Source organism: Streptomyces sp. NPDC018019 (assembly GCF_044327805.1).
GTDB lineage: Bacteria > Actinomycetota > Actinomycetes > Streptomycetales > Streptomycetaceae > Streptomyces.
Genome location: NZ_JBIRGD010000020.1, coordinates 113,805 through 171,475, shown reverse-complemented (window position 1 = coordinate 171,475; position 57,671 = coordinate 113,805). Strand labels below are relative to the sequence as shown.

At 73.5% G+C, this 57,671-nt stretch carries 42 protein-coding genes and 2 pseudogenes (2 of these 44 cut by a window edge); 21 read left to right on the top strand and 23 right to left on the bottom strand.

Going from position 1 to position 57,671, the window contains the following annotated elements; translation table 11 throughout:
• Positions 1-688, top strand: partial view of an amino acid adenylation domain-containing protein gene (locus tag ACH4FX_RS29445; protein ID WP_398483985.1) — the final stretch only. The gene continues 3,494 nt to the left of window position 1, outside the view; only the last 688 of its 4,182 coding nucleotides appear in the window; its start codon lies beyond the left edge, outside the window; the stop codon is at positions 686-688.
• Positions 689-814: 126 nt separating this feature from the next.
• Here ACH4FX_RS29445 and ACH4FX_RS29440 read toward each other — a convergent pair whose 3' ends face one another.
• On the bottom strand, positions 815-1,828 hold the full coding sequence (locus ACH4FX_RS29440; RefSeq protein WP_398483983.1) for a helix-turn-helix transcriptional regulator: 1,014 nt from the start codon (positions 1,826-1,828) through the stop codon (positions 815-817).
• Positions 1,829-1,934: 106 nt separating this feature from the next.
• Between ACH4FX_RS29440 and ACH4FX_RS29435 the strand changes: the two genes are divergently transcribed.
• Entirely contained in the window at positions 1,935-2,369 is a 435-nt protein-coding gene (locus ACH4FX_RS29435) for a DUF3224 domain-containing protein (protein WP_398483981.1), read from the top strand.
• Positions 2,370-2,416: 47 nt separating this feature from the next.
• Here the strand turns inward: ACH4FX_RS29435 and ACH4FX_RS29430 are convergent, their stop codons facing one another.
• Entirely contained in the window at positions 2,417-6,991 is a 4,575-nt protein-coding gene (locus ACH4FX_RS29430) for an HAD-IC family P-type ATPase (protein WP_398483980.1), read from the bottom strand.
• Between the two features lie 344 nt (positions 6,992-7,335).
• Here ACH4FX_RS29430 and ACH4FX_RS29425 point away from each other — a divergent pair, with 344 nt between their 5' ends.
• Positions 7,336-8,016 (top strand): formylglycine-generating enzyme family protein, encoded by a 681-nt coding sequence (locus ACH4FX_RS29425; RefSeq protein ID WP_398484010.1) that lies wholly within the window; start codon positions 7,336-7,338, stop codon positions 8,014-8,016.
• Between the two features lie 49 nt (positions 8,017-8,065).
• On the opposite strand, the gene ACH4FX_RS29420 is transcribed toward ACH4FX_RS29425, so the two are convergent.
• Entirely contained in the window at positions 8,066-9,238 is a 1,173-nt protein-coding gene (locus ACH4FX_RS29420) for an NYN domain-containing protein (protein WP_398483978.1), read from the bottom strand.
• A gap of 280 nt (positions 9,239-9,518) precedes the next feature.
• Here ACH4FX_RS29420 and ACH4FX_RS29415 point away from each other — a divergent pair, with 280 nt between their 5' ends.
• Entirely contained in the window at positions 9,519-10,133 is a 615-nt protein-coding gene (locus ACH4FX_RS29415) for a hypothetical protein (protein ID WP_398483976.1), read from the top strand.
• 187 nt (positions 10,134-10,320) lie between these two features.
• Here the strand turns inward: ACH4FX_RS29415 and ACH4FX_RS29410 are convergent, their stop codons facing one another.
• Positions 10,321-13,116 carry an AAA family ATPase gene (locus ACH4FX_RS29410; RefSeq protein ID WP_398483974.1) on the bottom strand — a complete coding sequence of 932 codons (2,796 nt, stop codon included), beginning with the start codon at positions 13,114-13,116 and terminating at the stop codon, positions 10,321-10,323.
• A gap of 181 nt (positions 13,117-13,297) precedes the next feature.
• On the opposite strand from ACH4FX_RS29410, the gene ACH4FX_RS29405 reads away from it, so the two are divergent.
• From ACH4FX_RS29405 to ACH4FX_RS29380, 6 genes are all read left to right on the top strand, one after another.
• A complete protein-coding gene (locus ACH4FX_RS29405; protein ID WP_398483972.1) occupies positions 13,298-14,212 on the top strand; it encodes an MBL fold metallo-hydrolase in 915 nt (304 codons plus the stop codon).
• Positions 14,213-14,233: 21 nt separating this feature from the next.
• A complete protein-coding gene (locus tag ACH4FX_RS29400; protein WP_398483971.1) occupies positions 14,234-15,721 on the top strand; it encodes a carboxylesterase/lipase family protein in 1,488 nt (495 codons plus the stop codon).
• A 137-nt stretch (positions 15,722-15,858) separates the two neighbouring features.
• The gene (locus ACH4FX_RS29395) at positions 15,859-19,509 is read left to right on the top strand and encodes a hypothetical protein (RefSeq protein ID WP_398483969.1); all 3,651 of its coding nucleotides are present in this window, start codon (positions 15,859-15,861) and stop codon (positions 19,507-19,509) included.
• A gap of 3 nt (positions 19,510-19,512) precedes the next feature.
• Positions 19,513-23,736, top strand: a complete 4,224-nt coding sequence (locus tag ACH4FX_RS29390; protein ID WP_398483967.1) for a hypothetical protein — start codon at positions 19,513-19,515, stop codon at positions 23,734-23,736.
• Positions 23,737-23,956: 220 nt separating this feature from the next.
• Positions 23,957-24,781: a SigB/SigF/SigG family RNA polymerase sigma factor gene (locus tag ACH4FX_RS29385; RefSeq protein ID WP_398483965.1), complete on the top strand. Its 825-nt coding sequence runs from the start codon at positions 23,957-23,959 to the stop codon at positions 24,779-24,781.
• A 112-nt stretch (positions 24,782-24,893) separates the two neighbouring features.
• A complete protein-coding gene (locus ACH4FX_RS29380; protein WP_398483963.1) occupies positions 24,894-26,999 on the top strand; it encodes an ArnT family glycosyltransferase in 2,106 nt (701 codons plus the stop codon).
• On the opposite strand, the gene ACH4FX_RS29375 is transcribed toward ACH4FX_RS29380, so the two are convergent.
• Both ACH4FX_RS29375 and ACH4FX_RS29370 read right to left on the bottom strand, forming a co-directional pair.
• Positions 26,975-27,235 (bottom strand): hypothetical protein, encoded by a 261-nt coding sequence (locus tag ACH4FX_RS29375; protein WP_398483961.1) that lies wholly within the window; start codon positions 27,233-27,235, stop codon positions 26,975-26,977. The genes ACH4FX_RS29380 and ACH4FX_RS29375 overlap by 25 nt on opposite strands.
• Before the next feature lie 186 nt (positions 27,236-27,421).
• Entirely contained in the window at positions 27,422-27,766 is a 345-nt protein-coding gene (locus ACH4FX_RS29370; RefSeq protein ID WP_398483960.1) for a trypco2 family protein, read from the bottom strand.
• Positions 27,767-27,827: 61 nt separating this feature from the next.
• On the opposite strand from ACH4FX_RS29370, the gene ACH4FX_RS29365 reads away from it, so the two are divergent.
• From ACH4FX_RS29365 to ACH4FX_RS29345, 5 genes are all read left to right on the top strand, one after another.
• Positions 27,828-31,727: a tetratricopeptide repeat protein gene (locus ACH4FX_RS29365; protein ID WP_398483958.1), complete on the top strand. Its 3,900-nt coding sequence runs from the start codon at positions 27,828-27,830 to the stop codon at positions 31,725-31,727.
• Positions 31,724-32,878, top strand: coding sequence for a hypothetical protein (locus ACH4FX_RS29360; RefSeq protein WP_398483956.1), 1,155 nt, complete (start codon positions 31,724-31,726; stop codon positions 32,876-32,878). Before ACH4FX_RS29365 ends, ACH4FX_RS29360 begins: the two co-directional genes overlap by 4 nt.
• Positions 32,875-34,152 carry an ABC transporter substrate-binding protein gene (locus ACH4FX_RS29355; protein ID WP_398483954.1) on the top strand — a complete coding sequence of 426 codons (1,278 nt, stop codon included), beginning with the start codon at positions 32,875-32,877 and terminating at the stop codon, positions 34,150-34,152. The genes ACH4FX_RS29360 and ACH4FX_RS29355 overlap by 4 nt, the downstream gene beginning before the upstream one ends.
• A gap of 308 nt (positions 34,153-34,460) precedes the next feature.
• Positions 34,461-35,087, top strand: a complete 627-nt coding sequence (locus tag ACH4FX_RS29350) for a ScbR family autoregulator-binding transcription factor (RefSeq protein ID WP_398483952.1) — start codon at positions 34,461-34,463, stop codon at positions 35,085-35,087.
• A 178-nt stretch (positions 35,088-35,265) separates the two neighbouring features.
• The gene (locus ACH4FX_RS29345) at positions 35,266-36,162 is read left to right on the top strand and encodes an NAD(P)H-binding protein (protein ID WP_398483950.1); all 897 of its coding nucleotides are present in this window, start codon (positions 35,266-35,268) and stop codon (positions 36,160-36,162) included.
• A 76-nt stretch (positions 36,163-36,238) separates the two neighbouring features.
• Here the strand turns inward: ACH4FX_RS29345 and ACH4FX_RS29340 are convergent, their stop codons facing one another.
• The 5 genes from ACH4FX_RS29340 to ACH4FX_RS29320 all read right to left on the bottom strand — a co-directional run bounded on the left by ACH4FX_RS29340 (position 36,239) and on the right by ACH4FX_RS29320 (position 41,038).
• On the bottom strand, positions 36,239-37,111 hold the full coding sequence (locus ACH4FX_RS29340; protein WP_398483948.1) for a carbohydrate ABC transporter permease: 873 nt from the start codon (positions 37,109-37,111) through the stop codon (positions 36,239-36,241).
• Positions 37,108-38,115, bottom strand: coding sequence for a carbohydrate ABC transporter permease (locus ACH4FX_RS29335; RefSeq protein WP_398483946.1), 1,008 nt, complete (start codon positions 38,113-38,115; stop codon positions 37,108-37,110). Before ACH4FX_RS29335 ends, ACH4FX_RS29340 begins: the two co-directional genes overlap by 4 nt.
• 63 nt (positions 38,116-38,178) lie before the next feature.
• Positions 38,179-39,498, bottom strand: coding sequence for an extracellular solute-binding protein (locus tag ACH4FX_RS29330; protein ID WP_398483944.1), 1,320 nt, complete (start codon positions 39,496-39,498; stop codon positions 38,179-38,181).
• Positions 39,495-40,520, bottom strand: a complete 1,026-nt coding sequence (locus tag ACH4FX_RS29325; protein ID WP_398483942.1) for a GNAT family N-acetyltransferase — start codon at positions 40,518-40,520, stop codon at positions 39,495-39,497. The genes ACH4FX_RS29330 and ACH4FX_RS29325 overlap by 4 nt, the downstream gene beginning before the upstream one ends.
• Positions 40,517-41,038: an SRPBCC domain-containing protein gene (locus ACH4FX_RS29320; RefSeq protein WP_398483940.1), complete on the bottom strand. Its 522-nt coding sequence runs from the start codon at positions 41,036-41,038 to the stop codon at positions 40,517-40,519. Before ACH4FX_RS29320 ends, ACH4FX_RS29325 begins: the two co-directional genes overlap by 4 nt.
• A 289-nt stretch (positions 41,039-41,327) precedes the next feature.
• On the opposite strand from ACH4FX_RS29320, the gene ACH4FX_RS29315 reads away from it, so the two are divergent.
• Together ACH4FX_RS29315 and ACH4FX_RS29310 are read left to right on the top strand one after the other, a co-directional pair.
• Positions 41,328-41,957: a DUF4158 domain-containing protein gene (locus tag ACH4FX_RS29315; RefSeq protein ID WP_398483938.1), complete on the top strand. Its 630-nt coding sequence runs from the start codon at positions 41,328-41,330 to the stop codon at positions 41,955-41,957.
• A gap of 156 nt (positions 41,958-42,113) precedes the next feature.
• Positions 42,114-42,710: pseudogene (locus ACH4FX_RS29310) on the top strand (Tn3 family transposase); the annotation flags it as partial.
• A 341-nt stretch (positions 42,711-43,051) separates the two neighbouring features.
• Here ACH4FX_RS29310 and ACH4FX_RS29305 read toward each other — a convergent pair.
• From ACH4FX_RS29305 to ACH4FX_RS29295, 3 genes and pseudogenes are all read right to left on the bottom strand, one after another.
• The gene (locus ACH4FX_RS29305; protein ID WP_398483937.1) at positions 43,052-43,798 is read right to left on the bottom strand and encodes an SDR family oxidoreductase; all 747 of its coding nucleotides are present in this window, start codon (positions 43,796-43,798) and stop codon (positions 43,052-43,054) included.
• Positions 43,799-43,867: 69 nt separating this feature from the next.
• Entirely contained in the window at positions 43,868-44,938 is a 1,071-nt protein-coding gene (locus ACH4FX_RS29300; protein WP_398483935.1) for an aldo/keto reductase, read from the bottom strand.
• Between the two features lie 69 nt (positions 44,939-45,007).
• Positions 45,008-45,808 (bottom strand): annotated as a pseudogene (locus ACH4FX_RS29295) (SDR family oxidoreductase).
• A 62-nt stretch (positions 45,809-45,870) separates the two neighbouring features.
• Between ACH4FX_RS29295 and ACH4FX_RS29290 the strand changes: the two are divergent.
• On the top strand, positions 45,871-46,434 hold the full coding sequence (locus tag ACH4FX_RS29290) for a TetR/AcrR family transcriptional regulator (protein ID WP_398483933.1): 564 nt from the start codon (positions 45,871-45,873) through the stop codon (positions 46,432-46,434).
• 524 nt (positions 46,435-46,958) lie between these two features.
• On the opposite strand, the gene ACH4FX_RS29285 is transcribed toward ACH4FX_RS29290, so the two are convergent.
• From ACH4FX_RS29285 to ACH4FX_RS29250, 8 genes are all read right to left on the bottom strand, one after another.
• Positions 46,959-47,951 carry a zinc-dependent alcohol dehydrogenase family protein gene (locus ACH4FX_RS29285; protein ID WP_398483931.1) on the bottom strand — a complete coding sequence of 331 codons (993 nt, stop codon included), beginning with the start codon at positions 47,949-47,951 and terminating at the stop codon, positions 46,959-46,961.
• The gene (locus ACH4FX_RS29280) at positions 47,948-48,814 is read right to left on the bottom strand and encodes a carbohydrate ABC transporter permease (protein WP_398483929.1); all 867 of its coding nucleotides are present in this window, start codon (positions 48,812-48,814) and stop codon (positions 47,948-47,950) included. The genes ACH4FX_RS29285 and ACH4FX_RS29280 overlap by 4 nt, the downstream gene beginning before the upstream one ends.
• Positions 48,811-49,809 carry a carbohydrate ABC transporter permease gene (locus tag ACH4FX_RS29275; protein ID WP_398483927.1) on the bottom strand — a complete coding sequence of 333 codons (999 nt, stop codon included), beginning with the start codon at positions 49,807-49,809 and terminating at the stop codon, positions 48,811-48,813. Before ACH4FX_RS29275 ends, ACH4FX_RS29280 begins: the two co-directional genes overlap by 4 nt.
• Positions 49,790-51,199, bottom strand: coding sequence for an ABC transporter substrate-binding protein (locus ACH4FX_RS29270; RefSeq protein ID WP_398483925.1), 1,410 nt, complete (start codon positions 51,197-51,199; stop codon positions 49,790-49,792). Before ACH4FX_RS29270 ends, ACH4FX_RS29275 begins: the two co-directional genes overlap by 20 nt.
• 163 nt (positions 51,200-51,362) lie before the next feature.
• Complete coding sequence (locus tag ACH4FX_RS29265; protein ID WP_398483923.1) at positions 51,363-52,124, bottom strand: DeoR/GlpR family DNA-binding transcription regulator; 762 nt, start codon at positions 52,122-52,124, stop codon at positions 51,363-51,365.
• Positions 52,125-52,393: 269 nt separating this feature from the next.
• Entirely contained in the window at positions 52,394-53,686 is a 1,293-nt protein-coding gene (locus tag ACH4FX_RS29260; RefSeq protein WP_398483922.1) for a helix-turn-helix domain-containing protein, read from the bottom strand.
• 112 nt (positions 53,687-53,798) lie between these two features.
• Positions 53,799-55,139 (bottom strand): erythromycin esterase family protein, encoded by a 1,341-nt coding sequence (locus ACH4FX_RS29255; RefSeq protein WP_398483920.1) that lies wholly within the window; start codon positions 55,137-55,139, stop codon positions 53,799-53,801.
• Positions 55,140-55,284: 145 nt separating this feature from the next.
• Entirely contained in the window at positions 55,285-56,079 is a 795-nt protein-coding gene (locus ACH4FX_RS29250; RefSeq protein WP_398483918.1) for an SDR family NAD(P)-dependent oxidoreductase, read from the bottom strand.
• Between the two features lie 216 nt (positions 56,080-56,295).
• Here ACH4FX_RS29250 and ACH4FX_RS29245 point away from each other — a divergent pair, with 216 nt between their 5' ends.
• Both ACH4FX_RS29245 and ACH4FX_RS29240 read left to right on the top strand, forming a co-directional pair.
• The gene (locus tag ACH4FX_RS29245; protein ID WP_398483916.1) at positions 56,296-56,523 is read left to right on the top strand and encodes a DUF5133 domain-containing protein; all 228 of its coding nucleotides are present in this window, start codon (positions 56,296-56,298) and stop codon (positions 56,521-56,523) included.
• A gap of 101 nt (positions 56,524-56,624) precedes the next feature.
• Positions 56,625-56,783: a hypothetical protein gene (locus ACH4FX_RS29240; protein WP_398483914.1), complete on the top strand. Its 159-nt coding sequence runs from the start codon at positions 56,625-56,627 to the stop codon at positions 56,781-56,783.
• 65 nt (positions 56,784-56,848) lie between these two features.
• On the opposite strand, the gene ACH4FX_RS29235 is transcribed toward ACH4FX_RS29240, so the two are convergent.
• Entirely contained in the window at positions 56,849-57,184 is a 336-nt protein-coding gene (locus ACH4FX_RS29235; RefSeq protein WP_398483912.1) for a hypothetical protein, read from the bottom strand.
• A gap of 261 nt (positions 57,185-57,445) precedes the next feature.
• Here ACH4FX_RS29235 and ACH4FX_RS29230 point away from each other — a divergent pair, with 261 nt between their 5' ends.
• Positions 57,446-57,671, top strand: the start of a protein-coding gene (locus ACH4FX_RS29230) for a sigma-54-dependent Fis family transcriptional regulator (RefSeq protein WP_398483910.1). It continues 1,676 nt past the right edge of the window; 226 of the gene's 1,902 nt are visible here — the first part of the coding sequence; its start codon is at positions 57,446-57,448; its stop codon lies off the right edge, out of view.

Below are 57,671 nucleotides of genomic sequence, written 5' to 3'. Positions count from 1 at the left end.
CGGTCTGGCGCAGCGGGCGGCGCTGCCCACCACGTTCGAGGAGATGGTCGCCGACTACGTCGGGCAGATCCGCGCCGTGCAGCCCGCCGGCCCGTACCACCTGCTCGGCTGGTCGCTCGGTGGCGCGCTCGCGCACGCCATCGCCGTGCGGCTCCAGGCCAGGGGAGAGCGGGTGGCGCTGCTGGCCATGCTCGACTCGCGCCCCATCGACCCGCACGGGGCGACGGGTTCCGCCGTGACGGAACACGACATCCTGGCGCTGCTCCTGGAGGCGGCGGGCCACGACCCGGACCGGTTCACGCGTCCGCTGACGGTCCCGGGCGTGGCGGCGGTGCTGCGGGGCGAGGGCGGCGGCGAGGTGCTCGACTCCTTGAAGGAACACCCGGCGCTCGGCGAGGACCGGCTCACCGCCGTCACCGAGGTGTTCACCAACTCGGTGAAGCTGCTGCCGACCTTCTCCGAGGGCATCTTCGACGGCGACCTGCTGTACTTCCACGCCACCGAGGGCAAGCCCGCCCACGCCCCGACCGCCGAGTCCTGGCGTCATCTGGTCACCGGCCACATCGAGAACCACGACATCGCCTGCACCCACCACGCCATGACCCAGGCAGGACCCCTGTCCCGGATCGGCCGCGAGGTGGCCGCGCATCTGGACACGGCGGTGGGGGCGGCGGGGCCGGGCCGGTGAGGTGATCCCGGGGCCGCCGTCCGGCATCAAGGAGGCCGCCGCTTGGATGCGGGACGTGCCCTTCCGCTCACCACGACGGCCCCGCGCGGCGCGCACTACGGCGCATGCCCGGAGGTGCCTCGGCCCTCAACCGGACGTGAGGGCACCCCGGGACGGCATCCCGTACCGTTCCGCCAGCTCCGCCGCCGTCCGGGCGACCGCCGCGCGGAGTTCCGGCGGGCCCAGGACCTCGGCCTCCGTGCCGAGCCGGAGGAGGTCGCCGACCGCTACGGCCGGGGACTCGACCGGAAGGTCCACGTGGACCCAGCCCTGGTCGTCCGGCGGACCGGCGGATTCCAGGGCCTGGGTGCCGGCGGTGCCGAACTGCATGGGCAGCAGGCGCTGGGCACGGGGAGAGACGCGCAGTCGGGCTGTTCCCTGGTGGAGCCTGGACTCCAGGCGGCGGGAGGATTCCGCCCAGCAGGCGGCCAGGTCGAAGCCGGCCGGCCGTTCGAAGGGCGTGCTCGTCAATTCGGCGGATATCAGGCGGGAGATGCGGTACGTGCGGGGGTGCGGTGTGCCGTCGTCCGTCCGGGTGGCGGGGGAGGCGACCACGTACCAGATGCCGCCCTTGAGGACGAGGCCGAGCGGGTGCAGCTCCCGGTGCACCGCGCCGGACCAGGCCCCGTAGTGGACGCGCAGCGTGCGCTGTTCCCACACGGCGCGGGCCACGGACGCCAGGTGGGGGACCGGGTCGGCGTTCCGGAACCAGGCGGGGGCGTCCAGGTGGAAGCGGTCCTGGAGACGGCGGGCCCGGTCCGCCAGGACGGGCGGGAGCGCGGCCTGGAGTTTGAGCTGGGCCGTCGCCAGGACCGCGCCCAGGCCCAGTTCGCGGGCGGCCCCCGGTACGCCCGCGAGGAACAGCGACTCCGCCTCGGCGTCGGACAGTCCGGTCAGCCGGGTGCGGTAGCCGTCCATGAGCGAGTAGCCGCCGTCCGGGCCGCGCTCGGAGCGGACCGGGACGCCCGCCGCGCCGAGCGCCTCGACGTCCCGGTAGACCGTGTGCGGGGACACCTCCAGTTCGGCGGCCAGTTCGGCGGCGGTCATCCGGCCGCGGTTCTGGAGCAGCAGGAGGAGGGAGAGCAGACGGTCGGCACGCATGCGGTCATTGTCGCGCCGTACCTGACAGGAGGTGTCAGGTACGGCGGTCAGACTCCTGATCGACAGCCGCGCGCACCACGCCGCGGCGCCGACCGGAAGGACCACCGTGTCTTCGCAGACCAGCGCCGCCCGCACACAGACCACCGGGCAGTTCACGTTCGCCGACTGGAACGAGCGGGTCCTCGGGGGCCGCCCGGACGGCACGTACCCGCGCCTCGCGCGCGCCGCCGTCACCAACGCCTTCTCCGGCGGCATCGAGGCAGCGGACACGACCTGCGAGTACACCATCGTCTACGTCACGGAGACGACCGGCACGTTCACCGGCATGGAACTGCTGGAGGGCGGCGTGGACGGACGGCGGGGCACGTTCGCCGTGGAGGAGCGCGGTCATTTCGACGACCGGGGAAGCGTGCACTGCACCTTCGAGGTCGTACCGGGCTCGGCCACCGGGGAGCTGGCCGGACTGCGCGGCACCGGCGCGTTCACGGCGGAGCAGGGCAAGCCGTCCGTCCCGTACACCTTCGACTACGACTTCGGCTGAGCCGCGGCGGTCGGCGCGGGCGGGCCCACGGTCCGTCCGCCCGCCGGTCAGTCCGCCGCCGTGCGCTCGTCCCCGCCCTCCGGCCGTGTGAGCAGCAGCCGCCGTACGAGAGGGGTGAGCGCCATGCCCAGGAGGGTGGCCGAGACGATGGCCCCCAGGGTGATGCCCCAGGCCATCGGCCCCATCGGGGTGCAGCCGAAGAAGCGGCTGACGCCCGGCGTCTGGATGACCGCCGCCAGCACCGCGGCCGACCCCAGGCCCGCGAGCAGCACCTTGCGGTCCGGGCCGCCGGTGATCACCGTCTGGGCGAGCTGGGTGCCGACCACCGCGGCCAGCGCGACGGTGCCCGCGCGGCGGCGCCGGCCGGTGAGCCGGGCCGCGCCCCAGGCCAGAGTCGCGCCGAGGGTCGTGGTGAAGCCGCGCAGCAGCAGTTCCCGGGTGAGCGCGGTGCCCAGGGAGCGGTCGGGGCCCTCCCGCAGCAGGCGTTCGCCGCCGTCGCCGGGCGGTTCGCGGACCGCGATGGCCAGCGCCGGTGCCAGGTCGGTGAGCAGGTTGACCAGCATGATCTGCCGGGCGGTCAGCGGGGCCCGGCCGGTGAGGCCGGCGGCGAGCACACTGAAGCCGATCTCGCCGAGGTTGCCGCCGATGAGGATGGCGAGCGCGGCGCGCACCGAGGTCCACATCGCGCGGCCCTCCATCAGCGCGGCGATGATCGTCTCCAGCCGGTCGTCGCTGACGACGAGGTCGGCGGCGGCGGTGGCCGCCGGGGTGCCCCGGCGGCCCAGTGCGATGCCGATGTCCGCGAGCCGGATGGCGGGTGCGTCGTTGGCGCCGTCGCCCGTCATCGCCACCACCCGGCCGATGCGCTGGTACGCCTGCACGATGCGGACCTTGTGGTGCGGGCTGCACCGGGCGATCACGTCGACCCGGGGCAGCAGCTCGCCCAGCGCGTCGTCGTCCAGCTCGTCCAGGTCAGCGGCGTTGCACACCCGTTGGGCGGCGCCCTGGTTGATGGTGGAGGCGATCGCGTCGGCGGTGGCCGGGTGGTCGCCGGTGAGCATGACGATCTGCACCCCGGCCTCGCGCAGTCGCTCGGCGGCGGGCGGCGCCCCGGCCCGTACCGGGTCGGACAGGGTGAGGAAGCCGAGCAGGACCAGCCCGTCCACGGCCTCCTCGGTGACCTGTTCGCCGGCTTCCAGCGGGCGTTCGGCCACCGCCAGGACCCGGCGGCCCGCGCCGGCCAGTTTCTCGGCGGTCGCGGTCAGGCGGGCCCGTTCCCCGGCGTCGAGCGAGCGGTCGGCCGCGTCGCCGGTACGGCGCCGGGCGCAGCGCTCCAGCACGTTCTCGGGGGCGCCCTTCACGCTGAGCAGCGCGCCGTGCGAGGACTGCCCGGAGGTGGCGTGGTAGGCGCGGGACGGTTCGAACGGCAGGTCGTCGGTACGGCGCCAGCCGGGGGCGCCGTCGGTCACGGTGACGTGCTGCCGGCGGGCCCCGGACGCCACGGCCCGGTCGGTCTGGTGCGCCAGCGGCTCGGCGGAATGTGTCGACGGGGTGGCGCGCAGGGCGGCGGCGAGCACTCTTTTGCGGGTGCCGTCCAACCGGCCCGCGGGCAGCGCCCGTTCGCCGTCGCTGACCTCCGCCAGCTCCAGCGTGCCTTCGGTGAGCGTGCCGGTCTTGTCGAAACACAGCACGTCGGCGCGGCCGAGCGCCTCGATCGTCCGGGGGTTGCGCACCAGCGCCCCGTGCTCGGCCAGGCGCCGGGCGGCGGCCAGTTGGGCCGCGCTGACCAGGAACGGCAGCCCCTCGGGGACCGAGGCGACCGCCAGGTTCACCGCCGAGGCCAGCGTGTGGTGCAGGCGCCGGCCGTGCAGCAGCCCGGCCCCGGCCACGGCGGCGGCCGAGCCGAGCGCGATCGGCAGGCTCGCCCTGGTCAGCGACGCCAGCCGCTTCTCCACGCCCGCCGTGGGCGCCGCCTGCCGGGCGGTGGCCAGGCTGCGCCCGACCTCGGTGGCCGCTCCGGTGGCGACGACCACGGCCGTGGCCCGGCCCGCGGCCACCGTCGTCCCCTCGTACAGCATCGAGCGCCGGTCCGCGAGCTGTGCCGCCACCACCGGTGCGGGGTCCTTGGCCACCGGCAGGGACTCGCCGGTCAGCGACGACTCGTCCACCTCCAGGCCCTCGGCGGCCAGCAGCCGGCAGTCGGCCGGCACCACGTCGTCGGTGCCCAGCAGGACGACGTCCCCGGGGACCAGCTCACCGGCGGCGACCTGCTGTTCGTCGCCGTCCCGCCGGACCCGGGCGGTGACCGCGGAGCGTTCGAACAGTTCGGCCAGCGCCCCTTCCGTCCGCACCCGCTGCACCCCGCCGACGAGAGCGGAGGTGCCGGTGATGGCGGCCACGAGCGCGGCGTCGGTGCGCGACCCGACGGCGGCGGACAGTGCCGCGCCCGCCGCGAGCACCGGGGTGAGCGGGTTGGCCAGCTCCTCGACGAACGCGGCACCCAGGCCGGTGCGCCGCGCGCCGCCGGTGCGCCGCGAGGGCGACGAACGGGCCGTGGCCTCGCGCGACGACAGCCCGTCCGGCGTCGCCGACAGGCGCTCCAGCACCCGGGGGACCGGCATCAGGTGCCACGGTGTGCTCTGGGCGGGCGGCGTCGGCGGGCGGGCCAGCAACTGCCGGGCCCGCCAGGCACCGAGGCAGAAGGCGGCGGACCCGGCGGTGTGCCCGGCCGCCGAGGCGCGCCGGGTGGCACGGTACGGACGGGCCTGTACGGCGGCGACGGCCCCCACTCCGCTGCCGCCCGCGGCCAGCATCGCGCTTTCCCGGTCCACCTGCGCCGCCACCGCCACCGCGTCCACGATCAGCCCGGCCGTACTCAGATCGCCGCCGACCAGGAGGTGCGCGCCCCAGGCGGGTGCCTTGCCCCTGCGGTGCACGCCGATGCCGCAGTCGGCGGCGCCCAGCGCCCGGCGGTTGCCCGAGACGAGCAGCACCACCGCGCCGTCGCCCTGGAGTTCCCGCACGGACGCCACCAGCCGCTTGCCGCCCGGCAGGACGGCGTCGGCGTATCCGCGGTCCGCGTCCGGCCGGTCGGTGGCCAGCACGATCCGCGCCCCGGCGCGGCGCGCGGCCGCCGCCACGGCCTGGGCGCCCGGCGCGGTCTGCGCCACCAGCCCGGCCACGGCGCGCAGTTGCCCGTTCTGCGCCAGGCCCAGCACGTGGTCGCAGCCCTTCCGGCGCAGCCGGCGCGCGGCGTCCTGGCTCGCGGTCTCCCGGTTCGCGGCGCCGTGGCCGCCGTCCGGCTGGTCGTCCGCCTGGCCGTCCGTTGCGCCGTCCGCCGCGCCGGGCAGGTCCGCCAGCGGGCCGAGAGCCCAGCCGTCCGCCGTCCGCCGGGTCTCCAACGGCTCGTCGGCGTCGAACAGTTCGAACAGGTGGGTGGTGGCCCCGTCCGGGGCCGCGTCCGTCAGCAGCTCCAGGTCGGCGAGGTCGTAGCGGTCGCCGCGCAGCGCCGTCTCGTCCAGCACCACGCAGTCCACCTGGCCGAGCCGGCGCAGCACACCCCGGTCCATGGCCACCGCGCCGCGCAGCGCCAGGAACCGGCCCAGGGTGGTGGCGAACCCTTCCCGTCCGGCCTCCGGCGCCTTCGGCATGCCCGCCAGCGCCACGGCCAGCCCGCGGCGCGGCCCGGCGAACGGCACCGCCGCCGCCCCGGCCGCGATCCCGGCGGCCAGCGACCGCTCGGTGTACCGGTCCAGTGAGTCCTTCGGTACCGGCACCGGCCGCTCGACGACGATCGGCTCGGCGGCGGCGTCCTGCGGACCGCGCACCAGCTGCGGTTCGGCGGCTTCCCAGGCGTCCTTGTACGCTCCGGCCTCCCGCCACTGGGCCACCCGCTGCACCACGTCCAGCATCAGCCCGCCGCCCCGGGAGGCCACGCCCTGCGCCAGCGCGTTGACCGCCGGCAACAGCGACTCGGCCCGCTCCGGACCGGCCAGGCTCCGCGTCGCCCACGCACGCAGCCGGGGGTGGTGCTCCAGCAGTCCCGTCAGCGAGCCCACCTCGGCGGGCAACGGGGCCCACGGGGCCAGGCGGGTCAGGGTGGCGATGCCCAGCCCCACCGCGTCGGCGGCCAGCGCCGTCATCGACTGGCGGGTGCGTGGCCCTTCACACGGGTGGTGCGGCTCCTGGCACCACTCACCGTGCTCCTCGCATTCCCCGTCCGTGTCGCCCGCCTCGGCCGCCGCCACCAGCGCGATCAGCTCGCGCTGCGGGGGCGCCTCCGGCCCCAGCGCGATCGCCACCCGCCCGGAGGGGCTGTTCACCCGCGCCCACTCCACGCCCGGCCGCTGCTCCAGGACCCGTTCCACCCGCCGTGCGACCCGCTCGCCGCCCGCCGTCTGCACCCCGTGCACCGCGATGTAGCAGCGCCCCGGCCGCGACCACACCGCCCGGCTCGGCACCCCCGCCATCTGCCAGGCCAGCTCCAGAGCCCCGCGGGCGCCCGCCCGTACGCCCCGCACCACCGGGCCGGGCAGCGGCAGCGACGGCTTCGGCACCCGCAGCCCCGGCACATGGGGCACCCGAAGGCCCGACAGACCGGGCACACCGGACAACAGTGACATCGGAGGCCCTCACCTCGAAGAAACTCCCCGGCGGACCGCGCCGGGGTACGGAATGGGTAACCCTCCGGCCGCCGGCCTACACCCGCCGAGCCGCGCTCCGCGGCCCTGCCGTACCCCATTCGGCCCATACGGCTCGGGTGCCGTGCGGAGCACCGGCGGAACGGCCCATGTCGCGCGCCGTCCGGCACGGCCGTCCGCGCCCGTGACATGACCGCACTGTGTCCGCGGATGACGTTTACATGACGGCTGTACGGCACGCCCCGTACGCCCCAAGGCCCTCGTCCGGGCAGGACCTTCCCGGCCGCCCCCGATCCGGTAGAACACCCCGTGTGACGACACTCGATATGCCCCCGCACCGGCCGGCGGCCGGGCCCCTGACCGCGATACCGGCGGGCCAGGTCGTCCTCCGGGACGAGGCCGCGAAGACGGAGCGGCGGGCCGAGGTCGCGGCCTTCCGGCTGGCGCCCTACCCGGTGACCCGCGAGCTGTACCGCAGTGTGCTCGGCGCGGCGCCCGCCGGGCCGGCGGGGCCGCGGACACCGGTGACCGACGTTTCCTGGCTGGACGCCGTACGGTTCTGCAACCTGCTCTCCCGTACGACGGGGCGGCAGCCCTGCTATGCGATGGGTACGGACCCCGACGCGCGGGACGTGGTGTGTGACTGGCGGGCCGACGGATACCGGCTCCCGACCGAGGCGGAGTGGGAGTACGCGTGCCGGGCCGGGACCTCCGGCGTCCGGTACGGGGAACTGGACGAGATCGCCTGGTACCGGGACAACGCCGGCGGCGAGGTGCATGACGTCGGGGCCAAGGCGCCCAACGCCTGGGGCCTGCACGACATGATCGGCAACGTGTGGGAGTGGTGCTGGGACGTCTACGACCCCCACGTCTACGGCCCGTACCGCACGTTCCGCGGCGGCGGCTGGCTGGACCTGCCCCGCGGCTGCCGTGCGGCGTGCCGCCGCAAGAGCCACCCGACGCTGCGCATCGACGACCTCGGATTCCGGCTGGCCCGGTCGGGCTGAGCCGCGCCTCTCGGGGCGCGCGCCCACGACCTCACCCGCACCCACGGCTTCAGCCCCGTCCACAGCGCCGGCACCGTCCCCGGCGGCGGAAGTGGTACGCGAGAGCCGCCGCCCCCAGGGCCACGCCCCACACGGTCCACAGCATCCCCGGGCCGTTCGTGCCCCACATGCCGGGGTCGAAGTTCCGGATGTTCATCAGCCCGCCCGGGACGAGCACCAGGGCCACGGTGACCGCGGGCACGAGCGCCGTCGCCGGCCGGACCGGCCGGCCCGCCTTCCACCACACCCAGCGCGGCCACACCTCGCCCCAGCGGCTGGTCAGACCGTGCGTGAGCAGTCCACCGAGGGCCGAGGCCGCAGCCAGTCCGAGCCCGATCTCCAGCATGCCCGGCGTGTTCCGCATGTCCGCCAGAAACGCGTCGGAGATGCCCAGGGGCCGGTCGAAGTACCAGGCGATCCGGGTCACGTCGTACGGCAGGGTCGAGACGACGGCCGCATACACCGCCCAGCGGCCCCACCGGCGCGCCGCTTCCGGAGTGGTCCACCGCGACGGGGTGTGCCGGCCGCGGCCGCAGCGCACGCACCTGCCTCCGGTGCGCCGCTGGTAGGCCAGCGTCGCGAGGGCCCACAACAGCCCGCCCAGGAACACGATGAGGAGATTGCCCCGGTGCCAGTACAGGACGTCCCCCACCCCGTCCTGCGGGCCCGGTATGCCGGTGAACGCGAACACCACCAGCAGCGGCGCGAAGACCAGCAGTCCGAGCGGCGAATAGTCGGGGATCAGCAGCGCCAGGGCGCCGGCCATGGCCCAGCCGAAGCCGAGCAGCCACCCGCGTGCCCGGCCCCGGATCCGGCCGCGGGCCATCAGCAGCCCGGCGACCGTACCGGCCGCGCCGACCGCGGCGATGGCGTACCCCACCACGTCCGCGCGGCTCGGTTCCAGCAGTGACGCCGAGGAGCGGTCGGCGATGGTGGCCGCGAACGGGTAACTCCCGCCGCCGAGCGCCCAGTAGAGCCCGGCGGCTCCGTACGCCAGGGACCACAGCGCAGCCAGCCGGCCGGCCCATGGGAACCACTGGGCCGGTCCGGTCCACTTCGCCCGACCCGGCCACCCGGCCCACCCGGGAGACCGCGGCCCCCGCCGTCCGCCACCGTGGTCCCGTCGGCGCGGACCGGCGCTCCCCTCCGCGTCCAGTGGTTCGGTGCTCGTCGGCACAGCCATGCTGATCCGTCCTCCCTCCCGCCCGGCAGCGGTGTCCGCCGGTGTCGCTCCAGCCTGCGGCCGGGCGGGTGGCTGGGAACATCTGCCGATCGGCGGAACGGGAGGCCGGGACCGGGGGCGCCTATGCCGTCCGGCAGAGGACGCTCCCCTTCCGCCGACACCGGCTTCCGGACCCCCTCGGTCCGCTTCCGGCGGCGAACCCTATGATCGGGCGTTCGGCGGGCAACCCCGCCGGCCGACGCTTGATGATCAACACCCAACGGGGAAACGGGGAAGAGCAGTGCAGCGCAACAAGTGGATACGTACGGCGGCGACGGTGGCCCTGGTGGCCGCGGCGGCAAGTGCCTGCGGGTCGTCACCGGACCCGCTGCTCACCAACGGCACGCCCGTGCCGAGCCCGACGGCACCGCCGTCCGGGACGGCCGCGCCACAGCACCCCGCGCCCGGCAAGAAGGCGCCGGTGCTGGACCAGATCAAGTACGACGTCGAAAGCCGGGTCCTGTCCATGGGCGGCGGGGTGCCGCAGCAGGTCACCAGCACCTGCGACACCGCCGAAGTCGGCGACAAGCCGCAGAAGTTCACGTGCACCGTCAAGTACCTGGGCATCGACGTGCCCTTCCGCGTCGAGACCAAGGGCGGCTTCATCCTGATGCAGTACACCGCCACCCCGACCCGGGGCGGTGTGGTCACCGACGAAGGCGTACGGGCCCGGGCGTGGAAGCAGTACGGGATCTACGGGGACAAGGCGGCCAAGTCGCTGCGCTGCGACAAGGTCCCCAAGGTGCGCCTGGTCCCGCTCGACAAGCCCACCGGATACCGGTGCTACGTGGGCGAGGGCGGCCTGAAGGGCGCCTACGACGTGGTCGTCACGGCCAACGGCATGCGGCTGACCTGACGGAGGCCGGTGCCCGGCGCCGGGCACCCCACCCCCGTGGGGGTGCCCGTCCGCCCGTCGTCCGCACGCGCGGTCATCCCCACTCCACCGCACCGGACATTGTTTGGCAGCCCGTTTTCGTGGGCGTAATCAATGGCGGGGAGAGGGCAGACGCGTACAGATCACCCATTTCGGGCCGCGGTGCCGCTCATTCCTGGTAACAGGCCGGGGCGGCGCTCGCCTCGATCAGGTCGCGCAGTTGGGAGCGGGCGGTGACGCCCAGCTTGGGGAAGCTGCGGTAGAGGTGTGAGCCGACCGTGCGCGGGGACAGGAAGAGCCGCTCGCCGATCTCACGGTTGCTCAGCCCGCGGGCGGCCAGCCTGATGATCTGCTGCTGTTGCGGGGAGAGCGCGGCGAGCGCGTCCGGAGCCGAGTCCATGACCTCGAGGCCGGCGGCGCGTGCTTCGGCCCGGGCGCGCTCGATCCACGGGCGGGCGCCCAGCCGCCGGAAGGTCTCCAGGGCTTCGGTGAGCGGACCGCGCGCCTCCGCGATACGGCGGCGGCGCCGCAGCCACTCGGCGAGGTCCAGCAGGGTCTGGGCGCGTTCGAACGGCCAGTGCTCCAGGACCGGGTCCGCCAGGGCCGCCCGGAAGTGCGGCTCGGCGGCGCCGGGGGCCGCCAGCAGGCCACGGGCCCGGCTCAGCACCGCACGCAGGCGGGGCGACGTACCGTCCGCCAGCGCACGGGCCGAACGTTCGACGATCGCGGTGGCTTCGGCACGTTGCCCGCTGCGCACAGCGGCGGCGGCCAGGTCCGCGAGCGCCGGGTAGGAGGCGTGGTAGTGCACGGGCGCGCCGTCCGCCGTGAAGACCATACGGAGGTGGGCGTACGCGCTCTCGTACGCGCCCTCGGCGGCCGACGCGGCACCGAGCGCACGGCGGGCGTAGACGGCGACCGAGCGGCTTTCCAGCGGATCGATCAGGGCGAGCGCGTCGGCGGCCCGTGCCCGGGCCGCCGGCACATCGCCCTCGAAGGCCAGTACGGTGGCGTCCACCGCGGCCGCACAGGCCACCGCGTGGTCGAGGCCGGCGGCCCGGCCGACCGCGGTGATGCGGGCACAGGATTCCCGCGCCTGCCCCCACCTCCCTCGTTCCACATAGGCCCAGGCGACCGCGCCGCCCAGTCCCTCCGGCAGCGGGCCGTGCAGTTCCCAGCGGCCGAACGCCTCGTCGAAGGCGCGCACGGCCCGCGGGGTTTCGTCCAGGAGCCACGCCATGATCCCGACGGTGATGAGCCGCTCCGGCCGGGTCTCCGCCTCGGCCTCCAGCCGCGGGAGCTGTGAGACGAGTTCGCGCCGGTCGTCGAAGGGGTCCGACACGGCCTGTACCCAGGTGCGCATGCTCGCGTGAGCGTCGTCCTCGGGAAGGCGCCGCAGGATCTCCTGGATGCGGTGCTGCTGGCCGTCCTCTCCGGAGTAGAAGCGGATCACGGCGGCACCGGCCAGCAGGTCCAGTGCGACGGCGGGCCGGGAGAGCGCCAACTGCTCGGCGGCGTGCGCCAGCCGGGCGAACACCACGGTGTGCCGTACGGTCAGCACCGCCAGCTTCGCGGCCTGTGCGGCGGCAGCGGTCAGCAGCGACGCGTCGTCGGTGCGCGTACGTACCGCGGCGGCCAGCTCCTCGACCCGGGCGAGGTCCCCGGTGAACACGGCTTGCCGGGCGGCCTCGACCAGCAGCCGGGCGCCGTCCTCACGCCCCGGCGCGAGTTCCGCGGCGCGCCGCAGGGCCTCGGCCGCCGCCGCGTGGCCGCCCCGCCGGCGGGCGCGGTCGGCGGTCCGCTCCAGCTCCGCCGACACGGCCGCATCCGGGCCCGGGCAGGCGGCGGCCAGGTGCCAGGCGCGGCGGTCCGGTGCGTCCCGCAGCATCCCGGCGAGCGCGCGGTGCGCCTCGCGCCGGGCGTCCGGGGGCGCGGCGTGGTACACGGCGGACCGGACCAGCGGGTGGCGGAACCGGACGTCCTGGCCGGTCCGCCGGACCAGCGCGGCCTGCTCGGCGGGCAGCCAGACCGCGTCCTCGGGGTGCGGCAGCCCGGACGGGACGACGGCCGCGGAGTCGGCGCTGTCCATGGCGGCCAGGAGGAGCAGGGCCCGCGCGGTGGAGGCGGGGAGGCCGTGCAGACGGGCGGCGAAGATCCGCTCCAGGCGGTCGGTGAGCGGGAGCGGACCAGCGAACGAGAGCCCCGCGGCCGGGGTGCGGGCGCCGGCCGCCCTCGCCAGTTCGGCCAGGGCCAGCGGGTTGCCGCCGGCCTGGGCGAGGATCTGCGTCCTGACGCGGCCGGTGGGGCCGGCCGGCTGGAGATCCAGCAGCCGGTGGGCCGCGGCGTCGTCGAGCGGCCCCAGGGTGAGAACCGGGACGTCCCGGCCGAACCCCGGGAGCTGACCGCCGTCGCGGGCCGTGATCAGCATCGTGACCGGTTCACCGGCCAGCCGTCTGGCGGCGAAGGACAGGGCGTCCAGAGAAGCACGGTCGCACCACTGGGCGTCGTCCAGCGCCACGAGCACGGGGCACCGGTCGCCCAGGGCGGACAGCAGGCTCAGGACGGCGACGCCGGTCAGCATCGGGTCGGGCGCGCCCGACTGGCGGGGCGTCACCGGTCCCGCGCCGAAGGCGTCCCGCAGCGCTGCGCGCTGCCTTTCCGGGAGCGCGTTCACCTCGGCCCGTACCGGCCGCAGCAGCTGATGCAGTGCGGAGAACGCCAGGCTTGACTCCGACTCGCTCCCCACGGCGCGCAAGACGCGCGTGCCACCGGCTTCGGCTCTGCGCACCGCGCGGTCCAGCAGCGCGCTTTTTCCCGTGCCCACATCACCGGCCAGCAGCAGAACCGGGTCGGCCGACGCCGTATCCACCGCATGGAAGAGACGCTCCAATTCCGCGTCCCGGCCCACGATGGGCTCTTCCGGATGTGGTCCCGGGCCCGCCCCGAGGTCGTCTGTGTGCCCGCCCACGGAGTCTCCAGGAATCGTGGCTCTTCTGCCGGAGCCGCCTTGCTGCTGCCCGCCCAGGCTACAAGCGGCCCGTTCCGGCGCCCGGTCCCCGTGTGCGCAGGTGCAGTCACCTGACGGATACCGCGCGTGCTGGGGCCGTTCGTACGGTTCGGGAAACACCTCCGAATTCCCAGGGACACTCATGGATCAGATAACGCTCGGCAATGTCACCATCACCCGGGTGTGGGAATATTTCGGCCCCGTCGACATGACACCTGCGACCTTTTTCCCGGAGAGCCCGAAGGACGTGTGGGACGACGGCGCTTCCTGGCTGGCCCCGCATTTCCTGAATTCCGCGACGGGGATCGTGCATTCGGCGATCCAGACCTGGCTGCTGCGCAGCGAGGGCCGGACCATTCTCGTCGACACCGGCGTGGGCAATCACAAGGAGCGCCCGTACTCGCCGGTGTGGAGCCACCTCGAAACGGATTTCCTGGCCCGGCTCGCCCGGGCCGGTGTCCGTCCCGAGGACGTGGACATCGTGATCAACACCCATCTGCACGTCGATCACGTCGGCTGGAACACCTATCTGGACGGGCGCAGCTGGGTTCCGGTCTTTCCCAACGCCACCTATCTGATGCCCAAGGACGACTTCGACTTCTGGAATCCGGAGAACGGCCACCGGCCGTTGCTCGGCCGGGGCAACCAGAATGTCTTCGAGGACAGCGTGGCCCCGGTGCACCGGGCCGGCCAGACGCTGCTGTGGGAGAACAGCCACCGGATCGACGCCTCCCTCCGCCTGGACGCGGCCCCCGGCCACACCCCCGGCTCCTCCGTCCTGACCCTCACCTCCGGGACGGACCGCGCGGTGTTCGTCGGCGACCTGCTGCACACCCCTGTGCAGATCCTCGAACCGGACGCCAACAGCTGCTTCTGCGAGGACCCCGCAGGCGCCCGTGCCACCCGCCGCAAGGTGCTGGGCTGGGCGGCCGACAACAACGCGCTCGTGATCCCCGCGCACCTGGGCGGTCACGGCGCGGTGGAAGTGACACGCGACGGAGAGAAGTTCGCCATCAAGGGCTGGGCGCCCTTCGCCCCGTACACCGAGCAGGGCTGAGACCCGCGGAGAGGCAGTACTGTGCACCACCACCTGGACCCCGTCGTGACCACCGCGCAAGGAGCCGTCCGCGGCCTGCGCCAGGACGGCACCGCTGTGTTCCTGAACATTCCCTACGCCGCCCCTCCCCGCGGCGCCGGCCGGTTCGCGCCGCCCCGGCCGCACGAGCCGTGGGACGGCGTACGGGACGCCACCGTGCCGGGACCCAGCGCGCCGCAGTCCGAGCGTCAACTCGGCAGCGTGGACATGTCCCCCTACTTCGGACCCGGCTGGAGCCGTGGCGAGGACTATCTCACCGTCAACGTCTGGACGCCCGCCACCGGCGGCGGCCGGCCCGTCATGGTGTTCGTCCACGGCGGCGCATTCGCCGCCGGATCGACGCGGTCCGCGCTGTACGACGGCTCCGCCTTCGCCCGCGACGGCGTCGTCCTCGTCACCCTGAACTACCGGCTCGGCATCGCCGGATTCCTCGACCTCCCCGGCGCGCCCGCCAACCGCGGCCTGCTCGACGTCGTCGCCGCCCTGCGCTGGGTGCGGGAGAACATCGCCGCCTTCGGCGGCGACCCGCACAGCGTCACCCTCTTCGGCCAGTCGGCCGGGGCGACCATCGTCGGCGGGGTCCTCGCCGCTCCTGAGGCCGCGGGTCTCTTCCGCCGGGCGATCGTCCAGAGCGGCAGCGGTCTGGGCGCGTTCACGGCCGAGCAGGCCGCCCGCGTCACCCGGGCCGCCGCCGCGGACCTGGGCGTCGAGCCGCACGCCGACGCCTTCGCCGGCCTCCCCGACGCCGACCTGGTCGCGACCGCCTCCCGGCTCGCGGGCATCGACCTGCGGACCGCGACGCACCGCGACCCACTGGTCGGCCTCAGCCCCTTCAGCCTCGTCCTCGACACCCAGCCCGCCGCATCGGTCGCCGCCGGGTCCGGCGCGGGCGTCGATCTGCTCGTCGGGACCAACGCCGAGGAAGGGAACCTCTACCTGGTCCCGGTGAACCAGTACGCCACCTCGACCGCCGGGGACGTCCACGACGCGGCGGCGCACTCCCACCCGGACCCCGCGCGGCTCGTCGCGGCCTACCGAACGGCACGCCCCGGGGCGTCCTTCGGCGAGCTGCGGTCCGCCATCCTGGGCGACGCGCTGTTCGGCGCGGGCAGCCGGGCCCTGGCCGACGCCCATGCCGCCCACCCCGGGTCCGGCACCTTCCGCTACGAATTCGCCTGGCGCTCCCACGCCCTCGACGGGGAGCTGGGCGCCGCCCACACGGTCGAGCTGCCCTTCGTCTTCGACCTCGCGCACCTGCCCCGACTGCGCGGGCACAACGCCCTGATCGGCCCCGACGAGCCGCCCGCGGACCTCGCGGCACGTACGCACGCGACCTGGGTCCGGTTCGCCAGGACCGGCGACCCCGGCTGGGATCCGTACGACAACGAGCGCCGGGCAACGATGCGCATCGACGCCGAGTGGGTCCGGATCGACGACCCCCGCAGCCAGGAGCGCCGGGTCTGGAGCTGAACGGAACGGCGTTCGAACACAAATCGGAGCGTTGGAATCCTCCGTACCGTCTGGTGCGGATGCGCTGTTGGAGATAGGTGGTAGGAGGTTGCGCGCCGGCCGGGAAGGCCCGGCCGGCGCGTGGGGGAGGGGGCGTCATGACTACTCCGGCGGCGTTGCGGTTGCTGCGCGGCACCGATCTCCTGGACCTGTCGTTCGGCTTCGCCGGGCTGAAGGTCGAGGAATCCGGCGGGAGCGGACGGCTGGTGCGCGCGGACCCGCAGGCGGACGCCTGGATCACCGTCACCTTCGGGCCGCAGCACACGGTGGAGCAGGCCTTCAGCGACGCGGTGCCGGGGGAGTCCCGCGAGCTTCCGGTGGGCTCCCTCATCAGCGGCCGGACCGTCCTCGTCTTCGAAGTGGGGCCGCGGGACTCGGTGCCCTTCTCCGAGGACGGCCTGCTCGACGCCATGCGGCGGCTCCCGCTGCGCGTCGTGGACGCCGCACGGGCGCCGGAGACACCCGCCGCGGCCCCGACGCGCGTGCCGTCGCTCGCGGCACCGGGCGCCGGCCAGGACGCCGCCGCCCGCGCCATGACCTCGGTGCGGCTGCTGCGTACGACGGCGGAACTCACCGCCCGCCACGGGCCGGAGACCGCGCTCGCCCTCCTGCGGGCCGCGGGCGTGCCCACCGGCGGTACGGAAACCGGGGCGCCGCTCGCCGCCGAAGCCGGCCCGCAGGACCCGCTCGCCGACCCCGCCCGCCCCCGTACCGGCATCGAACTGCCCTACCGGCTGTACCTGTCCCCGGCCCAGCAGGCGCGGTGGATCCACCGGGACCGGCTTCCGGAACCCGGATCCGGCACCCGCGTCGAACTCTGGCACACCCGGCTCGACGCCGGGACGGTCCGCGCGGTCTGGAACCGGGAACGCGGCGGCGACCCCGGCGCGCCGTACGCGTTCCGGCAGGCGCTGGAACCGGAGGACCGCCGGGACATCGTCGACCTCACCACCGGCGCCGGACTCCGCGCGCCCGACGGCACCCTGTACGTCCCGCAGCCCGTCGCGGTACGGCTGCTGATGCTCTCGGCGGCCGGCGGCTGGCTGGACGGCCTCGGCAGCTGGCCGCGGCGGCCCCGCGGCGTCTCGCTCTCCGAGTGGCGCCACCGCGCCTCGATGGGCCGCGACCAGTACGTCCGGGTGATGCGCGAAGGCTTCCTGTGCCCGTTCGGGCACAAGGCGGTGTACGTGCGCGTCACCGAGCGGAAGTTCGACGACCCCCGCGGCGCCTACCTCGTCCAGCGCGAATTCGTGGTGGTCCGGCAGCCGTTGAAGACGTACGACCCGAACACCCCGCTGCCCGCCGGGCCGGACCCCGCGAGCGACCTGGCCAACGTGCTGTTCCCCTTCAACAGCGTACGGCTGGACACCCAGCAGACACCGGACCTCGTCCCGCCCGCCGACCGGCGGAAGTTCTTCCCCGCCACGCCCGCCGAGCAGCCGTTCCACTTCAAGGTCACCGCGGTCGACCACGGCGGGAACACGGTGGAGTTCCGTACGCCGCTGCGGTTCCTCGACGAGACCCTGGCCACCGGCGACGGCCTCACCGAGGCCGTGGACGAGTACAACGCCCTGGACCGCCATCCGCCCGACCCGGCGGTCGCGGCCGGCGCCGTCGCGGTCGAGCACCCGCCCGAGGCCAGCGCCGACCTGCTCGGCCAGTCGGTGGCGCTCGCGCCCGTCCTCCGGCCCGACGACACCCGGCTCGACGTGGCCCGGATGGTGTGGGGCATGGCGGCGCCGCCCGCGCTCGCCGATCCGGCGCCGGCCGACCCCGCCGTCTCGAAGAACGCCCCGTTCCTGCCGCAGCTGCGCTGGGCGCAGGCCACCGTGCCCGCCGTCGGCCGGCTCAGCGGCGCGGACGCCACCGTGCCGGTCGGCTACGCGAAGCGGTACGCCCTGTCCGGCTTCGACACCGTCGGCGGCCCGGTCCGCAAGGCCAACGCGGGACAGGTCTTCCTCAGCCTGCTCACCCCCGCCGACCAGCCGCTGCGGATGGACTTCGGCGGGCAGCGCGACCGGTCCGGCGGCCTGACCGCGCCCAGCATGATCGTGTCCGGCCTGTCCCGCCTGACCGGGCCGGTCTCCGGTGTTCCGGTACCGGGCGGGCGGGACCCGCTCGCCCGGATCGCCGACGGCACCTTCAAGCCGGAGGAGTTCTTCCGCCCGCTGGACGTGCTCGACGAGATCGGCCCCAGTCTGCTGGGCGTGGTGCCGCTGGCCGAGGTGATCAAGGGCGTGGACGGGCTGGGCAAGGCCCTGAAGGTGCCCAACTTCTTCACCGAGACGGTCAGCGCGGTCACCGGTTTCCTCTCCGATCTCGGCCGCGCCCGGGGCCTGCTCACCCATGAACTCGACCGCTACCCGCCGGCCGCCCGCCAGGTCGCCGACACCGCGCAGAAGTTCGCCACCGTCGTCGCCGACTTCGTCGCCCAGGGGCTCGCCGGGCGCACCGGGCCGATCACGATGCGGCAGGTGGACGACGCCTTCAGCGCCTTCGCCACCGCGCTGGGGAACCTGGTCAACACCCTGCCCGCCGGTACGGACCCGGGCGTACGCACCCTGCTCACCCGCGTCCAGCAGCAGATCGCGACCTGGACCAGGGCCGCCGGGGAGGTCGTCGCGCTGCGCGACGCCGTACAGGCCGCCGCCAACGGCTTCAAGCTGCCCGAGACCGTCAACGCGCGCCTGGAGTGGAACCCGGACCTCCAGCCCGTCCTCCTGGACGGCTCGCCGGTCTTCCTCCCCGACGCCGACGGGCGGCTGTCCCTCGTCGTGGACCTGCGCGGCTCCCTGCGCCGGGACCTGAGCGTCGGCGCCGACATCAGCTGCAGCCTGGAGAACTTCTCCCTGATCCTCGTACCGAAGTTCAACGCGCTGCGGCTCCGCTTCCAACACGTCCGCTTCGTCGCACGGGCCGGACGCAAACCCGACATCGACGTCGTCCTCAAGAGCGTCGACTTCATCGGCCCGCTCTCCTTCGTCCAGACACTGCGCCGGCTCATCCCGGTGGACGGCTTCAGCGATCCGCCCGGCGTCCAGGTCACGCCCTCGGGCATCGTCGCCCGGTACGGGCTGCCGCTGCCGAACCTGGCCATCGGCGTGTTCAGCCTGGAGAACCTGCGCCTGGACGCCTATCTCGACCTGCCCTTCCTCGGCAGGTCACTGGAGATCGGCTTCGCCTTCTGCAGCCGGCAGGCCCCGTTCCGGCTCACCGTCTCGCTGCTCGGCGGCGGCGGGTTCTTCGGCATCGTGCTGACGCCCAAGCGGGTGGCCGTACTGGAAGCGGCCCTCGAATTCGGCGCGGCCGTCTCGCTCGACTTCGGGGTGGCCAGCGGCAGTCTGTCGGTCATGGCGGGCATCTACTTCCGCCTGGAACCGGCCACCGGTGAGTCCCGGCTGACCGGCTACTTCCGCGCCCGCGGCGAGGTCGACGTCCTCGGCATCGTCTCCGCCTCCATCGAGATCTACCTCGACCTCACCTTCGACACCGCGACCGGCACCGTCTACGGGCGCGCCAGGATCTCCGTCAGCGTGCACATCGGCTTCTGGTCGCAGTCGGTCACCATCGAGTGCGAGAAGCGCTTCGTGGGCTCCGGGCCCGCCCCCGCCCCGCTCGGCGCGGCGGCCGGGGAGCCGCCGCGGCCCCCCACCTTCGCCGAGATGATGGCGCCCTACACCGACCCGGTCACCGGGGCCCGGCGCGATCCCGTCACCGAGTACTGCACCGCCTTCGCGGAAGTGAGCTGAGCCATGCCCGAGACGATCCGCTGGACCGTACTGCCCGACGGCCCGGCCGCCGACGGCAAGCTCCGGCTGACGGTACTGGTCAGTCCCCGCCTCACCGGCGGCACCCGGCTGGACGCCTTCCGCGGCTTCCTGGACTGGCCGGGCACCCTGCGTACGTACGCGCCCGCGCTCCAGATCGAGTTCCTGGCGCCCGGCGCCACCGGACCCGGCGTCCTCGTCCCCACCACGGCCCGGACGGGGGGGTTCCCGCCGGCCGACAGCGTGCTGTGGGGCGAACTGTTCAAGGCCGATACGGTGGTCCGCGCGCCCGCCGGTGCCTTCGCCGCCGCTGAACTTCCGCCCCTCCTGCGCTCGTTCCCGGCCGGCGCGGTCCGCGACCAGGTCACGGCGCTGTACGAGGCAGCGGTGAGCGCGACGGCGGCGCGCCGGGTGGCGCCTCCGCCGGGCGGGGGCGAGGAGAACGGCGCGGCACCGACGGCCGCATATTCCTCGGGCCCGGCCGGCAGTTGGGACCACCCGCAGGGCAACGACCTCGACGGCGTACTGACCTCCGCCATCCGGACGTTCTCCGGCCAGGTCAGCGCCGGCTACCCACGCCTGGACCAGCTGCTCGCCCGGCCGGCCGGCGAACGGCCGCGAGCCACCGCGGACCCGAACCCGTACCGGCCCCGGCACATGGACCGCGCCGCGGACGCTTACGCACAGGACGGCGCGCTGCTCGGGCTCGCGGAGATGTACCGGTTCTACGACCGCGCGCCGCGCCCGGCGGCTTCCGGAGGCGATCCGGCCGCGGCCGCCGCCGAACCGCCGCCGGAGCGGCCGGACTTCGACTTCCACACCGCGTGCGCCCTGCTCGCCGACTACCCCGAACTCCTTCGCCGCTTCGGCCTGGCCCTGGACCTGCTCGTCACCCCGCCGGCCGGGCTCGCCGACCGGTGGCAGGCCCGCGTGACCTTCACCGCCGCCCAAGGCCACCTGAACGCCGACGAGACACTGCGTCCCTGGACGGCGCTGCGCCACGTCCCGGGCCGGCGCTTCGAGCCGTACGCCGCCGACGACGGCTTCCACGGCCACCGGATGCTCAAGCTGGGCGCCGACGACGTACACGTCACGGACCTGGACCTGGACGGCGCGGCGCTGAAGTTCGTCGAGTTCGCCCGCGTCCTCGACCAGTACCTCGGCGGCACGAACGAACCGGGCGCCGCCGTCGCCGCGGACCCCACCGCCCTGCCGGCCCTGCACGGCGCGGGCCTGACCGTCGTCCACGACGACCGCGACCGGGCCCTGGCCGACCAGATGGAGGCGGACGCCCGGCACACGGCCGGCGTCGGCCCCGACGGCAGACCGGCCGCCGCCGCGGTCCTGGACGCCGCCCACCTCGTACGCGGCCTGCGCGTCGACGTCGGCGCGGCGGACGAGCGGACCGGGCGCGTCACCGCCTGGTACCCGCTGTGCGCCCGCACGGGGGAGTACGCCATCAGGCGGCCCGGCGCCCCGGCCGTACCGGTCACCGCGGCCCCCGACGAAGGGCACGTCAAGGCGTCCGCCGTCACCCGGGACCGCACCACCGACCGGCAGCTCTACGTCCACCAGGCGCTCTTCGGCTGGCACGGCTGGAGCCTGGCCGCGCCACCGCCCGGCCGGACCCTGGGCGCCGACGACCGGCCGCAGGTGCCCGGCCCCGAGATCTCCGACCGCTTCCCGCTCGCCGCCGCGTTCCGGCCGGCCCCCGGCACCCTGCCCGCCCTGCGCTACGGCCGCACCTACCGGCTGCGCGCCCGGCTGGTCGATCTCGCCGGCAACAGCCTCGGCCCGGACGCCCCCGCCGTGGAGGGCACCGCCACCGAACCCGTCACCTACGCCCGCTGGGAACCCGTACCACCGCCCGTGATCGTGCCGAGCTGGCCGTTCCTGGAAGGCGAGTCGGAGCCGCACCTGGTCATCCGCAGCACCATCGACGACTCCGGACGGCCGCTGTCGCCCAGGGAATGGGCCGGCCTGCGCAACGGGGAGGTCCCCGACCACGAGAAGGTGTCGCCCGCCGACGGGCTCGACCGCCGCTACCGCGCCTACGACGAACGGCACCTGAGCCCGCCCAAGAGCTCGCTCCAGATGGCCGAGCAGCACGGCGTGTACGACGCGGTCTTCGGGCCCGGCAAACCGGAAGCGCTGCGCCGCCAGTACTTCGCCGCCGCGTCCCGCGAGGCGGGCAGCTACCTCGACACGGTGGTCAGCCTCCCGGAGGACCCGCGCGTCACCCGCGACCTCAAGGCCACCGGGGAGATCCACGTCGCCAAGCACAGCCCGCACGACACGTCCCCGCTGACCGAACTGCCCGTGGCACGCGGCAGCGGCCTGCACACCGGCGAGTACGTCGTCCACGACGCCCCGCAACTGCTGCTGCCGTACCTGCCCGACGTCCCCGCGCGCGGCATCGCCCTACGGGGACTGCCGGGTACGGGTACGGAACCCCACCGCACGTACGAATTCACCGGAACCTGGCCCCAGGCGCGGCCGTTGCGCCTGCGGATCGTGGAAGGGGACCGGCCGCCGGACCCGCCGACGGGCGGCGTCCTGACCGTGTACGTGCCGAAGGCGGAGGTCGTGACCGTCCGCATGAGCTGCCGGATCGCCGAGGAGGACCTGCGGCTGTTCCGCGTCTGGCAGCTGCTGACCGCCTCGCCCCTGTGGCACGACCCGGCGCGCCTGACCCCGGAGAAGCAGCGGGAACTGACGGTGGCCTCGGCCGCCGGCGAGAACTGGATGATCACGCCGTGGACGGAACTGACCCTCGTGCACGCCGTCGAGAAACCGCTGGCCCCGCCGTCCCTGGCGGACCTGCGGTTCAGCCGTGCGGCCGGGGAGACCTCCGCGCTCGTCGCCGGCACACTGTCGCTGCACGCCAGGAGCACCGGACGCGTCGACCTCGACGCGGCCTGGGAGGAGTGGCACGACGACGTCAAGGAACCCGCGCCACGGCGGGTGACCGGCCATGACCACGTCGGCGACCTCACCACCGGCCCCCGCCGGGACACCCTCGCCTTCAGCGGCGTACGGCACGAGTTCCGCGACACCCGGCACCGCAACGTCACCTACACGCCGACCGCGACCACCCGCTTCCGCGAGTACTTCCACCCGGCGATCACCGACCGGCCCGAGCTGATCACCAGCCGGGGGCCCGCCGCCCCGGGACCCACCGGACGGGGCTGGCCGGTCCCGGCCACCCGGCGCCCGGAACCGCCCGAGGTCAGCCATGTCGTCCCCACCGTCACCTGGGAACGCACGGTGGACACCGACGCGCACCGGGTCACGCGCACCCGCCGCACCGCGGGCATCCGGGTCTACCTCCGCCGCCCCTGGTTCACCTCCGGGGACGACGAACTCCTCGCCGTCGTCCTCGACCCGGGCAGCAGCCTCCCGGCCGAACTCGTCACCCGCTGCGGCATCGACCCCGTATGGGCGGACGACTCCGTCCTGCCGCGGCTGCGCACCGCCAACTTCCCGAACGCGGCCGGGGCCGTCACCGGCCGGCACCTGGCCGAGACCGTCGGCGGCGCGCCCGCGGCGGTCTCGCTGGTGACCTTCGCGCCCGACTACGACGCGCGGCTGGGCCTGTGGTCCTGCGACATCGACGTGGACCTCGGCGACCTCGCCGACAGCCCCGCCTACTTCCCCTGCCTGCGGCCGGCGTTCGTCCGCTACCAGCCGTACGCCGTCGAATCCTGCCACCTGTCGAAGGTGGTCACCGGGGAGTTCGTACAGCTGATGCCCGGCCGTACGGTCACCGCGGCGATGGCGGCGGACGGCCGGATCCGTATCGAGCTGAGCGGTCCGGCGGCGGCCAACGACGTCGGCGCGTTCGCCGGGCCGGGGCGCGAGGGCATGGCCGCCAGCCGCCGCGTCGTCGCCACCGTGCAGCAGCGGCACCGCTCGGCGGGCGACCTCGAATGGACGGCGACCGACGCCACGATCGAACTGGTCTGCACGCCCCGCGGCGCCGGCTTCGCCTGGACCGGCGACCTGACCCCGCCACCGGGCCGCTTCCCGTCCGCCACCCTCCACCGGCTCCTCGTCGAGGAGTCGGAAACCTATTTCACCGACCGGACGACGGCCACCGCCACCCTCACCGTGAACGGCACCACCCGCCCGGTGGCCCGGCGGCTCGTCCACGCGGACCACTTCGGGCTGACCACGACGGTCTTCGGGAAAGTCGTGCTGGAGGAATGAGCGCCCCGCCGGGCCGGCTGACCAGGGCGTTCGCCCGATGATGCAGGGCGGGTGGAAAAAATCGCACTGCCCGAGTGTGAGGCGCCGATGCCTGGACACAAGAGCGTCAGTGCTTCGGAACCGCAGGCACCCCGTAACGAGGGGCCAGTCTGCCGTCTTCCGGTGAGTGGCCACTCACGAGCCTGCGAACCGCCCAAACTGCGTCTAAGGAGAGCCGGCGATGGCCACCACCATGATCGCGCGCCACCACGGGCGCCGTGTCGAGGACCCCGACACCACCGAGGAGATGCGGCTGCTGGTCAGGCTGCCGGACGGGCCCAAGAAGGAGCGGCTGCGGCAGCGGGTGATCACCGCCTGGCTGCCGCTGGCGCACCGGCAGGCGGTCCGGCTGCGCGAGCGCGGGGAGCAGCTCGACGACCTCAAGCAGGTGGCCGCGCTCGGCCTGGTCAAGGCGGTGGACCGCTTCGACCCCGAGCGTGCCGACGCCTTCGAGCAGTTCGCGATACCCACCATCACGGGCGAGCTGAAGCGGCACTTCCGCGACCACACCTGGGACGTGCACGTGCCCCGGCGCACCCAGGAGCTGCGCAACAAGGTCCGCAAGGCCGTGCGCGAGCTGAGCACCACCCTGGACGGGCGGTCGCCGACCGTGGCGCAGATCGCCGGGCACGCCCGGCTGGCGGAGGACGACGTCGTGCTGGGGCTGGAGGCGCTGGAGACCTACCGGTCGCTGTCGCTGGACGTGGCCCTGGACCGCAGCGGCGACAACGAGGACTACACGCTCAAGGACACCCTCGGTTCGGCCGACGGCCGCTTCTCGCTGATAGAGGACCGCGAAGCGGTCAAGCCTGCCCTGGCACGGCTGCCCGAGCGCGAACGCCACATCCTGTACCTGCGGTTCTTCAAGGACATGACGCAGAGCGCCATCGCCGCCGAACTGAACCTGTCCCAGATGCACGTCTCGCGCCTGATCAGCCGGGCGCTGGCCCGCGTGCGGTCCGAGGTCACCCGGAAGACGGACGAGGAGCACCGGGCCGCCGCGTGACGGTGCCGCCGGTGAGCGGGGGCGGGATCGCGGCAGCCGATTTCGTGGAATAAACCGGTGGGCCCGGCCGTCCCGGCCGGCCCCGCCGCGATTCCGTCGCCCAGGAGCGCCCGTGCCAGTGTCCGCCTTCTCGGGTACCGCGTCGCTGCCGGGCGGACGGCCGCGCCGCCGCCGGGAGTTCTGGCGTTCGCCCGAGGACCAGCCCCGCTGGGCGCGGCCCGCGCTGCTCGGCATCGCCGCGCTGGCGGGCCTGCTGTACGCCTGGAACATCACCAGCAGCGGCCTGGCCCCCTACTACTCGGTTGCCGCCCGCAGCATGACCGAGAGCTGGAAAGCCTTCCTGTTCACGGCCTACGACCCCGCCGCCACCATCACCCTCGACAAGATCGGCGGCTTCCTCTGGCCCCAGGCCCTCTCCGCCCGCCTCTTCGGCTTCCACGCCTGGGCACTGACCCTGCCGCAGTGCATCGAAGGCGTCATCTCCGTCCTCGTCATGTACCGCGTCGTACGACGCTGGCAGGGCGCGGCGGCCGGGCTGCTGGCGGCCGGGCTGCTCACGCTCACGCCCGTGACCGCCTCCATGTTCGGTCACGCGATCCCGGACGCCGCCCTGTTCATGTGCCTGCTGCTGGCCGTCGACCGCTATCAGAAGGCAGTCGGCGGCGCCCGGCTGCGCTCCCTGGTATGGGCCGGTGTGTGGGTCGGGCTGGCCTTCCAGGCCAAGATGATGCAGGCCTGGCTGATCGTGCCCGCACTGGCCCTGGGGTACGGGGCCGCCGCACCGGCCAGGCTGCGCACGCGGGCCGGCCACCTGCTGGTCGCAGGGGCGGTCACGGGCGCGGTGTCCCTGTCCTGGGTGCTGATGATGACGTTGACGCCGGTGGATGTCCGCCCGTACGTGGACGGCTCGACGGACAACAGCGCGCTGTCGATGGTCTTCGGCTACAACGGCGTCGGCCGCCTCGGCTCCGGGGCCCGGGAGAGCGGCGCCAAGCTGCTCCTCCCCGGCCTCGCGGCGCAGTGCGGCTGGCTCTTCCCACTGGCGGTGTCCGGGCTCGCCTGCGGGGCGGTGCGGCGCGGCCGGCGCTTCCGCAGCGGTTACCTGATGTGGGCATGCTGGCTGCTCGTCACAGCGGCGGTGCTGAGCCTGACCGCGGTCCCGCACCGCGCGTACACGGCTGTCCTCGTGCCCGCCCTCGTGGCGCTGTCCGCGACGGGTGTCCTGACCCTGTGGCGCCTTTACCGGGCGGGCCGGGGGTGGTTCCGGTTCCTGCTGCCCGCCGCTGTCGGCTGCCAGGCGGCGTGGGCGGTGTACATCGCCCACGCGTACCGCGGTTTCGCGCCGTGGCTGGTGCCGGTGGCCGCGGCGGCGGCGGTCGCCGGGGTGACGCTGCTCGTCCTCATCCGTCCGGGGCCGGTGCCCGGGCCCGGCGCCGTTGCCGTACGGGGAAGGGCGCTGGCCGGGCTGCTCGCCGGCTGTGTCGCGATGTTCGCCGCACCGGTCACCTGGTCGCTGTCCGTCCTGAACCACCGTTACGCGGGCTCGGCGTTCGACGCCGCGGCCGGGCCGCGCGGTCCGGGCCGTGTGCCGCCGTACGCCGCCACCCTGCCCGGCGCCTTCCTCGCAGGCCCCAACGGCGAGGTGGACACCTACTTCACGTCCCGCCTGACCCCCGCTCAACAGCGCCTCCTCGCCTACGTACGACGGCACAACGGCGGCGCCCGGTACCTGCTGTCCGCGGACCGCGGCTGGGCGCGCTCGAAGGCCATCGCCGCGACGGGACTGCCGGTGCTGCCGCTCGGCGGGTTCACGCACGAGTCCGCCTCCGTCCCGCTGGCCGCGTACCAGAAGCTCGTCGCCTCCGGACGGCTGCGCTTCGCGTTGCTCGACGACACCGCGGTGCCACGCGCCGGGCGGGACGGGCAGCCGACCGAGAGCACACGGATCAGCGCCTGGGTGCGCTCGGCATGCCCACGGGTCGCCGTCCACCTGCCCGGCACCGGGCCGGCCGCCCCGGGGCTGTCCGTACGCTCGCCCACGGGGGCGCCCGCCGGTGCGCCCGGGCTGCTGACCGTGGAATCCCTGCACCGCTGCGCCCCGGACGCACGGCGCAGCCCTTCGCGCCGGGAAGGGCACGAAGGGCTGCGGGCCGGTGCGGCGGGGGAACGTGGTGAGGCCCGGGCGGCGAGTGGTCAGCGCACCCAGTGGCGGACGTAGTACTTGTGCTTGTAGAGGTCGCTGACCTTGTCGTGCGTGACGACGTCGGCCTGACCCACGGTGGCGCCGTCCGGTCCGCCGGCGTTCACACCCTCCACGTGAGTGGCGTGATAGTGGCTGGCGGTGCGGTGGTGCAGGTGCTTGCCCCCGCCACCTGCGGGAGCGGCGGCCGCGGGGGTGGCGGCGAGGAATCCGGCGGCGATGATGCCGGCGGCGGCTATCGCAGTGCGACGCATGATCTCTCCTATCGGAGTGGGATTGTTGACACGACTCTCACCCGCCACCACTCCGGCCGCACCCCGGGGACCGTCGAACGGGTTGCGCCGCGAACACGGTGGGACACCGCCGACGGCCCACCCCGGCCGCCGGACCGGCGCCGCCGGGCCCCGTCCGTACGGGTGGCCACCGCTGCCGCGGACCCGCTACGAAGGCCCGCCCACGCTGATGCCCGGCCCTTCCGGCGGGGCGTCCCGGTCGTGCGGTTTGAGCTCGATCTCGATGCGGTGGGTGCTCTCCCGGGAGAGCCCGCCGCCGGCCTCCGCGGTGACCACGCCGATCCGCAGACCGCCGCGGCCCGAGCCCTCCCGGCGGACCTGTACGGCGAACTCCACGTTGACGCGTTCCACCAGGAACCGCAGCCGGCTCAGCTCGCCGTCCCGCTGCGCCGTTTCCAGCTCCTCGCGGATCCGGCCGATGACGTCCGCCAGGCCGGCGGTCTCCGCGCCGTCCGGCCCGCCCCGGCCGCCCTGTCCGATGTTCGCTCCCATCCCGGCCCTTCCGTCACACGGTGGGGACGGTTGTCACTCCCCGCGGCTATCGTGCAGGAGTATGAGGGAGCTCGGGGGAACTTCCCACTACTACTCGGCCGACGGATGCTGGCGGGTCCGGTTGTTCCAGGGGGAGCGCCGGGATGCCACGCCGCTCGGTGCGGGCGTGCTGCTGTCCGGCGGTCTGGTGCTCACCTGCGCGCACGTCGTCCTGGCCAGACGCCGGCCGGTGGCGGCCGGCGGCCGGCCCACCGACCCGCCGCTGCCCCTGGACAACGTGTACGCGGAGTTCCCCGGGGCCCCGGCCCTGGTGCCGCGTCCCCTGGCGGCCGAGGTGCTCACCCGCTACCTCCGGCCGCCGACCTCCCGGTTCAGCGCCGACATCGCGCTGCTGCAGCTGGCCGAGGAGCCGAAGGTGGAGCCCGCCGTGCTGCACCGGCAGGTCCCGGCGCGCGACGAACGGGTGCACACCGTCGGGTATCCGCAGGACCTGCCCGGCGGCGAGCACATCATCGCCCGGCTCATGGGCCGCGGCGGCCCCGGCCACGACCCGGAGTGGGTGCAGCTCGACCCGGAGTCGGCGCCCTACGTGGTCCGGCACGGCTTCAGCGGCAGCGGTGTGGTGCACAGCCGTACGGGCGGGGTCATCGGCATCCTCGTCCACCAGCACGGCACCGAGCGGTTCCCCGTCCCGTCCAGCCACGCCTACATGATCCCGACCGAGACGATCCTGGGGCACCTGGCCGACGACAGGCTGCGGCTGCGGGCCACCGGCGCACGCGCCGTCTCGGGCTCCATCCGGCTCACCCCCGGCGCGGCCGGCGCCGACCGGGCACTCGGGCTGCGATGCTGGCTCGCCCGCTGGCTCGGTGACACCGGACCGGCCGCGGGCCGGGCCACGGGCACCGCCAAAGGGGCCAGCGCGGGACGGCCCACGGGTACGGGCGGCAGCGACGCGGCTGCGGGGCGGGGAGTGTCCGGGCGGCCCGACGGCGCCCGCAGCGGCACCGGCCAGGGGCGCCACCGCGCGGACGGCCCGCCGGAGCGCATAGAGCTGGCCTTCGTCGCCGACGACGACCGCGAGGCACGGTCCGCCCTGCACTCGGCGCTCATCCTGGCCGACCGCGAGCGCAATCCGTGGCCGCTGCGGCGCGGCGGGGTCACCGAGCCACGGGCCGGCTCGATCGACATCGCCCTGGACGCGACGGGCTGGTCGCCCGATCAGCTGGTCCACCGCATCGCGGTCCGGGCCGGCCTGACCGCCGACGGGGCGCCGGCCGGCGACCTCGCCGCGATGACGCGGCGGATCGCCGGGCAGGCCCCGCCGCTGTCCGCCGCCTTCCTCTCCGTCGACCGGCTCCAGTCGGCCGACGAACCGGTCCTGGCGCTGCTGCACGCGCTGCTCGCCCCGGGCCACAGCCGGCTCCTGCTGGTCTTCCGGGACCAGCACGCCCCGCTGCTCGCCCGCGTCGTCGGGGAACTCCTCGACGAGCGGTGGGCCAGCCGCCACGAAGCGGCCGTCGCCGCGCGGCTGACCGTCCTGGCCGGCCTGGAGGCACAGCACCGCCGGCTGCACAGCGGCCGGCCCGGCCCGGAGGGCGCCGACGGGGAGGAGCCGATGTCCCGCCGGCTCGCCGCCCGGCTGGCGGCCCTGCGCCAAGGCGGCGTCCTGCACAACAGCGCGAGCGCCGCGTACCACCTGTTCCGGATCGGCATCGCCGTCGAGGACGCCGTGCAGCGCCTCGACCTGCCGCGCGCCCCGCGCGGCTATGTCGTCCTCCCGCCGGGCGACGGCCTGACCGACCTGCCGCACGTCACCGTCGGCAATCCGGACTCCCTCGTCGAACCGGAGCCGGACCCGGCACCGTCCGCCGCGGCGGACCCCTCGGCCGGCCCCGGACCGGTGCCCCTCGCCGCCCGGCGGCCCGGCCTGGTCCGCGGCCAGGAGCTGCACCAGCAGTACCGGGTCGTCGGCCGTCTCGGGCAGGGCAGTTACGGGCAGGTGTACGTCGCCCGGGACCGGATGCTCGCCGGCCGGCCGGTGGCCCTGAAGGGGGTGCGCGATCCGGACGATCCACGGGCGGTCCAGGAAGCGGTGCAGGAGCGCCTGCGGCTGGTCAGCCTCAACCACCCGTCGATCATCAAGGTGTTCAACTACGCCCGGCAGCCGGGGCCTTCGGACAGCAACCTCAGCTTCATCGTGATGGAGTTCGCCGACGGCGCGCCCCTGCGCTGGATCGCCGACCGGATCGCCATGCGCGCCGAGCCCTTCCACGACCACCGGGTGCACGAGTTCATCGCGGTCTACGGGCTGCTCATCCTGGACGCGCTCACCTACCTCCACGAGGAGCGCGGGCTCGTCTACGGCGACCTCTCGCTCACGAACGTGATCCACTGCGGCGCCGGCATCAAGCTGATCGACGTCGCCGGCGTACGCCCGGCCGGGACCTCGGGCCCCGTGACGTACCCGGCGCCCGAACTGCACGGCTCCACCGCCATGACCGTCGCCGCCGACCTGTACGCCGTCGGCGTCGTGCTCACGGAACTGGTCGCCCGGGTCCCCGAAGCACCCCCCGGGCTCGGTACGCGATCGCTGGAACGCGTACTGGAACGGGCCACGGCCCCGCTCCCGGAGGCGCGCTTCGCCGACGCGCGGGAGATGTCCGTACAACTGCGCGGCGTGCTGCGGGAGCTGCGCTCGCTGCGCCTCGGCGAGGAGGCGGCCTTCGAACCCTCCTCGCTCTTCGCCCCGGCGCCCGCGGCCCTCGACGGCGAGCTGGGCAAGGCGCCGCCGCTCGGCCAGTGGCGGGACGGCAGCAACGTCAAGCGTCCGCTGACCGCCCGGCCGCCCACTCCGGCCGAGGTCGCCCTCGGCTTACCGGTGCCGAAGCCGGACATCGCCGACGGCAACTGGACGGAGCTGCACCGCACTTCCTACGACGACCCGGTCGGCCTGCTTCAACTCAGCGACGCGTGGAAGGAGTCCCCGGAGAAGGCGCTGCTGCACTGCCGGCTGCACCTGGAGATCGCCCGCGACCACCCGCAGGAGGCCGCCGCGGAACGGGCCGCCGCCGAGGCGGAGCTGGCCCGTGCCCGGACCGCCGTCGACGAACTCGCCGAGTACGACTGGCGGCTGTACTGGCACCAGGGACTGCTGCACCTCTTCGACAACCGGGTGGCGGCGGCCCTGGAGTGCTTCGACCGGGTCTACGAAGCGATCCCGGGGGAGTACGCGCCGAAGCTGGCCCTCGGCTACTGCCACGAGGTGCTGAAGAATCCCAAGGAGGCCGTCGCCCTGTACAGCGCGGTCTGGCACCGCAACCACGCCCTCGGCAGCGCCGCTTTCGGCCTGGCCCGCATCCACCTCGCCGACACCAAGCCGCGGCTCGCCCTGGACTGTCTCGAAGCCGTACCGGCCGACTCGCGGCACCGCACCGCCGCCCGTACGGCCATGGTCCGCATCCTCGCGGACCCGCCCGCCGACGGCAGCCCGCCCACCGTGTCCGCCGCCCGGCTGGCCTGGCCGGCGCTGCACCGGCTGACGCTCCGGGAGGGCCTGACCGACCGGCATGCCCAGGACCGGCTCCGCGCCGACCTCCTGGAACTGCTGCTCCTGCTCGTCACGACCGCCCCCGCGGCGGAGCCCGGCCCGCTCGGCGCGCTCTGCGCGGAAGCCGAGAACCAGGCCGAGAAGATCACCGTACCGAGCACGGAGCGCGCGCTGCGCGAAGAGCTGTCCGCCTGCTACCTGCGGCTCTTCGAACAACTGCCACCCGTCGCCCGCGCCCGGGACCGCGCCCTGGCCGAGGCCCTGCTCGACAACGCCTACCGGACCCGTCCCATCGGCGGCTGGCGCCGCCACCGCGACCAGCGCCCCGGCTGGTTCCTCCGCTGGTTCCGGCACGGACAGCCCAGGGAGGCCCTGCCCCGATACGAGGACGCCGCGAGTGAGGGGGCATGATGAACGGCGACGGCAGCGCCCGCCCCGGCGATGGGGGACCCGCCGCGCCCTCCGGGGGCAGCACCCCGCGCGGACGGCCGGTCCGCGCGCTCTGGTACTGGTCGTCGGGCCGGGACCCGGCGCGCGGGCGCAAGCACACCGGGAGATTCCTCTTCAGCCGGATGCTGTTGCTGCCCGCCATCACGTTCACCGTCCTCGCCCTGGCCGGCACGGCGTACTTCGACGTCCACGGCCGCACGGAAGAGCTGCGCGACCGCTACGCCCCCGCCCTGGTCGAACTGGCCCACGCCCGGGTGTCGTTGACCCTCGCGCAGGCCGAGGCCGAGCGGCGCCTCGGCACCCGTGGCGGCAGGCCCCTGCCGCAAACGGACCTCGTGGGGCTCGGCGAACGCTACCCGTCCCTGGTGACCGCGGCGGCCCAGAGCCTCAACAACGCCGTGCAGAGCGGCGCGCTGAGCAAGGCGCAGGAGCAGGAGGCCCGCGTGGTCTCCGGCCTGGTGGTCGCCTACGACGACTGGATCAACTGGGCCAACAGCCACCACGACAGCCGGCCGCTGCTCAGGGCCGGCATGGACTACGCGACGACCCTGCTGCGCAGCGGCCCCACCGCCGTACTGGACCGCATCGCCACCCTGGAGACGCAGCTGCGCGCCTCTGTGGCCGCCCTGTCGGGCTGGCGCACCGTGTTCGGCGTCACGGCCTCGGGGGCGCTGCTGGCCGCCCTGGTCCTCGCGTTCGTCTTCGTCGGCCTGCTCGACTTCGTACGGGCCAGCCTGCGGGTCCGCGGCTCCCTGCTGGCCCCGTACGCGCTGCCCGTCCTGCTGGTGTTCGCGGTGCTGTGGACCGGCGTCACCGTGCAGCACCGGGCCCAGCAGGACGTGGAGCGCTCCGCCGTCCGGCTCGGGCGGATATCCGTGCCGTCCCCGTCCTCTGCCGGAGCGGCGGGGACCGACGGGCCGGACGGGCCGGCCGCCGCGATCGAGAAGGTGGACAGCGACCTCGCCGGACGGCTGCGCGGGACCCACCCGGGCGCCTGGGTGCTGGCGTCGGTGCTGGCCCTGGTCGTCGGCGCGGCGGGCGCCGTGGGGTGCGGCTTCACGCTGCGCCAGTACGGCCGCGAACACTGGAAGATCGACTGGAGGTCGGCATGAGGCGCCGCCGGATGCTCCGTCCCGCCCTGGCCTGCTGCCTGCTGGTCACAGCAGCCCTGCCGGCGGCGGGCTGCTCGCCCGGGAAGGAACGGACGGTGGTGGTCCTGGGCCCGTGGACCGGCGGCGAGGAGCGGCCGTTCGTGGAGACGCTGAAGAAGATCGGCGAGCGGACCGGCCATACGTACGTGTACCAGGGCACCCGCTCGCTGCGCGAGACCCTGGCGACCCAGCTGCGCACGGAGTCACCGCCCGACGTGGCGATCCTCAACGGTCTGGGCGAACTGTCCGAATACGCGCGTCAGGGTGCCGCCGAGCCGCTGCGGGAGGACGTGGCGGCCTCGGCGCTGGGGCCGTGGGCGCAGCGGATCACGCTCGAGAACCAGAAGGGCGAGGCCCGGCAGAGCTCCTACGGGGTGCCGGTGCGGGTGGACCTCAAGAGCATCGTCTGGAGCCGCCCGGGCGACCGCCGGGCGGCCGGGAAGCCCCGCTGGTGCCTGGGCATGGCGTCCGGTGCGACGTCCGGCTGGCCGGGCACGGACTGGATCGAGGACCTGCTGCTCCAGAAAGAGGGCCCGGACGTGTACGGGCACTGGGCCCTCGGTGAGCTGTCGTGGACCAGCCCGGAGGTGAAACGGGCCTGGCAGACGTGGCGGGACCTGCTCGCGAAGGAGGGCCCGAAGGCCGCCGAAACCGCGATATCCACCGAGTTCGAGAACCTGGGCGGCGGCCGGTACGGCCTGCTGAACACCGGCAGGTGCACCCGGGAACACCAGGGCTCCTTCATCCGCCGGCACTACGCCGACGACGTGCTGCCCGCACCCACCCACCAGTTCGTCCCCGGCCTGCCGGCCGACCGCCGCGCCTTCGAGGTCTCCGGCGACATGGCGGCCGTCTTCCGGCCCGGCGACGCGGCCTGGGAACTGCTGACCGAGCTGACCTCGCGCCAGGCCCGCGCGGAATGGGCCAGTCTGGCGCTCCCGGAGGAGCGCCCGTTCTTCTCCGACGGCAGCACCGGTGACGGGCCGCTCTCGGCGAGCACCGCGGCGGTGCAGAGACTCTTCCGCGCCGCGGACAAGGTCTGCTTCGACGCCTCCGACGCCATGCCGTCGACGTTGCGGAACGCGTTCCAGCGGGCCGTGCTGGAATTCCTCCAGGACCCGCAGGACCCCGGCCTGCTCGACAGGCTGCTGAAGCAACTGGAGGCGGAACGGAAGACTCAGGAGGGGGCTGGCGCCTTCGTTCTGGATCATTTGTGCGGACGCCTCGGTAACTGAAATCTGTGCAAGCGCCTCGGCCACCGTGGACTGCGCGGGCGCCGCGGCCACCGGAAACCATGCGGGCGCTTCGGTGGCCGGGGCGGCCATCTGCCCGTCCTGCGCAGTCGGACCACCGCCGCCGGAACCGTGGCCTTGCTCACCGTCACCGGGCGCGGTCGATCCGGCGCAGCACGCGAACGGGAAGCCGGGCCGGTCACGCCTGCCCCGCCGGAGTCCTCGATCGTGGCCCACATCACGGTCTGTGCCGGTACCGATGCGGCAGGACAGGCGATTTCTTCGTACCATTCACGTGTTTGCCGAGGGAAATGGTGCGGTCAGTGCAGGAGCGGGCGGTCAAGACGCGGGAGGCTATTCTCCGGGCGGCTTCCGAAGTGTTCGACGAGTTCGGGTTCAGTGGCGCGAGCGTCAGCAAGATCATGAAGCGGGCGGGGGTCACCCAGGGCGGGATGTACTTCCACTTCCCCTCCAAGGAGGCGCTGGCGCACGCCGTGATGGTCGAGCAGGGCAACGGGCTGGAGCTGCCGCCCGGTGAGGACGGCCTGCAGCGGCTGGTGGACATCACGCTGTACCTCGCCGGGGAGCTGCAGACCAACCCGGCGCTGCGGGCCGGCGTCCGGCTGGCGATCGAGCAGGGCGAATTCGGCGTCCAGGACGACGCGCCGTACCAGTACTGGGTGCAGGAGTTCGCCGGGCAGCTGCGGGCCGCGCGGGGCCGGGGCGAGCTGCTGCCGGACGTGGACGTGGACGACCTGGCCTGGGTGCTGGTCAGCTCCTACTCCGGTACGCAGCTCCTGTCGCAGATCTCCAGCGGCCGGGCCGACCTGCACCAGCGCGTGGTCACCCTGTGGCGGTACCTGCTGCCGGGGGTCGCCGTACCGGAGGTCAGGCCGCGGATCACCTTCGCGGAACAGCGGGGCGGCACGGCCGCCTGAGCGCCCCGGACCGCCCTCTGCGGAGAGCCGCTTTCCGGCAGCGGTCGATTCCGCGCTGCGGGTGGTCCGTCACGAGCAGGGTGCACGCCACCCCCCGCTCACGATTGATGTCCGTGCGGTATCAATCGGCCGGGAAGAGTATTGGACGCCGCGGACAGGCCGCCCCGAGACTCGAAGCATGATCCTCATCACCGCCCCGACCGGCCAGATCGGCAGCCGGCTCCTGGACATCCTGCTCGACGAGGCCCCCACGCACGGTGAAGAGCTGCGCGTCATCGTGCGCGACCCCGGGAAGCTCCCCGACGCGGTCCGCGCCCGCGTCGACGTCGTCACCGGCTCGCACGGCGACCCCGAGGTCGTCGACCGAGCCTTCGCCGGCGTGGACGCCGTCTTCTGGCTGGTCCCGCCGGACCCGCGGGCACCGAGCCTGGAAGCCGTCTACTCCGGCTTCACCCGCGCCGCCGCGAAGGCGTTCACGGTCCACGCGGTGGGGCACGTCGTCGGCGTTTCGGCGCTCGGCCGCGGCACCCCCGTCGCCGCCCGCGCCGGCCACGTGACGGCGTCGTTGGCCATGGACGACCTCATCGCGCGTACCGGCGTGGCCTACCGGGCGCTCGCGAGCCCGACGTTCATGGACAACCTGCTGTGGCAGGTGTCTTCCCTCCGCGACGACGGCATGTTCACCGGCACCGTCGCCGCCGACCGCACGGCACCGGCGGCCGCCACCCGGGACATCGCCGCGGCCGCCGCGGGCCTGCTGCTCGACCGCTCGTGGACGGGGACGGGCGAGGCCCCGGTGCTGGGCCCCGAGGGCCTTTCGGCGGACGACATGGCGCGCATCATGTCGGACGTGCTCGGCCGCCCCGTCCGGTACGAGCGGCAGTCGCTCGACGCCTTCCGCGCCTCCCTCATCGGACAGGGGCTGGGGGACGCGCTCACCGACGGCTACGTCGACATGATGCGTGCCAAGGACGGCGGCCTCGACGACGGGGTGCCGCGCACTCCCCGGACGGCGAGCCCGACCACCTTCCGCGCCTGGTGTGAGGAGGTGCTGAAGCCGGCGGTCCAGGCTTGAGCGCCGAGACCGCTCGTGTCGGCGGGGCACCGGACCCCCTCGGGCTCGGCCTCGCCGACGTCCCGAAGAAGGGCTCCTACTTGAGACCGCTGAGCATGACGCCCCGGATGTAGTGCTTCTGGAGCAGCAGGAACAGCAGCAGGACCGGCAGCACGCTCAGCATGAGCCCGGCCATCATGACGGGCACCATACGGTTCGGGTCGAGGTAGCTCTGCAAGGTCTGGATGCCTACGGGGAGCGTCAGCAGCCGGGGGTTCGCGGTGGAGACCAGCAGGGCCCAGATGTACTCGTTCCAGGCGCCGACGAACGTGAGCAGCGCCAGCGTCACCGCCACCGGCCGCGTCTGCGGTACGACGATGCGCCACCACACCGTGAACTCCCCGGCGCCGTCGATCCGCGCCGCCTCCAGCATCTCGTCCGGTACCGAGACGATGAACTGCCGCATCAGGAAGATCCCGAAGCCGGACACCAGGAACGGCATGACCAGGGCGGCGAGGCTGACCGTCAGGCCGGCCCCGCCGCTGCCGAGCAGGCCGTTGCCGCCCGCCAGCGGCCAGTGCACCAGGATCAGGAAGTGCGGGATGAAGAAGACGAACGGCGGGAACATCATCGTCGCGAGCACCAGCCGGAAGATCAGGTCGCGGCCCGGGAAGCGCAGCTTGGCCAGGGCGTAGCCGGCCAGCGAGGACGTCAGCAGCACCGAACCGGTGATCACCGCGGTGGCCACGACGCTGTTGCGGAACAGCAGCGGCAGGTTCAGCCGGACGAACGCCTCCCGGTAGTTGGACAGGTCGAAGGCTTCCGGGAGGAAGCGGTAGGGGAGCCTGCCGTACTCGCCCGGCCCCTTGAACGAGGTCAGCAGCATGTCCAGGAACGGCACCACCGTCACCACCGCCCCGGCCCCCACCAGCAGGTACGACAGCCACGGGAAACGCCTGCGCCGCCTCATGCGTCCGCTCCCTTCCGCCGGAACAGCCACAACTGCACCAGTGTGATCACCAGGATCAGCACGAACAGCACCAGCGCCGCCGCGCTCGCCGAGCCCCAGTCCCCGTACTTGAACGCCCGCTGGTACATCTCCAGGGCCGCCACATCCGTCGCGTCCCCCGGGCCGCCGTCGCCGGTCATGACGATGATCAGCGCGAACGACTGGAGGCCGGTGATGAACTGGGTCACGCACACGAACAGCAGGGACGGCCGCAGCAGCGGCAGCGTGATGCGCGCGAAGACGGTGAACTGCCCGGCGCCGTCCAGCTCCGCCGCCTCGTAGTAGGTGTGCGGGATCGCCTTCAGCCCCGCCGTGAGGATGAGGATCGCGGACCCGAGGGACGCCCACGCCTGGACCACCACGACCGACGGGAGCGCCGTCGCCGGGTCCTGGAGGAAGGCCACGGAGCGCAGGCCGAGCGCGTTGAGCACGCCGTTGACCAGGCCGCCCGGCTCGTACATGTACTTCCACACGTTGCCGACCGCGACCACCGTCGTGACGATCGGCAGGAAGTACAGCGTGCGCCAGAAGCCCTGGAAGCGCAGGTTGGTGATGCAGTGGGCGACCAGCACGGCGCCGGTCAGCGCCAGGACCACGGTGCCCAGCGCGTACAGCAGCGTGTTGGTCAGGACCGGTGTCAGGAAGGACGAGCCGCGGGCGAAGAGGGCGGCGAAGTTGTCCGTGCCCGCCGGCCGTATGTCGGCGAGGTCGAAGCCCGCCCAGCGGGACAGCGACAGCAGCACCGCGAACAGCAGCGGCAGCAGCAGGAAGACCGCGAAGAAGGCGAGGCTGGGAGCGAGGAAGAGGTAGCCGATGACGGTCTGCCGGCGGCGGTGGCGGCGCCGCAGCGCGGAGGTGCGGGCGCGGTCCGCGGCTGTCCGTACGACCCGTCCGCCTCCCGCGAGGTTACCGCTGCCGAAGCCCTCACCGCCGTCGCCGTCCGCGCTGTCGACCGTGGTCGCCATGGAGCACCAGCCTTTCGGGAGGGGCGGGCCGGCGGACGACGGCCCGTGGCGCACAACCCGCGGTCAGCGGGACAGTTCCTGGTCGATCTGGTGTACGGCGTTCCGTATGGCCGCGTCCGGCGACCGGTGGCCGGTCCACATCTCCTCGATGTTCTTGCGCAGCAGGGCCTTCACCTTCTGCGCGCGCGGTCCGTTCGGCTCCGGCGTGGCGTAGTCCAGCGCGTCGACGAACGGGCCGAGGTTCGGGTCGCCGCCGGCGGCCAGCAGCGCCCGCATGTCGCCGGTCCGGCCGGTCAAGGTGCCGACCGACATCTGCAGGACGCTCATCCGGGTGGCCCGTACCGCTGCGGCCCGGCCCGCCCCTGGGCCGGCCGGCACCACCGCGTCGTTCAGCCAGCGCAGGAACTCCCACGCCTCCCGTGGGTGTCTGCTCTTCGCGTTGACGCCCAGCAGGAAACCGGTGGTGACCGTGCCCCGGTTGCCGGGCGCGGGGCCGGGCACCGGCGCCACCGCCACCTCGCGGTAGTCCCGGCCCATCGTCTGCCGCAGGCTGCCGGTCCACCAAGCGCCGCTGACCGCCATCGCCACCCGGCCCGCGGGGAAAGCCTTCATCAGGTCGATGCCGGGATCGCTCGCGCCGCGGTCGATCAGCCGCCGCTCCAGGGCGAAGACGGCGCGTCCGGCGGGGGAGTCGAGGGCGCTGCGGGTGCCGTCCGTCTGAAGGGACGATCCGCCGCACGAAGCCAGCAGCGCCAGGGTCTGGTTCACCACCGTGGCGTCGTCGGTCCGCGACAGCCCGAAGCCCTGCACGAGGGTGTTGCCGTACCGGTCGCGCCGCGCGGTCCGGTACGCGGCGTCCTCCAGTTCCCGCCAGGTGCGCGGCGGCCCGGCCAGCCCGGCCGCGCGCAGCAGCCGCTTGTTGTAGTAGAGCGCGTAGGACTGCACCTCGGTGGGATAGCCGATGACCCGGCCGCGCACCGAGGCCGCCCGCACCGCGGGACGGGCGAAACCGCGCGCGATCCGGGCAGCGTCCTCGGGCGGCGCCGGCCGCACCACACCGGCCTGCGCCAGCTGCCCGGCCCACAGGCTGTACGGGTGGATGATGTCCGCGCCCTGTCCCGCGGCCTGCCGCACCATCAGTGTGGTCAGCAGGTCCTGGAAGCGGACCGCCGTCGTCCGGACGTGCACCCGGTCGTGCCCCGCGTTCCACTCGTCGACCGCCTGTTGCAGCGCCGACTTCAGCGGCTCCGTGGCGTAGTGCGACAGCAGGGTGAGGACGACCGGATCGCCCGGCCGGCCGCTCCCGTCCCGGCCGGGGGCGCCGCAGCCCGCCGCGCCCACCGCCGCGCCCGCCAGCCCCGCCAGGACCCGGCGCCGGTTCATGGCCGTACCTCCCGCCGCAGGACCTGGAACCTGCGGGTCGTGGCGAACCCCGCCGAACTGTAGAGCCGCCCGGCCGGACTCCGCTCGCCGGTCCACAGGAACCACGCCCCGTGCGCGCCCGCCGCCCGCATCCGCTCCAGCGTCAGATGCAGCAGCACTTTGCCCAGGCCGGTGCCACGCCGGCCGGCCCGTACGCCGAACGGGCCGAACCGCTCGGCCAGCCCCTCGTACGCACCGTGCATCGCCCACCCCACGGCCCGGCCCGACGGGTCGTGGGCCGTCACGATGCGGTCCAGGGGAGCACCGGTGTCCAGTGCGTGGCGGATGGTCTGCGGCCAGTCCGGGCCGAACTCCTCCTCGGCCAGCCGCAGCAGTCCCACCAGGTCGTCGTCGTCCGGTGTGCCGAGGCGGTACCCCTCGGCGGCCAGCGCGCGGGCCCGCTCCCGTACGGCGTCGGGCATCCGGTAGCCGACCAGGCAGCGGTCCATCGCGACGGCTTCGAGCCGGGGACGGAAACCGAGCTCCGCCAGCAGCCGGGCGGCCTCCGGGTAGGCGTCCGGGTCCAGGCCGGGGAGGAAGTAGTGCGGGGTGTACGAGGCGAAGTCGACGCGGGTGCGGCCGTGTCCGGCGAGCCAGTCGAGGACGCCGGTGAGCAGCCGGCGCCCGAACCCGGCGCGGCGGACGGCCGGGTCGGTGAAGAAGAACGGGACCCAGCCCTGCTCCGGCTCCAGGTCGCTCCCGGCCACCGGGACCTTCCGGCGCACACCGTACGCGGCGCCGACGACGTCGCCGTCCCGCACGGCGACGTGCAGACCCGCCGGGTCGAAGTTCGGGTCGAGCAGGACGTGCCGCCGGAAGCGTTCCCGGCTGACGGGGTCGTACGGGACGCTGCGCGCCCACGCCGCGAGGAGCGGGGTGACGTCCCCGGCGGCGAACTCCCGCACGCGGACCCGGCCGCCGGGCGCGGGCCCGCCGCCGGACCGGGGCCGCTCGCCCGCGACGCCGGTCACCGGGCCGGTCACCGCTCCTGCCCCACGCCGGCGGGCGGTCCTTCCTGCGGGCCGAGGACCGGCTCGAACGCCGATACGTAACCGTCGAACAGGGGCCGCCACTCCGGGACCCGCGCCGGGCCGTCGGTCAGCTTCGCCAGGCTGACCTGCCAGCCGGCCGCGTTGCGGGCCGCCGTGCCGGGGGAGCACCGGTACGTGAACACGAGGCGGGTGCCGCCGTCCGGCTGCGGTGACAGCTCAAAGCGCAGCGTCTCGTCGCCCCAGGTGTAGGTCAGCATCCGGGGCCGGTCGGCCTGGCGGACCTCGCCCGTCAGGGTCGGGCCCCCGGTACCGGGGAAACCGAACGTCAGCGGGGCACCGGCGGCCCACGGCTCCGGGCCCGTGGTGTCGATCCGGCTCGGGAACCAGGCCGCCAGCTCCTCGTGGTCCGTCAGCGCCCGCCACAGCTCCTCGGGGGACCGCCGCGGGAGCAGCCGCTCGAAGCGGATCACCGCCCGGCCGCCTTCCCGGCACAGCGTCGCGTGGTCCATCGGCGTCCTCTCGTCCACGTTCCGTACGAGTCGGCAGGGCCATGGTCCCCGCCGTGCGTCCAGGCTCCAACACCTTGCGCACCCCGGACCGAAGGACGTGCACGGCGGCGGTGATCGGCCCCCGTCAATCCCCCGGTTGGCCCGCTCCCGGCCCGACCGGACGCCTCGCCGGGCACCGGGCCGCCACCGCCCGGCGTCCGCACCGCACCCGCTCGGGGGAGGAGCCGGCCGCCGCGGCAGACCAGGCCCTGTTCCCGTATAGCTGCGGCGAACGGACATGAAGCGCTGTGTGACTGCTGTGGTCGTCGTTTTCCCCTCGTCGGGCGTCTCGTCGGGCTGGACGGGTGATCTCGGGCGGGCGGGGTGGAGGAGTGCGGGTGCGGCAGGACTGGGAGCGGAGGACCTGATCGGGGTCTGGACGCTGCTCGAAGACGACATGAGGCGGGTGCGGAACACGTCCGGGGCGACCCGGCTGGGGTTCGCGTTGTTGCTCGAGTTCTTTGAGGTGGAGGCCCGGTTTCCGGAGTCGGCCAAGGAGGTGCCGGCCGCCGCGGTGGAGTACGTCGCCCAGCAGGTCAAGGTGCCTGCGGAGGCGTGGGCGGACTACGACTGGCTGAGCAAGGCGATCCAGCGGCATCGGGGCGAGATCCGGGCGGCGTACGGGTTCCGGGCGAACACCGAGGAGGACCAGGACCGGCTGGCCGGGTGGCTGGCGACCGAGCTGTGCCCGGTGGAGCTGTCGCGGGACCGGCTGCGGCCGCGGTCGTGGCTCGGTGCCGCAACAACCGCATCGAACCGCCGACACCCGGGCAGGTGCGGCGGCTGGTGGGCAAGGCGGTCAAGGACTTCGAGAAGCGGTTCTGCCGCAGCACGCCAGACCGGCTCAGCCACGCGACCCGCTCGCGGCTGGAGGAACTGATCACGGGCGACGGCACCGAGCAGGGCGCCGACGGCGACGGCGCGGCGGCCGGGGGCGGGCGGTCGCACTTCACCGAGCTGAAGACCGACCCTGGCGCTCCGGGTCTGGAGGGCCTGTTGGCCGAGGTGAACAAACTGGAGCGACGACAGATGGCCCCACCTGGCGCCGGTGCTGTCCACCAAGACGATCAACTGGGATCTGATCCGCCAGCAGTACGACCAGATCGTGAAGTACACCACCGCCCTGCGCCTGGGCGCCGCCGAAGCCGAGCAGGTCCTGCGCCGCTTCACCCGCGGTGGCCCCGAGCACCCCACCTACCAGGCGATCGGGGAGCTGGGCCGGGCGGTGCGTACGGCGTTCGTTTGCGACTACCTCGCCGACGTCGAACTGCACCAGGAGATCCACGAGGGCCCGCAGGTCGTGGAGAACTGGAACTCCGCGAACAAGGACCTCTTCCACGGCAAGGACGGCGACCCGGCCGGACAGGACAAGGAGTCCCAGGAGGTATCGATGCTCGCGCTGCATCTGCTCCAGTCCGCCCTGGTCCATGTCAACACGCTGCTGATGCAGCAGGTCCTCGCCGATCCGAAGTGGGCTGACACCCTCACCGATGCGGACCGGCGGGCACTCTCCCCGCTGTTCTGGACCCATGTGAATCCCTACGGCCGGTTCGAGCTGGACACGAACAGACGCCTCGACCTGGACCTGACCGCCCGGGACGCCGTGCCCAGGCCGCGAGCCCCCCGAGGGTAGACCAGCGGCGGCCCTGGGGGTGAGGAGCTGGGGCTCCGATCGCCTATGAACAGCATCTGGTCATCAGCGCCCTCGCCGCATAACGACACAAACAGGTGTCCACTTCACGGGGGAAGGTTCAGTCGGTGTGTTCGTGGGCCGCGGCAACCTCCTGGTGCGGGGATTTTGAATCCGTCGCCGCCGAACTCGATGGCCGCCCACGCAAAACGCTCGGCTGGGGAACCCCAGCCGAGCGCCTGCATAAACCGCTCGCGGCCTGATCCACACGACCCCGTGTTGCAGCGCCCCCTGAAACCGCCGTGGTAGCGGGCCTTACGCCCGTGGCGGGACGGCAGACGAGCTCAGAGCTGGGTTTCGCCGCCATCCACGGCCAGTTCGATGCCGGTGGTGTACGTGGCATCGAAGGCGAGGAATGCGGCCGCCTTGGCGAACTCTTCGACGGTGCCGTAGCGCTTCATGGGGTTGCTCGCGGTCCGCTCCGCCCTGAACTGGTCAGCGGCCTCTTCGGACAAGTTCATCGTTTCCAGGATCCCCGTGTCGATGGGGCCCGGACTGATCGCATTGACACGGATTCCCCGCGGCAGCAGCTCGCGGGAGAAGGTGCGGGCCATCGAGCGCAGCGCCGCCTTGCCGGCCGCATAGACGCTGGTGTCCACCATGCCGATGACGTTCGCGATCGAGGTGGTGAGGACGATGCCGGCGTTCGCGCTCAGCAGCGGAGCGAGCTTCTGCACAGTGAAGAAGGCGCCCTTGACGTTGATCGCGAACAGCTCGTCGTACACGTCCTCGGTCGTCGACTCGAGGGGCGTGAGGGATGAGACGCCGGCGTTGACGAACAGAGCCTCGATCGAGCCGAGCTCGCTCTTCACACGGCCGACGAGCATATCCAGGTCGGACAGTGAGGCCACATCCGCCCGGACGGCCACGGCATTCTCGCCGAGCCGCTCGCGTGCCGCGTCGAGCTTGGCCTGAGAACGGCCGGTGATCACCACGCGGGCTCCGCCTTGCACCAGCAGCTCCGCCAGCGCGAGCCCCATGCCGCTGCTGCCACCCGTGATCACCACATTCTTGTCGCTGTACTTACCCATACCGAGGTTGCTCCGTTCCATCATCAAAAACATGCCGGTATATCTGGATGTCGCCGTTCATGAAGCGAATCAGCCGAGGGTTTCGATCTTCATGTCGCCTGTGGTGACCGTGCGGATGTGATCGCTGGCGAGCAGGTCGTGCGGATTGCCGAGGTCGATGGCGCTGACCTCGTCGAGGCGGGCCAGCTGGGAAGGAGTGAGGTCGACCTGCAGAGCACCCAGGTTGTCCTCCAACTGCGCGATGGTGCGGGCGCCGATGATGGGTGCCGTCACGCCCGGGGCGTTCAGGGTCCAGGCCAGTGCGACCTGGGCGGGTGTGCGGCCCAGCTCCGAGGCCACCTCCTTCACCGCATCGGCAATGGCGAGGTTGCGGTCGGTGACCCATCCCAGGGCGACGTTGAGGCTCTTGCGGTTGCTGGCGGTTTCGCCGACAACGGAGCCCGCCTTCTTCTGGTCCTCCCGGCTGTACTTGCCGGTGAGCACCCCGCCGCCCAATGGGGAGAAGGGGACCACGCCGAGTCCCATCTCGCGTGCCATCGGGATCAGGTCACGCTCCGCGGTGCGCCCGATCAGGCTGTACTCGGTCTCCAGCGCGACCAGTGGTGACCAGCCGCGCAGGTCGGCGATCGCCTGCATGCGCGACACCTGCCAGGCCGGGGCGCTGGAGATCGCCACGTACAGCACCTTGCCCTGCCTCACCAGGTCGTCCAGGCCCCGCAGGATCTCCTCCACCGGCGTCCTGAAGTCCCATACGTTCACGTAGAGCAGATCGATGTAGTCGGTGTTCAGCTGCCGCAGACTGGCTTCCACCGACGCCAGCATGCTCTTGCGGTGGGTACCCCCGGAATTCGGGTCACCGGGCTGGCGCAGCGTCGAGTACTTCGTCGCCAGCACCATCTTGCCGCGGTTGGCGCGGGCGAATTCGCCGAGCAGTCGCTCGGAGCTACCGTTGGTGTAGGTGCTGGCGGTGTCGAAGAAGTTGCCGCCGAGCTCGGTGTAGCGGTCGAAGAGCTTGCGCGCCTCGTCGCGCTCGGCGCCCCAGCCCCACTCGGTGCCGAAGGTGGCCGTGCCCAGCGCCAGCGGTGAGACCCGGAGTCCGGAACGGCCCAGCAGCCGATAAGTGTCGAGAGTGAGTGCCATCGTGTTCTCCTGTGAGGTGCGGTTCGTGGCGTTCGAGAGGTGCGGATCGGTGGTCGGCTCGCCCGGGTTTCAGGCGCCGAGCCCGTAGCCGCCGGCCACGGTGATGTCCTGGCCGGTGAGGTAGCCGGCGGCGTCCGAGGCGAGGAAGGCGACTGCTTCCGCGACCTCCTGGCTGGACCCGAAGCGCTCGAAGGGGATCTTCGAGCGCATGGCGTCCCGGCCGCTCTCGGGCACCCCCGGCTTGTTGAGCAGCGGGGTGTCGGTGGCCCCGGGGCTCACGGCGTTGACGCGAATCCTGCGCGGGGCCAGTTCGAGTGCGGGCGAGGGCAGCATGGCCGGCAGCGTGCCGCGTGTCGCCGCCCCCACCGTGACGCCAGGCGTGCCGCGACGGGATCCGATGCCGACGGTCAGCACGATCGAGCCGCCGTCGTTCATGCGGGGAAGGGCCTTTTGGAGGGTGAAGTACTAGCCCTTGAAGCGGAGGCCGGCGTGCTCGTCGAACGATTCCTCCGTCACCTCGGCAACCGGTGCCGGACGGAAGATCCCGGCGTTGAGGAAGAGCAGGTCCAGCGATCCGAACCGCGCCGACACCGCCGACATCAGGGCGTCGGTGCCGGAGAGCACGCGCCCGTCGGATTGGACGACGAGCACGTCGCCGGGGAGCTCGGAGTGCGCCCGCGCGAGGGATTCGGGATTCTGTCCGGTGACCGCGACCTGGTAGCCGCGGGCGTGCAGCAGCTCGGCCGTCGCTCTGCCGATCCCGGTCGTCCCCCGGTGATGACCGCTGTAGGCATGGCAAACCTTTCGTCGCTGAAGCGATGGGTGGGACCACCCGAAATCGGGGACCTCCCCGGTTGCCTCACCGTACACTGAACCGGGGACATCCCCGAATCGTTCCCGAGCCTCATCCGACACTCACGATCGCGAAGGTCATGACACCTCCACGCAGCACCCTGCGCGCCGACGCGCAGCGCAACCGCGAGCAGCTCATCGCCACGGCCGCCGAAGTCTTCGCCTCCGGACGCGCGATCTCGCTGGACGCGATCGCCAAGCGCGCGGGAGTGGGGAACGCCACCCTGTACCGGCACTTCCCCACCCGAGAGGATTTGGTCGAAGAGGTCTACCGGGAGCAGATCAGGCCCTTGCGCGAAGATGCGCGCACCCTGCTGGCTACGAAGCCGCCCGCGCAGGCCCTCCACGCGTGGATGCTCCGATTCGCCGACTGGGCCGGTGAACGACGCGGCATCTGCGAAGCCCTGGTCGCCATGAGCGCTTCCGGCCGCTTCGGCACCGGACCGGTCTGCGACGAGGTCCAGCAGGTTCTGGCGATGGTGCTTGAAGCCGGCGCCACAGCGGGAGAACTGCGCAGCGACATCGACCCGGCCGACGTGGGCGGCATCCTCGCCGGTGTGCTCTCCGTGGCCGGCGCACCCGAGCAGCGCCCCCAGCTGAACCGAATGCTGGACGTCGTCGTCGACGGTCTCCGGCCCCGCTGAGCGATACACCAGCGGTTCGGCGAGGCGTCGGCCCATGCCGGACGGCATGGCTGCGGCCGCGGCGGTCGTGGCGCCCCGGACCTTGGTGAGGACCGTCGGGACGGTTGCCTCCGTTCGGCTCGTTCCCCGCCTTGCGACAGCGCCCGAACGGGTCGTCAGGTGTTGCTGCCGTCGCCGCTCAAGGGGACCACCGAGGTGGCCCCAGAAGCTGCCAGGTGACAGAAGGCCGATAAGCCGACCTCGAAGCGGAACTGGCGCTATCGCCAACCGCTGTACCGCCGCCCCTCGCGCCGGAGCCAGCCCCGAGCGTCACAGCGCTACATGCCTGTTCGCCGTAGCCATACGAGAACAGGGCCGACCAGGAACGGGACCGGTACGCCGACCGGGGCACCTCTTCCCGCCCGCCAAGCCCGCCCTGCCCGCCCAGCCCGTCACCCCCCTTCCGCGCAGCGGCCCGGACCGCCCCGGCAGCTCTCCGGGCCCACCACCGCATCATGCCGCAGGGGTCTGACAACGCCCCCGGATCAGGGCGTGACCTGGATCTTCCGCCCCTGCCCCGCCTTGAAGCGGTCCAGCGCCTCGGCGTAGCGGTCCAGCGGCAGCCGGTCGCTGATGAAGATCTCCGGGTCCAGGACGCCCGCGGCGAACAGCTCCGCGGCCCGCTCGTAGCTGTGCAGCACCGCCATCGAGCCGGTGATGGTGATCTCCTGGTTGTAGATCCGGTACGGCTCGATCGTGGCGCGTGCGGCGTAGTCGGAGACGCCGAACTGGAGGAACGTACCGCCCTTGCCGACGCGGCCCAGCCCGTCCTGGATGGCGCGCTCGTTGCCGGTGGCGTCGATGACCACGTCCCAGCCGCGCGGCCGGTCCAGCTCGTCGGCGGAGGCCGCCGCGTTGCCGCAGCCCAACTGCCGTGCGGTGGCCAGCCGTTGCGGATTGACGTCGATCACGTCGACGTCCGCCGCGCCGGTGCGCTTGGCCAGCTCCAGCATCATCAGCCCCATCGTCCCGGAGCCGTAGATCAGCACGTGGGTGCCGAGCTGCTGGGAGCGGAGGATGTCGTAGCCCCGTACGGCACAGGACAGCGGCTCGATGAGGGCGGCGTCCTCGGTCCGTACGTGCTCGGGCAGCTTCACGCAGTTCGCGGCCGGCGCGACGGCGAACTCGGCGGCGCCGCCCGCCGTGGTCACCCCGATGGCGGCCCACCGCTCGCACAGGTTGTTGCGGCCGATCCGGCAGTAGTGGCACGCGTAGCAGTACAGGGAGGGGTCGACGGCGACCCGGTCGCCCTCGGCGAGCCCGGTGACCTCGGCGCCCGTGGCGACGACCGTACCGGCGAACTCATGGCCGGGCACGACCGGCAGCGTCGGCGCGAACTCGCCCTGCAGGATGTGCAGGTCGGTGCCGCACAGCCCGCAGCCCGCGACGTCCACGACGACCTCCCGGGGGCCGGGCGCCGGATCGTCGACGGTGGTGACCTCGACGCGGTCCGGTGCGCTGATCACTGCGGCCTTCATTTCACGGCTCCTAGGGAGAGGCCCTGGACGAGCTTGTCCTGGGCGGCGAATCCGGCGGCGAGCACCGGGAGGGAGATGACGGTGGCGGCGGCGCACACCTTGGCCAGGAACAGGCCCTGGCTGGTCACGAACCCGGTCAGGAAGACCGGTGAGGTCCCGGCCACGATGCCGGTGAGCACCCGGGCGAACAGCAGCTCGTTCCAGCTGAAGATGAAGGAGATCAGCGCGGTGGCCGCGATGCCGGGCAGGGCGACCGGCGCGACGATGCGCACCAGGGTCGTCGGCAGCCCGGCGCCGTCGAGGGACGCCGCCTCCAGCATCTCCACCGGCACCTCGGCCAGGAAGGACCGCATCATCCACACCGCGATCGGCAGGTTCATCGAGGTGTAGAGGATGACGAGCAGCCAGACGCTGTCCAGCATGCGGGTGTTCTGGGCGATCAGGTAGACCGGCAGCAGCCCCGCCACCAGCGGCAGCATCTTGGTGGACAGGAAGAAGAAGAGCACGTCGCTCCACTTGCGCACCGGCTTGATGGACAGCGCGTACGCCGCCGGGACGGCGAGCACCAGCACCAGCAGGGTGGACGCCACCGAGGCCGTCAGCGAGTTGATCAGCGGCGGCCAGGGGCTGACGCCGGTGCCCGCGCCGAAGAACTCCCGGTAGCCGCGCAGCGTCAGCCCGGCGCCGACGCTCGGCGGGTTGGTGGCCGCGTCCGCCTCGCTGTGCAAGGAGGTGAGCACCATCCACGCCACCGGCAGGAAGAAGGCGATGCCGCAGAGCCAGGCGGCCAGGCCCAGCAGGCTCCCGGCGCGCCGGCGGCGCCGTGCCGCGGGCGTGGCGGCCCGCACCGTGCTCGCGCTCATCGGGTGACCTCCTCACGGAGCAGGGACGAGACGGTACGCAGCGCGAAGGTCGCCACCAGCAGGGAGCAGACCACGACCACGACGCCCTGTGCGGAGGCCCGTCCGTAGTCATGCGCCTGGTAGAAGGTCTGGTAGATGGTGTACGGCAGGTTGCCGGTGCCCAGGCCGCCCGAGGTGATGGTGAACACGGCGTCGAAGTTCTGCACCACGTAGACCGTGCCGAGCAGGGCGGCCAGCTCCAGGTAGCGGCGCAGGTGGGGGAGGGTGAGGTAGCGGAACACGTCCCAGGCGGAGGCGCCGTCCACCCGCGCCGCCTCGACCGCGTCGGCGGGCCGGCTCTGCAGCCCGGCCAGCAGGATCAGCATCATGAACGGCGTCCACTGCCAGATCAGCGCCACCTCGACCGCCGCCAGCGGCGCGTCGGTCATCCAGTCGGGCTGCGGCGGGTCCGTACTGCCGAACAGCCGCCATATCCAGGTCAGCGAGCCGTTGATCAGCCCGTACGAGGCGTTGTAGAGCGCGTGCTTCCACAGCAGCGCGGCGGCGACCGGCACGACCAGGAACGGGGTGATCAGCAGCGTACGGACGATGCCGCGGCCTGTGAACCTCCGGTCCAGCAGCAGTGCGAGGCCCAGCCCCAGGACGAGGCTGACCAGCACGACCGTCACGGTCAGCATGACCGTCGTCCAGATCGCCGAGCGCATCGCGGGGTCGGTGAAGACGGCCCGGTAGTTGTCGAAGGCCGCGAAGCCGCGGTTGTCGGGGGCGAGCGCGTTCCACCGGAGGAAGGAGATGACCACGGTGGCCACGAAGGGCAGCTGGGTCACCACGACCAGGAAGACCAGGGCGGGCAGCAGCGGGGCACGCCGTGCCCAGTCCGCGGCGCGCTGGGCGGTACGGGAGCCGCCACGGGGGCGCGCGGAGGGGACGCCGGGGCGCCGCGCCCCGCGCCGGCCGTCCCGCTCGTCCCGCGTCTCAACGCTCTGCGTAGGCACGGGCCACCTCCTCCGCCAGCCGCTGCCCCTTGCCGAGCGCCTCCGGCACGCTCTGCCGTCCGGCGATCGCCGAACTGATCTCGTGGGAGACCTTGGTGCCCAGGTCGGAGAATTCGGGGATGCCGACGAACTGGATGCCGGGCGCGGGCCGCGGCTGCACCCCGGGGTCGTCGGGGCGCGCCGAGGTGATCGCGTTCTTCGTCGCCGCGGCGAACACGTGGGACTCCCGCAGGTAGTCGGGGTCGCGGTAGGTGGACGCGCGCTTCCCGGCCGGTACCTTCGACCAGCCCAGCCGCTCGCCCACCAGCCGCTCGTAGCCCTTGCCGGAGGCCCAGGAGATGAACTTCCAGGCGGCGTCCTGGTGTCTGCTCGCCTTCTGCACGCCCCACGCCCAGGTGTAGAGCCAGCCGGAAGCGGCCGTCCGCTCGACCGGCGCGGGCGCGTAGCCGACCTTCCCGGCGACCTTGGAATCGCCGCTCTCCAGGGAGCCGGCGCCGGCGGTCGCGTCGTACCACATGGCGACCTTGCCCTGCTGCATGTCGTTCAGGCACTCGGTGTACCCGGCCTGCGGGGCGCCCGCCTGCCCGTGCGCGCGCAGCAGTCCGACGTAGAAGCGGGTGGCGGCGGTGAACTCCGGGCTGTCGACCCGGGCCTGCCAGTCCTTGGTGAACCAGGTGCCGCCGAAGGTGTTCACCACCGAGGTCAGCGGCGCCGCGAGCTGGCCCCAGCCGGGCTGGCCGCGCAGGCAGATGCCCTTCAGGCCGGGCCGGGCGCCGTCGAGTTCGGCCGCGAGCGCCGCGACCTGGTGCCAGGTGGGTTTCGCGGGCATCGTCAGCCCCAGGTCCCGCAGTACGTCCTTGCGGTACATGAGGAACGACGACTCGCCGTAGAAGGGCTCGGCGTAGACCTTCCCGTCGGCCGCGGTCAGCGACTTGCGTACGGGGGCGAGCAGGTCGCCCTGGTCGAAGGAGGCGTCTTGCGCGGCCCGCTCGCCGAGCGGGCTCAGCCAGCCGTTGCGGGAGTAGATCGGGGTCTCGTAGTTGCTGAGGCTGGCCACGTCGTACTGGCCGGCCTGGCTGGAGAAGTCCTGGCTCATCTTGTCGCGCAGGTCGTCCTCGGGCAGCACGGTGTAGTTGACCTTGATGCCGGTCCGTTGGGTGAAGTGCTCGGCGGTCAGCCGTTGCAGGTCCACCATCTGCGGGTTGTTCACCATCAGGACGTTGATGGTGTCGGCGCCCTCGTTGCCGAGGGCGCCGGCGCCGCGGTAACAGCCGCCGAGGGCCAGGGCGACGGCGACGGTGGCCGCCGCCAGCCCCAGCGGGCCGCGGCGCCGGGTGCGGAGGGCGGACCGTTCGCCGGGAACGGCCCGTCCGGGGGATCGTGCTCGCACGGCTCAACACCTCTCTGCTGGGAAAATCACCGGCTGGGGCGCCTCATAGGCGCGGTCGCGGGCAGGGCGGACCGGGGCCGCACGCCGGTCGTCGTGCGGCCGGGTCCCTTCGGACGGTCCGGCCGGGCGTCCGGGCGCGGGCCGGGCGCGATACGCGTCCTCGTCAGACCCGGAGCACCTGCGGCCCCAGCAGCGTGTACCGGTGGGCCTCGGGCGCGGACAGCCCGGTGTCCGTGATGATCGTGTCCATGTCACGCACGGCGGCGAACCGGCAGAAGCTGCTCGCGCCGAACTTGCTGTGCACCCCGATCAGCACCCGCCGCCGGGACGAGCGCACCGCCTGCGCCTTCACGTCGGCGACGGTCGGGTCGGGCGTGGTCAGACCGTGCTCCCGGGACACCCCGTTCGCGCCGAGGAACGCCAGGTCGATGACGAACCCGGCGAGCATGTCCCGCGCCCAGGAGCCCACCGCGGCCTGCGTGCCGGCCCGCACCCGTCCGCCGAGCAGCAGCACGGTGACCGCGTCCGACGCGGAGACCAGCGACGCGGTGCGCAGCGAGGAGGTCACCACGGTCAGCTGCCGGTCCGTCGGCAGCAGCATCGCCACCAGCTCCGGCGTGTACCCCTCGTCGACGAACACCGTCTCGGCCTCACCGACGAGCTGGACCGCGGCCGCCGCGATCCGCCGCTTCTCCGCCACGTGCTGGGTCTCGCGCCGGGCCAGCGTGGTCTCGAAGCCGGCGCTCTCCACCGGGTACGCGGCCCCGTGCGTGCGCCGGACCAGACCGCGCCGCTCCAGTTCGCTCAGATCACGCCGTATGGTCTCGCGCGCCACCCCGAACTCGCCGGCCACGTCCGTGACGTCCACCCGTCCGGCCTGGCGGGCCAGCACGAGGATGCGGTGCCGGCGTTCCTCGGCTCTCACGGCGCACTCCTGCTCGGTTCCCTCGGTTCCACGGCGTTCCGTTCGGTCATCGTCCTGCCCGTTTCTGCCCGGCACCAGGTTTATAGCAAGCGGCGGAGCGCGTTCCGATGCCCGTGGCGGCGGAAAACCCGCCCGTTTCCGCCCGTCGCCGCTGCCGTGTTCCCGGGCCGCGGCACGGCGGCCGTGCCCGTTCGCCGCCCCGGCGGGCCCGTTCGCCGGTACGCGGGCGGGCCGGGCCCGGCGGCGCCCCGGACTTCAGGCGCCGGCTCTCACCGCAGCACCAGCCGCTCCGTGTCGAAGTCCGCGACGATCTCCAGCCGGCCGCCGAGGGCCGCCACGTAGGCGGCGAGCGCGGCCGTCCCGGCGGCGCCGGGACCGGCCTGTTCCAGCGCCGCCACACGGGCGGCCGACACGCCCATCAGTCCGGCGAGCTGACGTTGCGTCAGGCCGCGGTGGCGGCGTACCGAGGCCAGCCGCTGTCCCTGATTACGGGACACCAGCCGGGCCGCACCGCCGTGCCGTTCCTCCGCACTCCCCGGATACCAGTCGCGGAGGAAGTCCCGGCCGTCCCAGAAGTCCACGTCCTCCGCGCCGGGCTCCCGGCCCCGCCGCTCCCGCCCGGCGAGACGCTTCCGGGCACGGGGCAGGGCACGTTCGTACCAGTCCCACCCGTGCGCGAGGTCCACGGCGACCGCGAGCAGCACGACGGCTCCGGCCGTCGTACCGGCTTCGGCCGTCGTACCGGTCCCGGCGCTCTCCGCGCCCGCCGCCTCCTCAACGGTGCACAGCACCCGCAGATCCCGGCCGGTCAGCGCGGCGAGCCGCAGTTCGTACAGCTCGGCGGCCGGGGGCCGAGTGCCCAGCAGCCCGTACACCTCGCGCTCCAGCCGCTCGGCCCCGTCGGCCATGTCGCGGGTCGCGGCGCGGGCCGCCGCGACCGCACCGTCCGCGCCGGCCCGCGCCACCTCGTCCACGTCGGCCGCCTCGCCCAGCGCGTCGTGGACCTCCTGCTGGGCATGGCCGGCCCGCTGGACCGCCTCCACGCCCGCCCTGCGGGACAGGAACACATCGGCCTGGTCCTGCACCCGTCGGCAGATCGCGGCGAGGGCGGCCTCCCGTGCGCGGACCTCGGCGGACGACGCGCCGAGCAGTGCCTGCCGCTGCCGTACCGTCGAGAGCCGGTCCGCCGCCTGCTCGGCGAGATCCCTGCGGCCCGCTCCGGAGACCTGTGCCTCCAGCTCGGCCAGCCGCCCGGCCTGCCGTTCCAACTCGCCGGCCTGCCGGTCGAGCTGCCGCCGCGACGCCTGCACGTCGGCCAGCGCCCGCCGCACCTTCGCCAGCAGCGTGAGCCGGCGCTGATACCAGTGGTCCAGGGCCTCCCGCGGCTCGACCGCCCGCAGCGCGGCGCCCACCGGCACCAGCAGGGGCGGCCCCAGCCGCACGCCCTCGGCCAGCAGCGCGGTGACCGCCTCCCCGACGAGCCGGGCCGCCCCGGACTCGTCGCGGCGCAGGCCGTTGAGCCTGCTGCGCGCCTCACGTGCCAGTACCAGCCGGTACGCCATGGCGACCCCACTCCGACGAGCCCCGCGAGAGTCCGGGCTTCCACTGTGCCGTTCCCGCGCCCCGCTGTCCCCGCATCGGGCGAAGGCGGCCGGGGCGCACGTCGGGCCGTGGTCAGAACCCGAGATCGTCGGCCACGGTGGAGACCGGGACGCTCAGGATGCCGTCGAAGGCGTCGGGCACGGGGGTGTGCAGGTAGCCGCTCTGCATACGGATACGGTCGGGGCCCGCCGCCCCGTCCCCGGTGCCGCCCGTGCCGCGGTGCTCGCGCAGCCCGGTGAGGGCGATGCCGGAATCCAGCCCCGCGGCCGCCAACGCGGCCTCGACACTGCCGGGTTCGGGCGCGCCGAGCGCGGTGTCCTCGACCCGGAAGCCGAAGGTGGTGTTCTCGTCGAGGTGCATCTCGGCCGTGTGGCCGCCGACGCTGGTCATGCCGAGGGCGAAGTAGTCGTCGCCCAGCGCGTGTTGCAGGTGGTGGCCCATGGGAAGCGTCGTGAGACGGCCGTCGAACTCGACCGGCGTCCGCTGGATATGGGCGTTGTGCGCGGGCAGCACGATGCGGGTGCCGGGCGGAGTCCGGTCCAGCAGCCAGCGGACCGAGTCGGCCATGAACACCTCGCGCGCCGAGGTGTCGGCCACCGTGCCGCCACCCGCGTACAGCGCGGCCATGGCGCGGAACTGGTGGTCGGTGTGGCAGGCCGCCTCGACGCGGCGCAGCGCGATGTCGTGGCCGCACCGGCCGCCGCGCGCCACGTACAACGGCTCCATGGCCCGCAGCCGGGTGCGCAGCCGCAGCAGCATCGCGCTCAGGGCGTCCTGTTCGGCGGTGTCCAGCCGGGCCCACGCCGGCGCGGCCAGGGCCATGGAAGCGCCCGCGAACCGCTCGGCGGTCTTCATGGCGTCCCGCACCAGCGGCAGACCGTCCGGATCGACCTCGCGGAGGTACTCGGCCACCGGCGCCAGGGCCGGGAGCAGCGAGCCCCCGGCCTCGGGCACGTCGATACCGGCGAAGCGCACGGGCAGCGTGGCGGTCCGGTTGTAGCGGCGCAGCCAGTGCAGCGGACCGGAGAGCCCGACCGGGATGGCGGCCCCGGTCTGCCGCGCGAAGTCCTCTTCCATACCGGCGCCTTGGACCCAAGCGTCCAGCGCGACGCCTTCGCTGAAGCCGAACTCGAAGGCCAGCGCGGTGAAACCGCAGCGCTGGACGAGGAAGCGCAGGAGGCGTTCGCGGGCCAGTCCGAATTCCCGGATGAAATGGGAGTTCTCGCCGAGCGCGACGACACGGGCGTCACCGATCAGCGCCCGCAGCGGTTCCAGGTCGTCGAGCGGTGCTTCGGGGTCGAGGGTGCCGAGCACGGCCGCCCGTTCCCCCAACCGCTCGGCGAACGGGCGCTCGGCGTCGTGGTGCCGGTCCCGGCTCGCGGGCCGGCTCGGGTCGTGACTTCTCTCGGGCATGCCGGATCTCACTTTCTCGCGGCGGGAAAACCGGTGGGGGACCGGCGGACGGCACAAAGGCCGGCGGACAGCACACGGACACACCGGTGGGGGACCGGAAGACCGCGTGCGCCGGGGCCGCCCCGGCGCACGCGGCGCGGCGGTGTCAGGGCAGGATCGCGTCCACGTAACCGCCGTCGACGCGCAGCGCGCCGCCGGTGGTCGCCGACGCCTGGGGCGAGCTGAGGTACACGACCATGTTGGCGATCTCCTCGGGCTCGATGAGGCGCTGCAGCAGCGACTGCGGGCGGTGCACGCGCATGAACTCGCGCTGGGCGGCGTCCCACGGAAGGTCGCGGTCGACCAGCTGGTACACGAAGTCCTCGACGCCCCCGGTGTGCGTCGGCCCGGCGATCACCGAGTTGACGGTGACGCCCGTCCCCGCGGCCTCCTTGGCGAAGCCCCGGGAGACGGCCAGCAGCGAGGTCTTGGACATGCCGTAATGGATCATCTCGGAGGGCACCACGACCGCCGAGTCACTGGCGATGTTCTGTACGCGCCCCCAGCCGCGGCCCTTCATCCCCGGCAGGTACTGCCGGATCAGCCGGACGGCGCTGAGCACGTTGGTCTCGAAGTAGGTGCGCCACTCCGCGTCCGTGATCTCCAGGGCCGGGCGCGAGCCGAAGATGCCGAGGTTGTTCACCAGGATGTCGGTGTGCGGTACGGCCGACAGGAGGTCCTGCGCGCCGCTTTCGGTGGCGAGGTCGGCGGTCACGCCGGAGACCGCCGCCCCGGGCACGGCCTCCCGCAGCCGCCCGGCGGCGTCGTCGAGCCGCCTGGAGTCGCGCCCCGTGAGCACGACGCTCGCCCCCGCCCGCGCGAGGCCGGTCGCGATGGCGTGGCCGATGCCCTGGGACGAGCCGGTCACCACGGCCGTCCGGCCGGAGAGGTCGATCTGCATGTCCTTGCTCCCTTCGCTGTGGCGTACGTGCTGCGCTGTGGCGTATGTGCGCGCTGCCAGCATCGCGGGTGCGGCGCGTCCGGTGTGCGGGGCGCGCGGGACACGGTGTGTGCGGTGGGACGTGTGATGTATCTCCTTCGACGGGGGCATGGGGGCCCGTGGGGCGGGTAACCGCCGCCGTGAGCGACGGCAGAGGTGTGATGGAAGGAGAAGAGGATGTTGTTGGCGCACCCGGTGGTGTTGGGTAACCTCGTCGATCAGTACGAGACACCGCGGGTGCCGCGTGCCCAGGACAACAGTCCTGAGCCGCGTCGTCGGATGGACGATCCGGCCTGCTCGCTGTGCCTTCCCACCGGAACGAAGGACGTTGATGCGGCACTGGTCGCGGCCGGGCACCGGCCGCCCGGCACAGGCGCCCGGGGTGACACCCTCCTGGCCGCTTGAAGCGCCGTCCGCCCGTCGTTCCGCCGTCGTTGTAGATCCCGCATCCTCCCTCGCCGCGGGCGAGGGCCGGTGTGGCTGAACCGTTCGAGGACTGACCCCACATGACCGCTGCCCGCCTGCCCGCAGGACCGCCGATCTACGACAGCCTCATCGAGGAGCACGGCGACGTCCTGGCCCAGGTCCGCCAGCTGGCCAAGGAGACGGAGCGCGAGGCCGACGAACTCCTGGACTGGAGCGAACTGCGCTCCGGCCGGGACTGACGAGCCGCCCGCGAACAGGACGCGTCAGCCCGCCCGGACGCGGCAGGCCCGCCGGGGCGGCCGGCTCAGGTCCGGCCGCCGTCCTGCGGCGGCGTGAGCCGGGGCAGCAGATGGCGGGTCAGGTCGCCCAGCGCCTCCACGGTCGCCAGGCTGGTCTGCACGTGGTGCAGGGACTGGGCGAGACAGGCGTTGGCGCCCGCCACCGTGTCGTGCGCGTTGTCCCGGATCTGGCCGATCAGGTTCTCCAGTATGTCCAGCGCGGCGAACAGCTCGGTCAGCGCGGACCGGTTCGCTTCGGCGATCCTCGCCGCGTACGGGTCCAGGGGCCGGGTCGGGTCGAGGGTGATCGGGCGTCCGTTCCAGCGCGGCGTCACGGTCGGCTCCTGTGTCCTGGTCGGCATGGGCGTTCCTCGCACGGGCGTCGTCGCGCGGCGCCCGGATGCGCGGGGCCGCGCTTGGAATTACAGCACGCTCCCGGTGGCCGTGATGTCTCACTCTGAGACGGTACGCCGGTAACTGCCCTGCCTGCTGCGGGTTTTCGGTCCGGCGGCACGGGGCGGTGCGGACCGCGCCGCGATTGGACCCGGTCGCGGGGATCGTGGTTCGGCGCCCGGGGCATGACTGCAACCATGGATTTCCGGGATGCTTCCGAAAGGGCGGTCATGCGGGCACGTGAGCGGATGCTGAGCGGCGCCCGGGACACGGCGGCAGCGGCGCGCGGGCCGGAGAGACACGGCCCGGCCGGCGCCGCCGCGCCCGCCGTCCCGCACCCGCGGACCAGGGACCGGATCGTCTCCTCCTGGGAACGCTGCCGCCGGCACGCGGTCGACGCCGACCGGCTGCACGTCCCGCACGTGGAGCAGCACATCGACTGGGACAGCCGCCTGC

Excerpts from the sequence above, each read along its gene's own strand:
- ACH4FX_RS29300 (WP_398483935.1), bottom strand. The coding sequence starts at position 44,938 with ATGGCACTCACTCTCGACACTTATCGGCTGCTGGGCCGTTCCGGACTC.
- ACH4FX_RS29330 (WP_398483944.1), bottom strand. The coding sequence starts at position 39,498 with ATGAACCGGCGCCGGGTCCTGGCGGGGCTGGCGGGCGCGGCGGTGGGC.
- ACH4FX_RS29375 (WP_398483961.1), bottom strand. The coding sequence starts at position 27,235 with ATGCGTCGCACTGCGATAGCCGCCGCCGGCATCATCGCCGCCGGATTC.
- ACH4FX_RS29235 (WP_398483912.1), bottom strand. The coding sequence starts at position 57,184 with ATGCCGACCAGGACACAGGAGCCGACCGTGACGCCGCGCTGGAACGGA.
- ACH4FX_RS29340 (WP_398483948.1), bottom strand. The coding sequence starts at position 37,111 with ATGAGGCGGCGCAGGCGTTTCCCGTGGCTGTCGTACCTGCTGGTGGGG.
- ACH4FX_RS29250 (WP_398483918.1), bottom strand. The coding sequence starts at position 56,079 with ATGCAGATCGACCTCTCCGGCCGGACGGCCGTGGTGACCGGCTCGTCC.
- ACH4FX_RS29320 (WP_398483940.1), bottom strand. The coding sequence starts at position 41,038 with ATGGACCACGCGACGCTGTGCCGGGAAGGCGGCCGGGCGGTGATCCGC.
- ACH4FX_RS29360 (WP_398483956.1), top strand. The coding sequence starts at position 31,724 with ATGATGAACGGCGACGGCAGCGCCCGCCCCGGCGATGGGGGACCCGCC.
- ACH4FX_RS29365 (WP_398483958.1), top strand. The coding sequence starts at position 27,828 with ATGAGGGAGCTCGGGGGAACTTCCCACTACTACTCGGCCGACGGATGC.
- ACH4FX_RS29355 (WP_398483954.1), top strand. The coding sequence starts at position 32,875 with ATGAGGCGCCGCCGGATGCTCCGTCCCGCCCTGGCCTGCTGCCTGCTG.
- ACH4FX_RS29440 (WP_398483983.1), bottom strand. The coding sequence starts at position 1,828 with ATGCGTGCCGACCGTCTGCTCTCCCTCCTCCTGCTGCTCCAGAACCGC.
- ACH4FX_RS29345 (WP_398483950.1), top strand. The coding sequence starts at position 35,266 with ATGATCCTCATCACCGCCCCGACCGGCCAGATCGGCAGCCGGCTCCTG.
- ACH4FX_RS29280 (WP_398483929.1), bottom strand. The coding sequence starts at position 48,814 with ATGAGCGCGAGCACGGTGCGGGCCGCCACGCCCGCGGCACGGCGCCGC.
- ACH4FX_RS29385 (WP_398483965.1), top strand. The coding sequence starts at position 23,957 with ATGGCCACCACCATGATCGCGCGCCACCACGGGCGCCGTGTCGAGGAC.
- ACH4FX_RS29395 (WP_398483969.1), top strand. The coding sequence starts at position 15,859 with ATGACTACTCCGGCGGCGTTGCGGTTGCTGCGCGGCACCGATCTCCTG.
- ACH4FX_RS29335 (WP_398483946.1), bottom strand. The coding sequence starts at position 38,115 with ATGGCGACCACGGTCGACAGCGCGGACGGCGACGGCGGTGAGGGCTTC.
- ACH4FX_RS29425 (WP_398484010.1), top strand. The coding sequence starts at position 7,336 with ATGCCCCCGCACCGGCCGGCGGCCGGGCCCCTGACCGCGATACCGGCG.
- ACH4FX_RS29370 (WP_398483960.1), bottom strand. The coding sequence starts at position 27,766 with ATGGGAGCGAACATCGGACAGGGCGGCCGGGGCGGGCCGGACGGCGCG.
- ACH4FX_RS29430 (WP_398483980.1), bottom strand. The coding sequence starts at position 6,991 with ATGTCACTGTTGTCCGGTGTGCCCGGTCTGTCGGGCCTTCGGGTGCCC.
- ACH4FX_RS29305 (WP_398483937.1), bottom strand. The coding sequence starts at position 43,798 with ATGGGTAAGTACAGCGACAAGAATGTGGTGATCACGGGTGGCAGCAGC.
- ACH4FX_RS29390 (WP_398483967.1), top strand. The coding sequence starts at position 19,513 with ATGCCCGAGACGATCCGCTGGACCGTACTGCCCGACGGCCCGGCCGCC.
- ACH4FX_RS29420 (WP_398483978.1), bottom strand. The coding sequence starts at position 9,238 with ATGGCTGTGCCGACGAGCACCGAACCACTGGACGCGGAGGGGAGCGCC.
- ACH4FX_RS29260 (WP_398483922.1), bottom strand. The coding sequence starts at position 53,686 with ATGGCGTACCGGCTGGTACTGGCACGTGAGGCGCGCAGCAGGCTCAAC.
- ACH4FX_RS29240 (WP_398483914.1), top strand. The coding sequence starts at position 56,625 with ATGACCGCTGCCCGCCTGCCCGCAGGACCGCCGATCTACGACAGCCTC.
- ACH4FX_RS29285 (WP_398483931.1), bottom strand. The coding sequence starts at position 47,951 with ATGAAGGCCGCAGTGATCAGCGCACCGGACCGCGTCGAGGTCACCACC.
- ACH4FX_RS29290 (WP_398483933.1), top strand. The coding sequence starts at position 45,871 with ATGACACCTCCACGCAGCACCCTGCGCGCCGACGCGCAGCGCAACCGC.
- ACH4FX_RS29350 (WP_398483952.1), top strand. The coding sequence starts at position 34,461 with ATGGTGCGGTCAGTGCAGGAGCGGGCGGTCAAGACGCGGGAGGCTATT.
- ACH4FX_RS29255 (WP_398483920.1), bottom strand. The coding sequence starts at position 55,139 with ATGCCCGAGAGAAGTCACGACCCGAGCCGGCCCGCGAGCCGGGACCGG.
- ACH4FX_RS29405 (WP_398483972.1), top strand. The coding sequence starts at position 13,298 with ATGGATCAGATAACGCTCGGCAATGTCACCATCACCCGGGTGTGGGAA.
- ACH4FX_RS29245 (WP_398483916.1), top strand. The coding sequence starts at position 56,296 with ATGTTGTTGGCGCACCCGGTGGTGTTGGGTAACCTCGTCGATCAGTAC.